The following is a 57671-nucleotide window of genomic DNA, read 5'->3' on the forward strand; positions in this document are numbered from 1 at the left end:
CAACAAAGAAGATCTGGCGCAAGATTTATTAAATATGCTGGTGGATAGTTTTGATACGGAATTGGCGGAAATGCAGCAACTGATTGAGATGGAAGACTTTCCACAATTGGAGCATGTCCTACATCGTCTTTATGGCGCAACCCGTTATGTTGGAACCCCAAATTTACAGCAAGTCTCAGGTGAGTTTGAACAATTTGTCTCGACCTTACGCAAAGAACGCCGTAAAGCAGATGATGTGTTTATTCGTGAAACCACCCATCGTTTCAATGAACTTAGCACAGCGATTGAACAAGTGAGACAAGCTGCTAACTTAATCCTACATGCCCACGACTCCTAACGCAGCAAGTTGGGATATTGGATAATCAATGATTAAAATACGGGCAGTCCTTTTTGTGACTGGCCTGTCATGTTTCAACCTAAAGACTCATGCTATGCTGCCTCATCAAACACAATAAGAGTAAGGCAGATGGCACTTTTACGCGTTGAAAAGAACAATGGAATCGCAACAGTTTCCTTAAACCGCCCAGATAAACGTAATGCAATGAGCTTTGCCTTACTCAAAGAGCTGGTGGCAACTGCAAAAAAAATTGAAAAAGATCGTTCAATCCGCTGTGTCATTCTCACTGGTGAAGCACAAGTCTTTAGTGCAGGCATCGACCTTTCTGATTTAAACAACCCTAAAAACACCGCATTTGCCGCATGGGAACTAATCAAACCAGGTCAAAGCTTATTCCAAAAAGCATTCTTGATCTGGCAAAACCTACCAATCCCAGTCATCGCAGCAATTGAAGGTTATTGCTTTGGTGCAGGCATGCAACTGGCTCTGGCAGCAGATATCCGTATCGCGACGCCAAATACGCAAATGTCAATTATGGAAAGTCGCTGGGGTCTTGTACCCGATATGGGACTGACACGCTCATTAAAAGGTCTCATTGGTGTTGATTTGGCTAAAGAATTGACCTTAACTGCACGTATCTTTGATGCTGAATACGCCAAAGAAATTGGTTTAGTGACACATTTGGATGCTAATCCATTAGCCAAAGCAAACAGCATTGCCGAAGAAATTTTACAACGTTCACCTGATGCAATTATGGCAGCCAAGCGTGTTTTGGATGCGATGGAACACCAACCTGAAAAAGCATTACGCTTAGAAAAACTTTGGCAATTAAAACTAATTTTAGGTAAAAACAGCAGCCTGGCACGTAAAAAAGACAAAAATCCAGAAGTTCAATTTTTACCGCGCCAATATAAATAATCACGACTTGAGTACATTCACATGCATGCGAATCAAAAAACACCAATCGCTTTTTTAGGTATGGGTTTAATGGGCACACGTATGGCCAGCCGACTATTGCAAGCAGGTTATCCTGTGGCGGTCTGGAACCGTAGCCCACTTGCATGTGAACCTTTGCAGCAACAAGGTGCTTCATTATTAGTACTAAATGATATCGCAAGCTATCCTGTTATTTTGACCTGTTTAGCTGACGATCAAGCGGTGCAAAGTGTTTTCTCGCAAATTCAACCCTATTTAAAAACTGAGCAGATCATCGTTGATTTCTCGAGCTTATCGGTGTCTGCGACGCAACAATTGGCTCAATCTGCGCAACAACAACAGGTCACATGGATTGACTCCCCTGTATCAGGCGGAACTATGGGAGCTGAACAAGGTACATTGGTTATTTTTGCTGGTGGAGATGCTGCAACTATTCAACAGCTCACTCCAATTTACAATGTCTTGTCACAGCGCGTTACCCGTATGGGAGAGTCAGGCACGGGGCAGGCCACCAAGATTTGTAATCAATTGATTGTTGCAGCCAACAGCACACTGATCGCCGAAGCCGTTGCCCTTGCAGAGCAAGCAGGTGTAGATACAAGTTTACTTGCTCCTGCACTCGCAGGTGGTTTTGCTGATTCTAAACCCTTTCAAATCCTTGCACCGCGTATGGCAACTCATACTTTTGAGCCAGTACAATGGAAAGTGCAAACCTTATCAAAAGATTTAAACAATGCGTTACATCTAGCGCAAAGTTTTAACTTAAAGATACCTGTGGCACAAAAAGCCTTATTACAGTTACAAGCTCACCAAGAAAATGGCTTTGCCGATAAGGATTTAGCGACTATTATTCAATATATAGAACAATAATTATTGATTCGGGGAGTCTGAAAATGAGCCATCTTGCAGTCAATTTATCCATGATCTTTACTGAAGTCCCTTTAATTGAGCGTTTTGCCTTAGCGCAAGCTCACGGTTTTCAGCATGTGGAAATTCAATTTCCTTATGAACTCGACATTATTGATATTCGAACCCAACTTGAACAATATAATTTATCTCTCTGCCTGATTAATGTTCCTGCGGGCGATTTAATGCAAGGCGGCAATGGGCTTGCAGGTATACCTGGTCGTGAAGTCGAATTTCACCAAGCACTTGAACTCGCCATTACCTATGCCAATGCATTAAATGTTCCACGTGTGAATATTCTGGCAGGTAAACAGCCTCTTGATGCAGATCTACTCCCCTGTCTTAACACCCTATCCAACAATCTAAAACTGGCTTGTCATATGTTAACTGAACAAGGTATTGAACCTGTTTTTGAAATGATTAATGGCAACGATATGCCACGTTTCTTAGTTCAAAATATTGCTCAAGCACAAGAAATGCTGGAAGCCATCAACCACCCTGCCCTGAAAATGCAATATGACTGTTACCACATGGCAATGATGGGTGAAGATGTTTTGGCAGGTTTACAGGAAAACTTGCATCAAATTGGACATATCCAATTTGCCGACTGTCCAGGCCGCCACGAACCAGATACGGGAAATATCCCCTATAAACAAATCTTTGACTGGTTACTACAAAGTGACTATCGAGGTCTCATTGCAGCGGAATACAGACCAAAAACTCAGTCAGATCAATCTTTTGCATGGAAAAAGAAGTACTTTTCCAATGATGTGAATACATAAACTGTTACTGCTAAAATTTGAACTTTTTAGAGAAAAACGGTATATTTGAAAATGAGCAATTGTCAGGAAAATATACCCTCTATGAATTTAGAACCATCGCCCAGCGCTTCTAATTCTCACGACCTAAAAATCAAAACAGCGAACAAAGATGTACAAGCGTGCCTAAACGTTGTACATGAAGCTCTCACTGATGTAAAAGCCAAAGATATTCTTGAACTTGACGTAAGTACGATCAGTAATGTTGCCGATGCAATTGTGATTGCAAGCGGTACATCGACTCGTCATGTTAAAGCCCTTGCAGATAATGTTGCTGATGAAGCACGTAAAGCAGGTTTCCGCCCAATCGGTGTCGAAGGTGAACGCGATGCTGAATGGATCTTAATCGACCTCGGTTTCGTTGTGGTACATGTAATGCTACCAACCGCGCGTAAGTTCTACGACTTAGAAAGCCTATGGCGTGCGCCCGAATCTGTAGCGTAAATCTCTTCAAAAAAAGCGACCGAATAGGTCGCTTTTTTATATGGGATATGTAAGCAAAGAGATGGCGCTAAATACGGGCATAGCACAAGCTGATTTAACCCTAAATTTCCGACCATTCGTTGTAAAATATAATCGTAATGCTAGTATTAAATCTTCTCTTCAAGTACAGCTAGAATAAGATGAAAGATTCAGCCGCATGGATTGAAACACTCAATAAAATTACAGGATTAGCTTAATCAGGTTTGCACTACAGCAAAGATGTGTACGATAAAGAGCGTTATGAGCAATTACTTGATCATGTCCGCACCTTGATTGAATTAAAAGAAATTGATACCACTCTTTTTATCCCCAATGTACTACAAGATATTGGCTATGCAACACCTAAAATCGATGTGCGCGCTGTTGTCTTTAAGGACGATAAACTTCTATTAGCCAAAGAGACACAGGATGGCTTATGGTCTATTCCTGGTGGTTGGGCAGATGTTGGATATTCCGCTGCAGAAAATGCTGAAAAAGAAGTCCTTGAAGAAACTGGGTTAGAGGTGAAGGCCGTTAGACTCCTCGCACTCACAGATCGTAGAAAGCACCCTCACCCCGCCATGTTCTTGCACGTGTATAAAGCCTTTTTTTGGTGTGAACTGATTGGTGGTGAACTCAAGCCAAGCATCGAAACCTCAGAGGTGGCTTTCTTTGGCAAGGATGAATTACCTCCAATTTCAACAGCACGTGTTACCGAAGCACAAATCCATCAATTTTTTGAGTTATTACAAGGATTACCTGAGAATACTTATTTCGACTAATGCTCAATTCTAAAATCCATCAACAAGCATAATCCCCAAGGAAAACATCTTTGCCATCTAAGGACGAGCAAATGCCAGTCATCTCCCATCTTTAAATTTGACATGACAAATTGTCAAAATTGCAGCACTATACAGATTCTTGCAATCCCACCAATAAATAGCATAACTGGAGTACAGGAAGTGAAAATACTGATTACAGGTGCCAATACAGGCATTGGTTTTGCCACAGCAGAGCAGTTGGTCAAACAAGGGCAACACGTGATTCTAGCTTGCCGAAACCCACAGAAAGCACAACAAGCACAAAACAAATTACAGGCGCTCGATCAAGGGCAAATCGATCTCATCTCCCTCGACCTAAACAGCCTTGAATTGACTCGAAAAGCAGCTGATGAAATTGCAGATCGCTATGGCAATCTGGATGTGTTGATCAACAATGCAGGCTTATTTGCCAAAACCAAACAACTGACTGCCGATGGATTTGAGCAACAGTTTGGCGTCAACTATCTCGGTCATTTTTTATTGACTCAAAAACTGCTGCCTGCTTTAAAACAATCGCCTCAAGCACGTATTGTCCATTTGGCATCGATTGCACATTGGGTAGGCTCAATAAAATCCAATAAATTCCGTGCAGAAGGTTTTTATAATCCGCTGTTTTATTATGGGCAATCGAAACTTGCAAATTTACTGTTCAGTAATGCATTAGCAGAACAATTAGCGGGTAGCTCAATCACCAACAACGCTCTGCATCCAGGTGGTGTCGCTTCTGATATTTATCGTGACCTACCAAAACCTGTCTATGCAGCGATGAAATTAGGTCTAGTTCCAACTTCCGTTCCTGCAAATCTGATCAGCAAAATGGCGATTGGTGATGAATGGGCAAACCGTAATGGAGAATATGTCAGCGCGCACATGCCTGACTGGAAATCTTCACATGCCAAAAATCAGCAACTGGCACGCAACCTTTATCAGCAATCCCTAGGTCTGGTCGAAAAATTTCTTTAAAAAATAAGCCAAATAAAAAAGCCACCCGAAGGTGGCTTTTACAATCCTGTTTGGGGTCAGATTAGTGACCACCACCATTGATTGCTTTCGTCATATCTTCCACAACTTTCTTGGCATCACCAAAGATCATCATGGTTTTCTCATTGTAGAACAAATCATTATCTAAGCCAGCATAACCTGTCGCCATAGAGCGCTTGATCACCATAATGGTACGTGCTTTATGCGCTTCAAGAATCGGCATACCATAAATCGGTGAAGTCGGATCGTCTTTAGCCGCAGGGTTCACAACGTCGTTTGCACCAATCACTAATACCACGTCTGTTGCAGGGAAATCTGAGTTGATCTCATCCATTTCCAAGATGTCTTCATAAGCAACATCTGCTTCAGCTAACAATACGTTCATATGACCAGGCATACGACCAGCAACTGGGTGAATCGCGAAGCGAACTTTTACGCCCTGCTCTTTCAAGATTTCACACAATTCTTTAACTGCATTCTGTGCACGACCTTGCGCCATACCATAACCCGGTACAATCACAACGCTGTCTGCATTTGACATCAGGAAGCCTGCGTCATCTGCCGAACCAGAACGGTGGTTACGTTGAACTTGCTCACCCTTATCTGCCGATGCAACTGCTGCACCACCCATTGCACCACCAAACAAAACGTTGATGATTGAACGGTTCATCGCCTTACACATGATGTAAGAAAGAATCGCACCAGAAGAACCTACAAGTGAACCAGCAACGATCAACATATTGTTTTCAAGGGTGAAACCAATACCTGCCGCAGCCCAACCAGAGAATGAGTTCAAAAGTGATACCACAACTGGCATATCACCACCACCGACTGGTGCAATCCATACCCAGCCAAATGCAAGTGCAAGTGCTGTCATTGCCCAGAATGCAGTCATGTTACCTGTGGTGAAGAAGTAGAAACCACATGCAAGCATCGCAATAAAGATCGTTGCTTGAACTGGTTTAACCCATGCACCAGAAATTGTTTTTGCCCATTTCTTCGCAGCCAATTTACCGTAAGCAAATACAGATGCAGTAAATGTGATCGCACCAACGAAGCAACCAACAAACAATTCAAATAAATGAACTGAACTCATATGTGCATGTTGAACACCAGCAGCTGTTAACGCGGCTTCATTTTGTTCAAATAATGCAGTGAGTTGGTTATTGTGCAGAATCGCCGCAATTGCAATCAATACTGCAGCCAAACCAACGAGAGAGTGCATCAATGCTACAGTCTCTGGCATTTGTGTCATTGGCACTGTTTTCGCACGCGCGATACCAACAACAGCACCCAGTACCATTGCACCACCGATCATCCAAACCACTGGATGTTCAGCAACAAAGAAGGTGGTTACTACAGCAATCGCCATTGCGATCATACCGTAGCGGTTACCTGCAATTGCAGTCTTAGGACCAGACAAACCGCGTAAAGTTAAGATAAAAAGGACAGCACCAATCAGGTAGAACCAATCCGCATAGTCTCGAATGAATTCCATTGCTTAGCCCTCTTTTTTCTTTTGCTTCGGCTTGAACATTTCAAGCATACGAGCAGTTACAGCAAAGCCACCGAAGATGTTAATACTTGCCAAGAACACAGCAATCGCACCAAGGATACTCACCACGTTTACACTTTGGAATGCAACGTTAGCATCTACACCAATCGCTGGCATACCAACAGTTTGGATCATCGCGCCAACAACAATAATTGAAGACAATGCATTGGTTACCGCCATTAATGGTGTATGTAATGCAGGTGTTACACCCCACACCACGTAATAACCAACGAAGATGGCAAGGACGAAAATTGTAATCGTTTCAACCATGAGAACTCTCCTTAACCGCGCTTGAGCAGTACTTGACCGCCATGAGTCACGAGTAACGCTTTTTGGATTTCTTCTTCTTGATTGATCGCAAAGGCCTTGTCTTTGTCGAATAATGTCTCAAGGAAGTTAAAAACGTTACGTGCATACAATGCAGATGCTTCAGTTGCAACTGTGCCTGGAATGTTTGGAATACCCAAAATTTTCACGCCATTTTCAGTTGTGACTGTTTCGCCTTCTTTAGAACCTTCAACATTACCACCCGTTTCAACTGCCATATCTAAAATGACAGAACCCGGTTTCATCTTGGCAACAGTTTCCGCTTTGATTAGACGTGGCGCATCACGACCTGGCAATAATGCAGTGGTAATCACGATGTCAGCATTTGACACAGCTTTATCTACAATCGCGGCTTGGTCCTTGATGTATTGCTCACCCGGCATCCAGCCATAACCATTTTTAGCAGCATCCGCAGCTTTTTGTTTTTCTTCATCGGACATTGGCACATCAAGCCATTTACCGCCTAAAGATTCAACCTGTTCTTTTGCTGTTGGACGTAAGTCAGTTGCTTCTACGACCGCACCTAAACGTTTCGCAGTCGCAATCGCTTGAAGACCCGCAACACCAACACCCATAATCACAACACGCGCAGGTTTTACAGTACCTGCAGCCGTCATTAACATTGGGAACATACGTTGATATTCAGCCGCAGCTAACAATACAGACTTATAACCTGCCAAGTTTGCTTGAGAAGAAAGTACGTCCATGTTTTGTGCGCGAGAAAGCGTACGTGGAAGTAATTCTAGAGCAAAAGCAGACACTTGCTGATTAGCAAACTGATCTAGTTCTGGATTGCGGTAAGGGTCAAACATTGCTATGACAGTAGTATTCGCCGCAAGCTTTTGAATTTCATCGCCTTTAGGGGCACGTACCTTCAAAATAATTTGGCTGCCTGTATAAGCATCGTCCGTAATGGTTGCGCCAACTTGTTCATAAGCACTGTCAATGTATGCAGCTTTAACACCAGCACCACGTTGAATGACAATACTATGACCTGCGTTAATCAACTTCTTAACTGTCTCTGGTGTAGCCGCTACACGACTTTCACCTGCAACAGTTTCGGTTGGGATTCCGATCTGCATGAGCGTTCCTCAAGCTAGTTTTTCTTAAGTAAACATCGCAAATAGCAATGTTTCCCCCAGGAGTATTCTTTGTAGAAATTTGGATTCTAATGGAAGTATTTTAAATTTCCACCCAATATTTATTTAATAAATACCTATATTTTGAACTGATGATTCACATTCACATTTTTAACTTGTATGATCCGCAGGTTTGCCTTTTGATCAGTCAGACCTTGTTTTTCATATTCCATAAATGTGAGAACTCAAGCATTCTCGTAATCAATCCATCTATTTTCTTGCATTTCCCTTTCTCATAAGAAAGATAAAAGCGGTATTCACTCAATAAACCTACTGATCGCCCTTATCCTCATTACCAATAGACTAAATTCGTTTTACCAAATTGGATCACTCCTTTTATCTAGTAATGATAGATGGGTTGAATCGGCATCATAATCATGCAGTTGTTAGGAGGGATTGGCTTCTCTGAACTTTTATTGGTCTTTTCGGCTACTTTTTATTAGTTAATTTATAGAACTCAAGTGAGTTATAAGCATGAGCACTTATTTCTCCTTATCAATTAATCTGAATTGCATGCAGCAAATACTTCAGAAAAATCAAAAAAGAGTTAAAAAAACTTAGATAGGCATTTTTTCAAGTGATATTTGTATAGTTTTGTCTAGAAAAAGCTTCTTTATTGCACAATATTGGTGCAATAAATACCCACCCCTCTAAGTTCAAACAACCTTTGATCTGCATAAAACTTAAAATTCTAAAAAATAGGCTTTTTATTGTCATTGATTGTTGCTTTAGCTTCAAAATCCGCTTGACCTCAAGCTAACTTGAGCTTTGATACTCAATTATCTCAATATTCAGCATGATGTTTTTCGCTATGAATAAGATCAACACTCCTATCTTTAAAATCATCAATCCGAATGAACTGTATAATCCACGTGGTAATGGTTATAGTCATATTGCGGTTGTCCCCCCCAATATGCGTACCATTCATATCGCAGGCCAAGGTGGGGAAAATAAAAATGGTGAGCTTTCAGAATATTTTGAGCAACAGGTACAACAAGTCTTCTATAATATTCAACATGCTCTAGCTTCAGTCCATGCTCAAATTGTGGATATCGCTGTTTTACGCATTCTAATTGTGGAGCATGATGCTGAAAAGCATCAGGCTTTGATCCAAATTATACAAGATTTATGGAAAAACCATGCTTTCCCAGCATGTACGCTCATTCCTGTCCCGCGTTTGGCATTGGAAGGCATGCTAATCGAAGTTGAAGCAACGGCCTATACCGCTTAAACCAGCAATAGAGAAAATTATGTCTGCCCCTCAAGATATTAGTCAAAATAAAACCTTACTCTGGTTTATGGCTGCAGCATGTGGTTTGTGTGCGGGTGCCAACTATTATAGTCAACCGCTCATTCACTCCATTCAACAGTACTTTGCCGTGACTGAAGGTCAAGCTGCACTAACTGTAACTTTTGCCCAAGTCTCTTATGCATTGGGTTTGCTGTTTATTGTGCCAATGGGCGATGTAGTCAATAAGACTAAATTCATTCCTTTATTGATGGTGTTATGTGCTGTTGGCTTATTTATTAGTGCCTTCTCTATCAACTTACCTATGCTTTGGCTCGGTACGGTCATGGCTGGACTATTCTCAGTTGCTGCACAAGTGTTGATTCCCCTCGCAACCATGACCGTAAAACCAGAAAAAACAGGTGAAGTAATTGGCTTTTTAATGAGTGGATTGCTGGTAGGTATTTTACTTTCAACCAGTCTGGCAGGCTTATTTTCGAATTTATTTCACTGGAAAGTGATTTATGTGGTCAGCGGCATATTAATGTTGATTTTGGCTTATGCCTTAAAAAGCCGTTTACCTTATGCCATGCGCATGAAAATGAATTATGGCCAAGTCTTTGTCTCCATGGCGCAGTTACTCAAGCAAGAAAAACGCTTAGTCTTACGTGCGCTTGCAGGCGGCTTCGCCTTTGCTGCGGTCAGTATTCTATATTCTACGATTGCCCTACTGCTAACTTCAGCACATCATCTTCAAGATCTTTTAATTGGTATGGTGCCTTTGGTCGGGATCTTTGGCGCCCTCTCTACGCAATATATCGGTAAATATGCAGATCAGGGCTATACCAGCCAACTGACTTGGATGGGTTGTGCTTTATTTATCTTGAGTTGGATTTGTTTCTATTTCGGACAAAGCCTCTTGTTCAGTTATATTCTCGGCTTTGCACTCATCCAATTGGCTCTCGCCTTAGTCCATACCAGTAACCAAAGTGTGATTTTCCGTTTACGTCCTGATGCGAAGTCTCGTATCAATGCGATTTATATGACTGCCTATTTTACTGGTGGAGCATGTGGTTCAGCACTTGGTATTTTTGCTTGGAATCACGGCGGCTGGAGCATGACTTGTTTGGCTGGAATCAGTCTGGTCTTTGCCTGTATGTTGTTTAGCTTGTTTGATTACCTTTTAACGAAGAAAAACAACAGGGTCACCTCCTAGATCTTCATCCGCATAGTGAAAATTGAAGTGACGGGGATCAGCATTGGTGAATTGATCACAAAACTCGTATAATGCTGCCCTTTCTTTGCTTGTCCACATTCGAGATCTGTTTATGCAACCACTTGAATCATTACAGCCACGTATTTCCGTCGCGCCGATGATGGATTGGACAACAAAAGACTATCGTTTCTTTGCACGTCTTTTTAATCCTAATGTGGTGCTGTATACCGAAATGGTGACCACGGGAGCGATTATTTATGGCGGTGCCAATCGCCATCTCGACTTCAACCAACAAGAACATCCGATTGTTTTACAGCTTGGCGGCTCAAATCCGCAAGATTTAGCCACATGTACCAAAATGGCTGAAGACTGGGGCTATAACGAAGTTAATTTAAACGTAGGTTGCCCAAGTGACCGTGTACAGAATAATAAGATTGGTGCATGTCTCATGGCTGAACCCAATCTCGTTGCCGAATGCATTCATAGCATGCAAAAAGCAGTGTCGATTCCTGTGACGGTGAAACATCGTATTGGGATTGATGATATGCAGTCTTATGAAGAAATGCTGCATTTTGTCGATACGGTGGCGGCAACGGGTTGTACACATTTTATCGTGCATGCACGTATTGCCATCTTGCAAGGTTTATCACCTAAAGAAAACCGTGATGTTCCGCCATTACGTTATGACGATGTCTATCGCTTAAAGCAAGAACGTCCACACCTCACCATTGAGATTAACGGTGGCATCAAAACCTTCGAAGAAACACAACAACATTTACAGCATGTTGATGGGGTGATGATTGGTCGTGAAGCCTATCACAATCCGTACCTATTGGCTGAGATGGGCCAACTTTGGAATTTGGAAGCACCTGATCGTTTTGATCTCATGCAACAGATGATGCCTTATATTCATCAGCGTGTAGCTGAAGGCGCACCACTTTCAATTATCACCCGCCATATTCTAGGCTTATTCCAAAACTTGCCTGGCGCAAGAAAATGGCGTCAAGCACTGAGCGGTGGCAATGCCAAAACGATTGCTGATATCGAAAATGCAATTCAAAATATTCAAACCGCAATGCAACGTACTGAAGATTATTTAAAAGAGCATCAAAACTAACTCAATGTTCTAAACATAACTTATCTGAATGGGAACATAGCGAATTACGCTATGTTCCACCACCACTGAGCTTGCGATAACCTAAAAGTCTCACCAATCACTTGAGCTTAACAACTTGAATCCTTGGTTATGCTCAAGCGTGATTTCACAATTTCGTCTTCCAGAAATAGCCAAAGTTTACACCACCTACCGCGGGATTTGTCGATCTTCAAAAGTGTAAACTATGTGTAGCTAGAAAGTATGCAACATGCCCTTTCAATATGAACATAACCAAAGTTAAACTTTTTTAGCTAACTGAAACTCTTCATAATAATCAAAAGGCATCTGTGTTTTTGTATCAATGATTTCCGTCAGTTCATCACCTAACATAATCATATTCCGAGCAGGGACACCTTGTAGCTGAATCTTTAACTGGTCATTATCCAGAAACTTAAATTTCCCTGCATAAATTTTAGCTGGACTATTATCATTATTATTAGTTTGTTCCAATACAAAGGTTTGATCCGCCTTGATTATGAGATCAACGCCTGTACCTAAACAACCATCACAGCTCGTCACGCATGTCGCACATGGCACCACTCCAGAATAATGCCCTACCCATGCCTTAAACTCAGGATTATTGACGAAATGTTGCTTATTTGAATGTACATCTGACTTTTGTGCTTGTGTATTGCTTTGATTTTTTGCCTCATTAGATTGTGAACATCCAAAGCAGATACTGGTAAAAACAAAGGAAGCCAGCAATGCCTTCTTCATATACGATTTCTCTCAAACTCAATATTTAACATTCATTGCAGATTCAACACGACGCAGCGCATCACTATACGTTCAGCAATGGTGCCAGAGCAAGTGCTGCAATATATGTTAGCCACAGGAATATTTTTAGATTTTATGCAAAAAGACGTACTAAATGGTTTTGTTTTTTATTAAGAATAAGGGGATTCATATATAAGTATTCACGATCAAGCATCGCAATATTTAGCTAAATATTTTAAAGACGCTAGTATTCAAAAAAAATTTTTTGATATATCGCAGAATTCATTGCACTATGCTGATGAAGATTTGAAAATTTCTCAGGACGGAGCACTTCAATCAATTTATCACATATCATTATATTAAACATAAGTTTAGATAAACACTACGTATCAAAGCAGATCTAATTCCCCATATCAATCAGTCCATTTTTTAAGCAAAAATGAAATATAATCTTACAAATCATTTTATCTAAACTAATCAACCAACAACTTACTGATAATGAAAAAGATTCTTAAATAGAAATTCAGCTAAGTGATCTTTACAACAGCTAAAATGTTATATTATTACGTTACATTTCAGTTTTTTTAAGATTTATCGCTTACTATGGGCGCCGTAATAAATTCTGGCACACGTTCAGTTGTTTTGAAAATGCGGTAGAGATTCACAATGATTTATGATGTACCTTCAGTTGATCACAGTATGATTCACCCACCCTCGCAACAGGTGGTTATTCCTTATCGAGAGATGCCAAAGCTGCCATCGTCTTCGGGAATTGATGTGAGTAAGTTCTCTCAGAAGTTGACCAAACGAGCATCTTATCGCAGCTCATCTCAATGTGCTAAATTCGTCAGAATCGCTTTACAATCTGCTGGTGCAAATATCGTTCAACATCCTGTTGCTGCATCAGACTGGGGACGCACCTTACAACAGATTGGGTATCAAAAAATCACACCTGAATTTAATAATCCCCAGCCAGGCGATATTTATATTATCCACCGCACCAAAAAACATCGTTACGGACATATTGCAGGTTTTACAGGATCACAGTGGGTATCTGACTATAAGCAACGTAGCTATGATGTTTATAAAGATCCGAATGTGACTTATAGTTACTACCGTTTAGCGCCACAGTATCCGCAAGCTTAATCTCTGGGTTGTGCCATTCTTAACTCACCCTGCTTCTGCAACAGCGTAGTTAATACCCAAATGCTGCCCCCTCTTCACGATGAAACAAGCTTGCTATTCATCATAAAAAATACTTTTGCATAAATTGGGTCGTAGCAGTCAAATCGCATTAGTCTAGTTACCCAGCATTCTATCAATCTTGCTTTTTATCTTCCAAATTTACTCAGACACCGCCAATATTTGTCTTTGAAAAAACTAACCTCAATTTCGAAGTTATCTTTATGATTTTGAATAATTTGGTCAATTACCTTGGATGGCTTTCTAAAATCCTTACAAGCGAGATATATCGTTCTTAAATGATTACCAGTTTCACGACCGATATTTAAATATCCATCAACATCTTTTAATTCAGCAACTAATGCCTGTTCAACACTTTCAAGCAGTTCATATTGATTCGATGGTGGCATACCATTAAAGTTCTCCCCACCATAACGTATCTCAATAATCATCATCCAAGGATGTGATGCTTTTTTATCCCACTCTAATAATGTGCTATTTAAAATGGCAATAAGAGGTAAACCGTCATTCGTCTCTCCTTCTAAACTAATATATTCATCCTCATCAGTATTTGAACGAATCACTTTATCAAGACGAGAAATTTCACTGTTTTTTAAGGTTAAAATTTTCTTTAAATTTGCAATGGGCATTAATTCTTTTTCAGCATCTTGTTTAGATTGCACTGAAACTTGATCAAGTTTGGTTACCGAATCATATTCCCCCAAATAATTGTCTAAGAAAATATAAACGCCTTGTAAAAATTCACTTTTTTGCGCTTCATTATATTCATCATGAACCACAAATAGATCAATTTCATCTGGATATTCAGGATGGTCTTTTAGGTAAAAAGATAAGGTGTCTTGACTAAATTCATGGTCATGCATACCAATACAGGTCTGATGGATTTCACTAGCGGGTTTAAGGGCTGTAAATTTCCATCCTGAAATTTTAGGTGCTGTGGCAATAAGCTCTTCTACAAAGATAATATTTCGAATCACCCCATCAGGTGTCAATATAAGTTCAGCGGTGTGTTCATCTGCCATTCCTGCTAGGAAAAAAATTCCATCATGAACGTTCACCAATTCAGCCCATAATTTATCAAAGAAATCTTCTTGAATTTTATCTTGATTCCTTGCATTTAATATTTGATAAAACTCATGTTGATGTTCCTGAAACCATTGCCAAAACTCGGCATAACTATTTTTATTGTTTTGCATAAGATACTCGGTATTGCCTAAATTTTTTTTGAAACTCATGTTGATTATTCTCTACTTTTTTATCTATAACGAATCAATTTAGCTCAATTGTCGTGGTTGTTAAATGCCTGTTAAATAAGGGCTGATCACCCTCAACAACTATTTGCTAATCTGCATACGATCCAGTTTCTTTAAGACTTCAGCCACCGCCACCATGGCAAAGCTTGAAGTCACCACCACTGCCGAACCATAACCGCCACAACGTAAGCCAGCACTTGGGCAAACTTCTGCACTTGAAAATGGATTATCAATCGAATACACACAAGTAATGCCGAATTTCTCTTTGGGCTTTTTACAAATCCCTTTGGAACGCAGTTGAGTGCGTAGTTTTGCTAACATTGGGTCTTGCTCTGTCTTGGATAAGTCTGCCACGCGAATCTTAAGCGGATCAAGTTTGCCACCCGCACCGCCTGAAACGATCAACGGGATTTTGTTAAAACGACAATGCAACATCAAGGCAAGTTTGGCTTTGACGTCATCAATACAATCCAAAACAATGCTTGGCACTGGATTTAGAATTTCTTTGACATTTTCAGGGCTGAGATAATCATCAATCACGTTTACTTTCATACGTGGATTAATTTGGCGACAACGTTCTGCCATCACTTCGATTTTTTCTTGTCCTAGTGTCGAACTCATCGCAGGCAATTGACGGTTAATATTCGATGCGGCTACCACATCCATATCGACTAGGGTCAGTTCACCAATCCCGGTACGTGCTAGTGCTTCAACTGCCCAACTGCCGACGCCGCCAATCCCAATCACCATGACATGACTGTTTTCATAATGTGAAAAAGCAGTTTCTCCATAAATTTTGGCAACACCAGCAAAACGGCGCTCATATTCATCATTTACAGGAACATCGGTCATCACAGTCGTGGTCTATCTTTTGAATCAAAGTAGTATTTTACCGTGTTTAACTGGTTTTAGGTTAGCCTACTGAAACTTTACTTGATGGTTGATCTCGACGAATTAAAATAACCAACAGGGTAAAAACAATCAGGCTCATGCATAAAGCCAACAGGTTTGCATTGATCCATCCAAGGCTACTCAAAATCGGTGCAGGTAAAAATGCCCCTAATGTTGCAAACAAAGCAATTCCTGTTTCATTAATGCCTTGGACACGATGTTTTTGCTGCTCGTTGAGACCTGCTAACAAGGTTGATGCACCTGAGTAAGCAAAATTCCAGCCCACGCCCAGAACGATCAAGGCAGCATTAATATAGATGCCGACCTGTCCAAACATTGGAATTAAAGACGATAACATCAACAAAGCAAAACCGACATAAATTGTGGTTTGCGTTCCCCATTGTTGAATCAGTTTAGACACAAAGAAGGATGGGATAAACATCGCCAACACATGTAGCTGAATCGAGATCGAAGCATAATGAAATGAGTGATGTTCCTTGAGATGTAAGGAGGACATAATCATCATGACATTCATAATATAGTAAGCAAATGCACCGCTGATCACCGCAGCGATAAGCAAAGTGCTTGGCAGTTTGCGACGTTGAGTTGGTTCAATCAGCACCTGTTGTATCTGCTGGCATTGGAATTTTTTGTTCCATAAATACAAGATCGGAGAGAGCAACAAGGCCAAGACACTAAAAATGAAATAGATTGCGGTAAAATCAGGTAAGCCTTGTACCTGTTGAAATTGAATTGCCAGCATCGGTGCAATCACAGCAGCGATCACTCCACCCGAGATCACCATGGCTGTTGCTTTTGGAATTAAATCAGCGGCCAAGCGATCAGAAGCAGCAAAGCGATAAAAATTCGCAGTTGAGATAAATAAACCCAGAGAAAAATGGCTCAGGCACAATAAATAAAACTGTTGCTGCTGTAGGGCCAAATAACCGAGAACCCCAGCGAAGAAAAGACAGACACAACCAAACTGGAAAACCAGATGCCGTCCAAGCTTTTTCATCAAAAATGAAAAAATAAAGGTGGTCAGTAACATCGCTAAAAACTGCAAGCCATATGGAACCGTAGCCAAAGCTTGAGTAGGTGCCAATTTCAAGCCAACAATTGCAGCCACCGTCACCGACAACACTGCGGCAATGAGGTTAAAGGCCTGTGCAACCAGGAGATAATAAACATAGCGAGGTAACTGATTCAAAGCCTTTATCCAATTTAATCGGGCCTGACTACCTTAACGCTGAATGTTTGAAATTCAAACAAAAAAAGATGAAAGACCAGCTTTCATCTTTGATTTAAGTGTGTGTTTCGTTATGCAGCGATCAAATTGCGTAATACATAATGCAGAATCCCACCTGCTTTAAAGTATTCCACCTCATTTAGCGTATCGATGCGGCACAACACTTTGAACTGGTCTTGACTGCCATCTTCTCGCTGTACCTGAATATCTAGCGTTTGATGTGGTTGGATATCATCAGATAATCCATAAATCGAAAGCACTTCACGGCCAGTCAGGTTCAAGGATTGACGGGTTTGACCATCTACAAACTGTAAAGGCAATACGCCCATACCGACCAGATTCGAACGATGAATCCGTTCAAAACTTTCCGCAATGACTGCTTTAACGCCTAAGAGGTTGGTCCCTTTTGCTGCCCAATCCCGCGATGAACCTGTACCATATTCCTTACCTGCAATAATCAGCAACGGTGTTTTCTGCTGCTGATACAGCATGGATGCATCATAGATAGCCAGCTTTTCACCCGTTGGAATAAAGATGGTATTGCCACCTTCTTCACCACCCAGCATTTCATTTTTAATGCGGATATTGGCAAACGTCCCGCGCATCATCACTTCATGGTTACCGCGTCGAGAACCATAAGAGTTGAAATCTTTCGGCTCAACCCCCTGCTGCTGTAAATAGCGTCCTGCTGGACTGTCTTTCTTGATATTCCCTGCTGGAGAGATATGATCGGTGGTGACTGAGTCGCCCAATACCGCCAAGATACGTGCCTGTTCAATATTGCTAATGGCTTTCGGAGGCTGATTAATTTCCTCAAAAAATGGCGGATGGCGAATATAAGTCGAATTATCTTGCCACGCATAGGTTTGGCTTTGTGGAATCTGGATCGCCTGCCAAGTTGCATCCCCATCAAACACTGCTGCATATTCTTTATGAAACATGTCGGTATTCACTTTTTGCAGTACTTGATCAATTTCTATCTGGCTTGGCCAAATGTCTTTCAAATAAACATCTTGTCCATTTTGGTCTTGCCCAATCGGTTGTGTGGTTAGATCAGTTCTGATATTCCCCGCTAAACCATAAGCCACCACCAATGGTGGTGAAGCCAACCAGTTGGTTTTCACTAGGGGGTGAACACGTCCCTCAAAGTTACGGTTACCTGAAAGCACCGAAGCCACATTTAGATCATGACATTGAATTGCTTCTTCAATCGGTTCAGGTAAAGGCCCAGAGTTACCAATACAGGTGGTACAACCATAACCAACCAAGTTATAGCCTAACTCATCTAAGTACGGCGTTAAACCTGCCGCAGCCAGATAATCGGTCACCACTTTAGAACCTGGTGCCAATGAACTTTTCACCCACGGTTTACGCTGCAAACCTTTTTCAATGGCTTTTTTCGCCAGTAAACCTGCTGCCAGCATGACACTTGGATTCGAGGTGTTCGTACATGAAGTAATTGCTGAAATCACCACATCACCATGATTCAATGGATAAGATTTACCTTCAATGGTGCAAGAGGGTTCTTCATGCGCTAAATTTGCTTTCTTGGCTTCAACAGCCGTACCACCACCGCCTTCATTCTCCAAACGTTCTTTGGCATCTTTGGCTGGTTTTAAATTCAGCTCCATCAACGCATTAAACGTTTTCGGAACATCGCCCAACAAAACCCGATCTTGTGGACGCTTTGGTCCTGCCAGACTGGCCTGCACGGTACTCATATCCAGACTCAAGGTATCGGTAAATACAGGTTCATCCCCTGTATGACGCCATAGCCCTTGCTCCTTACTATAAGCTTCTACTAAATCTATACGTTCTTGTTTGCGGCCAGTTAGGGCTAAATACCCCAATGTCACATCATCAATCGGGAAGAAACCACAAGTTGCCCCATATTCAGGTGCCATATTGGCAATCGTGGCACGATCCGCCAGAGGTAAATCCGCCAAGCCATCGCCATAGAACTCAACAAATTTACCCACCACGCCTTTTTGACGCAGCATTTGAGTAATGGTTAAGACCAAATCGGTTGCAGTAATGCCTTCATTCAATTTGCCTGTGAGTTTGAATCCAATCACTTCGGGAATCAACATGGATACAGGTTGCCCGAGCATGGCTGCTTCTGCTTCAATCCCGCCCACACCCCACCCGAGCACGCCAAGCCCATTGATCATGGTGGTATGTGAATCTGTCCCCACCAAGGTATCTGGAAAAGCAAAGGTCTGACCTTCATCTTCTCCCAACCAGACCGCTTGCGCCAAATATTCTAAATTGACTTGGTGACAAATCCCTGTACCGGGCGGCACCACACTAAAATTATTAAATGCAGATTGCCCCCAACGTAAGAATTGATAACGCTCGCCATTGCGTTGCATTTCAATTTCAACGTTCTCAGCAAAGGCATTGTCATCGGCAAAATGATCGACCATCACCGAGTGGTCAATCACCAGATCTACAGGAGATAAAGGATTAATCAGATTGGGGTCACCGCCAGCCTGTGCCATTGCGGCACGCATCGCGGCAAGGTCAACCACAGCAGGGACACCCGTGAAATCCTGCATTAACACCCGTGCTGGCCGATATTGAATTTCCTGATCCGAGCGTTTGCTTTTCTGCCAGTCAACCAAGGCTTGAATATGTTCTACTTTTACACTTTTTTGATCTTCAAAACGGAGTAAATTTTCTAGCAAAACCTTAAGTGACTTCGGTAATTGATCAATATTACCCAGTGTTTCAGCTGCTCGCGCCAAGCTAAAGATTTGATAGGATGTCGAACCGACGCTGAGTATTTGTAATGCATTGAAACTATTGATTTTGCTATATCTGGCCATAAGGTTGCCCTCCCAGTATTGGCTGATTGTTTATTATCAAATTGTTCTTTTAATGTACCCCTGTTTAGAAAAGTATGTGTTCCCTTTTAGTATCTTATTTTTAACGAGATTATTTGCTTATTCTCTTAAAATTTAAGTCGCAACGCAGCCAATGAGTTTTGCCATATTTGTGCTGCCAGCTGCAACTCAGGCTGATCAAGGGTCTGAGCCAAACTGTTCAGAACATAAGGTAGGTTGACTGGGGTATTCCGCGTGCGGTGCTCGGTCGAAGTCTGACAACACAACGGCGTCATATCTGGACAATCGGTTTCGATCACCAAGTTTTCGCTGCCAATCGCCTGCACCACTTGATGCAGCTTTTTGGCATTTGGATTGGTGATTTGTCCCGTCACCCCGATTTTAAAACCTAGTTTAACCAAGGCTTTGGCTTCTTCTACGCCACCACTAAACGCATGGGCAATGCCGCCTAATTTGAATTTTTGTGTTTTTAAAATAGCAATGGTTTCAGCATGCGCCTTACGGATATGCAATAACACAGGCTTTTGATACTGTGTTGCCAATGCAAGTTGCTCAATAAAATAATGCTGTTGCTTGGCAAATAGTTCGGGCTGTTTATGCTGTTTTAAAAAAGTATCTAAACCGATTTCACCTACAGCCACACAGTCATGCTGCTGTAGGACTTGCTCAAGCCGCTGTAAATGTTCTGGCTGATGTTGTTCGATATAAAATGGATGCAAGCCTGGCGCAAGATAACAGCGTGGCACATTTTCCCAATATTGTAATTGTTGATGGGTATGGAGTAGTTCATCAAATCTAGACGCAACAAAACCAATCAACACCAAAGCATCGACCCCAACCCGCTTTGCTTGTTCAGCCAAATGTTGCCGATCATGATCAAAATCGGCAACATCAAAATGGGTATGGGTATCGAACAGTTGCATTAACTTTGACTTGGTGTACTTGCAGCAGGCGTAGACGCTGCGGGCTGATCAATTTTTGGTAAATATTCAGGTTTTAACACACCCTGCAATTCACTAAATGGAATCACTAAGCGCGGTAAACCTACGACATAAGGACCAATGTCGTATTCGCCATATTGCAGAATTAAACCCTGCTCACCCAATAAGAAATTATCGGTGATTTGGAAAGGCCAAGCCTGTTCATATTCCTTCGGATCGGTTGCAAGTTTGGAATCGACAATCCATGTTTTAAACGCTTCATGCGCCAGCTTGTCTAAAGTTGCTTTTTGCTTAGGCAACAATAAGTCGTGTAACTGCACCTGTTTTTGAGTGGTTAAATCAAAATTGTAATAGCGTTGTGAAGTCGAGCCATGCGCTCCACCCAAATAACTGCTGCTATTCAACACTACGGTTGCCAGCTTGCCTTTCGGTTGCAAAATCTTAGGCTTAATCATCAAGCTGATCTGATGACTACTACTTAAAGCTTTTAACTCTTCATCAATTTTCACAAAGGCATTGGCATAGGCTTGTGCCTGAGTATCTAGACCTGTTTTTTGCTCAGTCGTTTTTACTGTGGATGCTGCTGAAGCATCGGCATCAACCACATCAAGCATTTTACTGAGTTGATCGAGGATCTGCTGATCCAGTAACTGGTCAATAAATGGGAAATTACTTTGTAATCGTTCAACGGTAAAATCTGGGCAGGTATTACCTTTACATTCAGGTAATGTCACTTGTAGCTTCACCGTTTCACCACGCAAAATCGGCTCAGCAGTTTGCTGTGCCGCTGGTGGATCTGTCGGTTTATCCTGTGATTCTTTAGGTTCTGATTTCGGCTGGCAAGCAGCAAGTAAAATTGCACAAGCAAGCACGCTAAATTTAGCAATTGTTTTCATTTAAAACCTATCTGCATTGTTATTACACAAGATTTTTAAATGCTATCGAACTTCATACAAAACCGCTAGCAGTGCATGCAATTTCTATACGAAACTTAAAACTCTAATTTATTTTGATAGGAAATCTAATTCATCTTCATCATTAACTAAAAAATCAATTTCAAAATCACTATCTTGAGTAAATAAAGAATGTAAATCCGCTGACTGACCAATTGAGCTCTTTAGCATTTCAACTGCAATCCTTAAATAACCTTGGTGATTCGCATATAAGGCAACCTCACCAAAGCTTCTAAATTTAGCAATTGCATCACCTTTAAGCATTGATGTCTCAATACGTTCAATTATTTCTAAAATTTCTTCATCTGTCATTTTTCCCTCAACATTTAGAACATTTGCTGGTAAATTTCAGCTTGTAGCATCTGTTTACTTTGTTCAGTGGTTAAATAAATATCCAACTGTGGTGCATCCTTACTAATTTCGTTGGCACGATAATGTAATCCAATGCCCTCGCCATCAAAGAACCAATCTGCCTGCCCCCAATACAATTTTTTCGGCACTTGCTTTTTCACTTCTGCTGATTGTTTTGCAATCCACTGTTGATAATGTGCCTGAACAATATCGTTTAATGCATTCTGCTGGTTTTTCTGGATCACATCCAAGATACTGACATTTTTTTGTAGCTTACGATCTGCCACAAAGAAATAAAAACGATCTTTCACAGCGAGATCTTCTTGTTGAGTATCAACACCCACTTGCAACAACACATATTGATTGCGCTGTGACGCTATACGCGTACTTAAATGCAGTTCATAAGCCTTGTTCTTAGAATATTTATCCTGCCACTCATCCGACTTTTTCACATAGGCATTTACGGCTTGCTGTAAAGTTAAATTCTTATTTTGTTCAATCTGTTGCTGAATCACATTTGCCTGATTTTTAGCAATCCATGTATTGAGCCATGCATCTTGGGTTTTAATGGTTTGAATATCAACATCAATACAGTTTTTCTTTTCACAAAATGGCAGTGCGTAATCCGCCTTGGCTTCTTTCATATTCAAGAAAGGTAGAACTTCTGCTTTTTCGACAGTTGCCGCGGCTTGCTCCGTACTTTTCTCCGAAGCTGTATCATTTTTTTTAGGATGATCACATGCCGTTAAAGCCATCATTCCAATCAATACACTGACAGCAAAAAGTGGTTTTAAAGTGTTCATCACATCATCCTTTATTTTAATCCCTCCCAACCTCCCTTTATAAAAGGGAGGAGCATCACGAATCTAAATAGTTATAGAACTCGTGAAAAAGTCCCTCTTTTATAAAGATGGGTGAGGAGCGTAAAGCTCCGCAAGGGAGATTCTAGTGTTCTCGTGTGTTACGGAACTGAATATCTGGCCAGCGTTCTTGCATCAACTGCAAGTTTACACGGCTTGGTGCAAGATAAGTTAAGTGACCTCCACCATCAACAGAGAGTTGATCGTGTGCTTTTTTCTTAAACTCATTTAAGATCTTTTCGTCATCACAATGCACCCAACGAACCGTATGCACACTAACAGGCTCATAAATACAGTCCACTTTATATTCTTCTTTTAAGCGATAAGCGACCACATCAAACTGTAACACACCAACAGCACCTACAATCAGGTCATTACTGATTTGTGGCATAAACACCTGTGTTGCACCCTCTTCAGATAACTCTTTCAAACCCTTTTGCAATTGCTTCGATTTCAAAGGATCTTTCAAACGTACACGGCGGAACATTTCAGGTGCGAAGTGTGGAATACCTGTGAAATGCAGATCTTCACCGCTGGTAAAAGTATCACCAATTTGAATTGTACCGTGGTTATGTAAACCAATAATGTCACCCGGCCAAGCTTCTTCGAGGTGCTCACGCTCGCCCGCAAGGAAAGTCAATGCATCACTGATACGCACATCTTTACCGATACGTACATGATTCATTTTCAAGCCTTTCTCATATTTACCTGAGCAAATACGCATAAAGGCAATACGGTCACGGTGTTTCGGATCCATATTGGCTTGGATTTTGAACACAAAGCCTGTGAAACCTTCTTCATTGGCATCGACAATACGTTCTTGAGTTGGATGTGCCTTTGGTTCTGGCGCCCAATTGATAAAGGTATCCAATACATGGTCAACTGCAAAGTTACCTAACGCTGTACCAAATAGAACAGGGGTTTGTTTACCTTGTAAGAATAATTCACGGTCTAATGGCTCATTCGCCATTTGTACCAATTCAAGAGATTCTTCAAATGATGACCAAGCCAACTCACCGACTTTTTCACGAATGTCCGCATGGTCATAACCATCGCGTACTTCAATATCCGTAATGGTTGAACCAAAACCTGCTTTATAAACATACAGTTTGTTTTCCAGCAAGTTATAAACACCAGCAAAGTCACGTCCCATACCTAAAGGCCATGTAATTGGCACGCAGCGAATATTCAGGACACTTTCAATTTCGTCGAGCAGTTCTAAAGGCTCGCGAATTTCACGGTCCATTTTGTTCACGAATGAAATGATTGGTGTATCGCGCATACGACACACTTCCATTAATTTAATGGTACGTTCTTCGACACCCTTTGCACCATCAATCACCATCAATGCAGAGTCAACTGCGGTTAATGTACGGTAGGTATCTTCCGAGAAGTCTTCATGTCCCGGAGTATCAAGTAAGTTAATGGTGTGCTTTTTATAAGGGAACTGCATCACTGACGTGGTAATCGAGATACCACGTTCTTTTTCCATTTCCATCCAGTCAGACGTTGCAGATCGGTCAGACTTACGGCTTTTTACCATACCAGCAACTTGAATCGCTTTACCCCATAACAACAGTTTTTCTGTCATGGTGGTCTTACCCGCATCGGGGTGGGAAATGATCGCAAACGTGCGTCGTTGGGCAACCTGTGCCGCTAATTCATCTTTAAACATGCTAAAAATCTACAATTTGTGCACCCATGTGTATCTGCAAACGATGGCAAGAACAGATGGCGAGCGAAAGAATTTAAAATTGGCGCAATTGTAGCAGATTTATAGGTGATGTTTATCGATTGTTGATATGTCTTAAGTTATCCACAAAATAGGGCTTTCTTCGCCACTCCAGTACCAAAGGTACAATCAAAATTCTATCAAAAATAAGCAAACGTTTATCTGATATGCCTGAGCAGTGATCTTAGTTTCATGTTCCGATTGATCACTACATAACGGTCTTTACACGGCCTTTGAGATTTATTTTTAAGATATAAAAATGATCGACCGCACAAACATGAATTTCATTCACTTTGAGGTTAGATTAAATCATTTTTATTCATCTCATGATTACGGTATAAATCACTCTATACAGAAATTCAGATTTATCTCGGAAATTAGGGTGGCAGATTAAAATGAGTAAAGAGTTTGCATTTACGATTAAGCGTATTGATTTTGATGAGAACTACACGCCATCAGAAAATACACGTATCACAACCAACTTTGCGAATTTGGCAAGAGGCGAAAGCCGCCAACAGAATCTGCACAACACCTTAAAGATGATCGACAATCGCTTTAATGCTTTGGCACATTGGGATAATCCTTTTGCTGATCGTTATAAAGTCGAGCTGGAAATCATTTCAGTTGAAATGAAGGTTGATGCGGCAAGCAATGCCAATGCGCTTCCTTTAATTGAAATTTTGAAAACCAATATTGTTGATCAAAAAACCAATGAGCGTATTGAAGGTATTGTAGGCAACAATTTCTCTTCTTATGTGCGCGATTATGATTTCAGTGTGCTATTGCTTGACCATAATAAAAATCAGTCTGGATTTAGCACACCAGAGAACTTCGGTGATTTACATGGTAACTTGTTTAAGAGCTTTATTGAGTCAGAGACTTACAAAGCAAACTTTAAAAAGCCACCTGTGATTTGCCTCAGTGTTTCCAGCAGCAAGGTGTACCAACGTACTGAAAATCAGCATCCTGTATTAGGTGTTGAGTACCTGCAAGATGAGTATTCATTAACAGATGAATATTTTCAAAAAATGGGTTTAAAAGTTCGTTATTTCATGCCGCCAAATAGCGTTGCGCCATTGGCATTCTATTTCTCTGGAGATTTGCTGGCGGACTATACCAATCTTGAACTGATCAGCACCATCAGCACCATGGAAACATTCCAAAAGATTTACCGCCCTGAAATTTACAATGCTAACTCTTCAGCAGGAAAGTCTTATCAACCAAGTTTGAAGAACCAAGATTATTCACTGACTCGTATTGTATATGACCGAGAAGAGCGCAGTCGTTTGGCGATTGAACAAGGGAAATTTGTTGAAGAACAATTTATCAAACCTTATCAAACCATTCTGGAACAGTGGTCTGCCAGTTATGCAGCACAAAGCAGCTCACAAAAAAGTTACGCGCACTAATTTATTGAAAATATAAGGTTATTGATGATGAAAAGATTATTACCAACGTCGACTGCGGGTAGCTTACCGAAACCGTCTTGGCTGGCAGAGCCTGAAAAGCTTTGGTCACCATGGAAATTGCAAGAGCAGGGTCTGATTGAAGGTAAACAGGATGCTTTACGTTTGTCTTTGCATGAACAGCAAGTAGCAGGCATTGATATTGTCAGTGATGGCGAGCAAACCCGTCAGCACTTTGTGACGACATTTATTGAGCATCTTACGGGTGTTGATTTTGAGAAACGCGAGACGGTTCGTATCCGTAATCGTTATGATGCCAGTGTTCCGACTGTGGTGGGTGCGGTATCTCGACAAAAGCCTGTTTTTGTTGAAGACGCTAAGTTCTTGCGTCAACAAACCAATCAACCAATCAAATGGGCGTTGCCAGGTCCAATGACCATGATTGATACGCTATATGATGCACATTATAAAAGTCGTGAAAAATTGGCGTGGGAATTTGCCAAGATTCTGAATGAAGAAGCCAAAGAGTTAGAAGCTGCTGGCGTGGATATTATTCAGTTTGATGAACCTGCATTTAATGTGTTCTTTGATGAAGTGAATGACTGGGGTGTTGCGACTTTAGAGCGTGCGCTTGAAGGTTTGAAGTGTGAAACCGCGGTACACATTTGCTATGGTTATGGCATTAAAGCCAATACTGACTGGAAAAAGACCCTCGGTTCAGAATGGCGCCAATATGAAGAAGCTTTTCCAAAGCTACAACAGTCAAAACTCGACATCATCTCACTCGAATGTCACAACTCGCGTGTGCCAATGGATCTGATTGAATTGATTCGTGGTAAGAAGGTGATGGTTGGTGCGATTGATGTGGCAAGTAACACGGTTGAAACGCCAGAGGAAGTTGCGAATACACTACGTAAAGCACTTCAGTTTGTCGACGCTGATAAGCTGTATCCATCAACTAACTGTGGTATGGCACCTTTAGCGCGTGATGTTGCACGTGGCAAACTGAATGCATTAAGTGCGGGTGCAGAAATTGTTCGTAAAGAACTCGCTTAATTTACCGATCTTTTGATGGCTTAAGGGCTGCACACTGTAGCCCTGAGCACATTTAAACAGATTGAGTTTAATTTAGGAATAAAGTGATGGTTGAAGCAACAGATTTTAGAGATGCAATGTCTTTACTCACCAGTGCAGTCAGTGTGATTACCACGACTGGCATGTCTGGTCGTTATGGCTTTACTGCATCTGCTGTATGTAGCGTCACGGATACACCTCCGACTTTATTGGTGTGTATGAATAGGGCATCGAGTTCGCATGTGCATTTCGTCGACAATAAAATCTTAAGCGTGAATGTATTAAGTGCAGATCATCAACATATTTCTAAAGCCTTTTCATCTAAATTAAGCCCAGAAGAACGTTTTAAACACGGTGCTTGGTCTGAGTTGGAAACAGGTGCGCCTGTTTTGGATGATGCCTTAGTGAATTTCGATTGCGAGATTGATCAGATTCAGGAAGTTGGAACGCATACTATTTTTATTTGTCGTATTGTGGCAGTTCAACAAAGTGGACATGATCAAAGCTTGGTTTATTTTAATCGTGCTTATCATCATGTAGGGCAAACGGAAATCGCTTAGACCAATTCCCCTGCTTTCTGGTTCTATCCGATTAGAAGGCGAAAGCTGAGATATTCATTATTGGATTTTTGATTTGGGTACTCATTTTAGCTAAGCATAAAAAATTTATGTCTAATCAGTATGACTGGATCAAAATAAAACTTGATCGTCATATTGCTCCTATTGATTAAACCAATTTTTCCAAGAGCTCGTTGCACGCGTCTCAATCGCCACCGCTGGGATTAACTCAGTTTTTAAAAGCTCTGTTTGACCGACTGCTTTTGCTAATCTAGCTTTGACTGAATGAATACACTCTCGATCACCAAACTCACAACGATCTAACATCGTTCCGCCACAAGGACCATTTGCCAAACCTTTAGGGCAAGTTTCTGGGCAAATATACAAAGTTTCACTTAAACGACATTGCCCACAACTGTCGCAACCGACAGCCTGATGTTTGCTAAAGTGTTCAACCTTCATTAACAGACGGTTCGCTCTGGGCTTATCCCAAAAAGCAGCTTTAAAAACAAATTGTCCAATCCGAACAGCAACTTTTGAATTAAAAAAAACACCATGCATGAACTGCATATTCTTATATTTAAGTACTTGAGAAGAGCTTATTTTCTTACGAAACATCTTAACCTGAGGTTGAAACACAACATTGGTCGTTGTTTGCCACAATTGATACCAAAGCTGCTCACATTCAGTTAGCGATAAATTCTGATATTGCTGTAAGGCTTGTTCAAGTTGAGCTTGTTCTTTCACTTTATGACATGAGGATAAATGAACCCCGTTATAGCCAAGATGCTTGCAGATCAATATCTGTAAAGCACAACGCGCATATACTTTTTTTTCAGCCTGAACAGGATCAACCTGATACTCTTGCTCCAGTACTTTTACAACATGCTCGGAAATTACAATACCTGCAACCTGATTACTTAGCATGAACTGAGCTCGACGCAACGTCAGTGGCATTACACAAGCAATTAAAGAAAAGGATGGATAATGCTCTGCTAAAGATTCTTGGGTTTTCTTGATTTTATCTAAGTCAAAACCTAATTGGGTGATTAAGAAGTCGGCCCCTGCTTTAATCTTTTTATACAATTTCAAATACTGGGCGTCACTTTCTGCTTCAGTATATTTAAAAGGATTGAAAGCAACACCAATCTTAAAAATTTGTCGTTTTTTAGCTGCCATGACTGCACTCACAGATTCTAAATAACGTGTCCGATCAGCGGTATGATCTAGACCAAAATCATGCTTTTTTAGCTTATCACCTGTGAGCAATAGCAGATTTTTATAACCTGCTTGCTCTGCTTGATCTAAAAATACTTCAAACTCTGCAATGTCTCTGCCTTTACCTGAGAAATGTAACAATTTATCAATCGCTTGAGGATAATTTTGCGCAACCGTTATCGGCTCTGGATCTTCATCACTTTGCACTCGGTCGGCCAAAGTCAACATTGTAGGTAAACCTGCAATATATTGTTGTGGTACAGGGTGAATGCTTTTTTTAGAACATAAATGTTCAACCAAGATACAGAAATGATCCAGACCTAAACCTTGAGAAAATAAAGACGACGGCATAAAAAGAGGCAGTTAAAAAGAGGGGGTAACAATCCTAAGGCGCTAGTATAATTTATCTATTTAGAAAATAAAGTGCTCAATAAAAGCTCAGCGTTATCTTCCAGAACATATCTTTAGAAACCTTGACTTCTAGATGATCAACCCACAAAAGCAACACCAAACATATGATCGAATTTGTTATAGCCTGATTTACTCCCCCAGCAGATCTTTCATATAGAACTTATATTCTCTGAGCGAACAATAGAGTCAGTATATGTACCTTTAGCTGCTACAAGGATTGAGTTAGGATAAGCACAAATATCAATCTTTTCACACTGCTATAAGAGTAAAAAATGTCACAACAAGATTATGAAAATGGCTTAAAAGTCCGCACCGAAGTGATGGGTGAATCCTTTGTAAAACGAGCTCAAGACAATACCGTACCCTTTACTCAACCTTTACAAGACTGGATCAATGAACATGCTTGGGGCTCGACATGGCAACGTGAAGGCGTATTACCTCGTAAATATCGCTCTCTGATAACCATTGCATTCTTAACTGCACAAAAAAGTCCAACAGAACTTAAAGGTCATGTTCGAGGGGCATTAAACAATGGTGCAACAGTTGAGGAAATTCAAGAAGTATTACTACACAGTCTCCCATATTGTGGTGCACCAGCAACACAAGAAGCTTTCCGAGCTGCACTTGAAGTTATTAATGAATATCAAAAAGAAGCTTAGATCTCTAAATTTTAGTTGTTATAGCGACATTTTTAGTGTGACAAGATCTTGCAGCATAAGCCCTATATAAGGGCTTATGCTGTCAATTACGATATAGAGTGAGCATTGCTATAATGTTTTTTTAAAATTTGAATAAATGAATTCATTATATGACGATCTAAATTTTGAGTATTTGCAATACCTACATTTAATGAAAGAGGGAAATTCTCCAGTTTAACCACATCTAACTCTTTTCCTTCTAATAAAACATTATCAAAATACTTTTTAGGAAAAACTCCCAACCCATCACCATTCTGAATACATTCTAATTGAAGCTCAACCCCGAAGGTTTCTCTATTAAGATGCAGTTCCAATTTATTATCATACAAGGTCTTGATCAAACCCTCTCGAATGCAACAGCCTTCCGGATGCAATACCCAACCTCTTTTGCTACACATCTCAAGACTATTATATTTATGAGCTTCACCTTTTTTCGAAACGACCACAAGCGGCAAATTTACAGCTTCATGAAACAAAATATTTTCTTCCAACAAATTAATATTTGATGGTGCCATTATTATTGCTAAGTCTACCTCACCATCATTGATTTGCTGAATAAGACTTCTCCCCCATCCACTCACAATATCTATTCCACCGTGAGGATTAATTTTACCATACTCATGTATGATACTACCCAATAAGTCATCAACAAGCATTTTAGAAACTGCGACTTTAATATCTTTATTCACATTACCATCACGCTTATTGGTTTTTGTGAGCAAGTCCAATTGCTTTAAAATTAAAAAACACTGAAAATAAACTTCTTCCCCAAAATCCGTCAGTAATAAAGGTCTACTCTTTCGATTAAATAACACACCATTAACCAAACTTTCCAAGTTTGAAACTCTTTTAGTCACAGTCGACTGATTGACTCTTAGTTTTTGTGAAGCAATTGTTATTGACTTATTATCTGCCACACAAATAAAGGTCTGCAAATCTTTTATATCCAAAATCAAACTCCTTTCATTTTTCATTAAGATATTTTCTAAGTTTAGAAGGAGAACATCCTGCCCATCCCCTAAAGGCACGTGTAAATGCACTGTACTCGGTATAACCTAATTTATATGCAATATCTGACAAACAAACATCTTGATCTTTCAATAGAGTTAATGCTTTCTCATATCTTTTTTGTTTTACTAAAGCTTTAAAATCACCACCCTCATTTTTTATTTTTATCGATAAAATCCTTGGTTTTATTTTCATTTCTTTTGCAACTTTAAATAGGTACGGCTCTCCCTCAGCCAAAACATTAGCTATTTGAAAATTAACTTTATCAATAAAACTCTCTTCATCTTTACTCCCACATAAAAACAATGAAAAGAAAGTATTAAAGCAAAAACCTTTCGAATTATTACAAACAGTTACAGTATCAAACAAAAACAATGAATACAAACACTCTCTAAAAAAATCACTGAGATCTCTTTTGAATACAATATGTATATTAGTAACATCAAGCTTATAAAAAAAACTACTAATCTCACTCAAAAAATCATCAATAGAACAGTTTTTCTTAAACACTTCACATTTATATATAAAGAAACATCTAATATTATTAAAGGGAACACGATTAAACACAGAAAAAAAACTATCAACATCAAAAAGAAAAAAAACGGCCACACTCTTTATATCTTTATTCCCCGCCTCAATAACATGGAGTTTTATATTATCCCCATAATGTAAAAAATTATGAAACATATTATCCATCTCATATTTCATTTCTTTTAGCTTATCAGATATAGATACCAACCCGCTTAACATTTTAGACCACTTTAATAGTCATTTAATGCAAATTAAACAAACATAAGAAAGGAGCACTTCAATGGGAAAAGAATCAGCATAAAAAATTCACTCATTCTTTCCCCCCATCTCAACTTACCACTGAATATTTACCCTACGATTAGGGGCCAAGCATTGTATAACTTGTACATTTCGATACTGACCAGTACATTCTTGATAAATACTCGTTCCTCCACTCACCTGCAATTGAATTCTGGCAGGATCAACCCCTTGCTGTACCAATAGCTGAGCAACCGTATTCGCCCGACGTGAAGATAGATCTTGATTATAGGAAAACTTACCTAGTCGATCCGCATAACCTGAAACAACAACGGGATTACGCGACTGTTGAATTGCCCCAACTACATCAGCAATATTTGTGGAACTTTGTTCTATCGCATTTGTATCTGAGCGATCAAAAGCAAAAAAGATTGTTGCTGTTTGCGCGGCTGCTACAGGTACGGTTGCGGGAACAACATTATTCACACCCCATGCCATTAAGCCTTGGCACTCCTCACCTTTCCAAGATAAACGTTCAGCAATATAGTTTTTGTCAAAATCGATACGTAATTGGCAACGTTTATAATCTTGAGTTTTTGGTATCCGGACATCCAAGACATAATTCCAAGTTCTGACTGCAAAGATACCCTCATGAAAATGAGGATTTCCCAGAATACGACGAAACTGATCCTTATTCATTCCTTTATCTAAACGGACAATGTCATTAATTTCATAACGTTTTGCCAATTTAAGATAACTTTTGCTTGCTTCAGGAAAAATTATTTCTTCTTGTACCGCAGCTTGATCGGTCACGTCACTCACATTTCCTTCTGCCGCTACGTCACCAACTTCTTCTGTCACCTGACGATGAAGGTCTTCTGCCTGACTATTAAATGCAAGACCTGCCAGTGCGACCATCATTAGAGTTTGAATCTTATTCATGTCTGCTCTCACGTAATTATTGTTAGAGAAAAAGGGGGCCTTTCGGCTCCCCTAATAAATGATTTAGTCAATAACAGTACTGACACCAACACGAACCAGTGGACTATTGCCTTGACTCCCCATTGCAGCACCCGTTGTAAGTGACCAACGACCATTATCAGCAGTACGTCTAAATGTCACACCAATTGCACTCTGATCATTGTAATAGGCAGCTCCAGCAGCCATCGTTAACTTACCTGGAACAAATGGTGCATTTTCAAGTGCCGCTGTCGCAGCAATACCCGCAGACATCTTGTCTTCCAATTTGTCCATACGTTTATTGGTGTCATAGAATGCTTGTTGTAACTGGTCGCCTAAATTGGTGACACGATTATCAATAGCACCTAATGCATCACCAACGTTGTTGTAATTACTACCAGCAACATTATAGCTAGGTGCTTGCCAGCCTTTTTCTGGATCATAACCAGCTCCTCCTCCTAAGGCTGCTCCTACATTCTGATATGATTGATGTAACTGGCTACCATTGATCGCATCTTTTGAACTGCTGTGAATTGCGCCATCAGCAACACCAGTCACTTTCTTATCACCAGCATTGATACCACCAGTGGTCATACTTGGTCCTGCTTCTCCTTTTGGTCCAGTGACACTAATACCACCGCCTGTAATGTTGGTTGTACCTTTGTCACCAGCAACATTCACTTGATTTGCATTAACATCTTTCGCTGTAACACTGTCCACAGAGATGTCTTTGGCAAGACCAACTTCATAATCTCTGCTACCATCCTCTTTGGAAGTTTCTTTCACTGTGATGTTGCGATCTTTATTGCTCACTGTAGATTTAGCAGCCTGTGCAGCCTTACCAACTGCACCAATTGCATCATTGATGTTGTCTTTGCCTGTACCTCCAATATCAGCGTTGGTGTATTTTCCTGTGTTCGGATCATATTGCGTGTTACCACCAATAATGTTTTGTACACCTTGGCCTTGGGCATGTAACTGCCCCCCATTCACGGCATCTTTTGATCCAGCGGCAATCGCACCATCAGCAACACCAGTCACTTTCTTATCACCGGCATTGATTCCATCTTTGGTGACGCTTGGGCCGCCTTCAATGGTTAAGCCATTACCATCAATTTTGGTGCCTCCAGCAGTAAGGCTATTTACATCAAGATCATCAGCAGTTGAGACTTCGTAATTGGTACTACCATCTGCATTCTTGCCTTCTTTTACAACAATGTTTTTGCCTTCAGTTACAGTCGTTTTCGCTTCTTGTGCTGCTTTACCAACTGCACCAATTGCATCATTGATGTTGTCTTTGCCTGTACCCCCAATATCAGCGTTGGTGTATTTGCCAGTGTTCGGATCATATTGCGTGTTACCACCAATAATGTTCTGCACACCTTGACCTTGAGCATGTAACTGACTGCCATTGATCGCTTCTTGTGAGTCTACTGCAACTCGGCCTGCTGCTACACCACGAATCACAGTATTACCAGCATTGATACCACCTGCTGTAATACTTGGTCCGATGTTATTGCCAGCCGCATCAATAAAGCTCATGCCTTCTTGATTAATCAGCGTTCCTTTGCCTTCTTGATCTTTCAAGCTGATTCCTTTGGCTCCATATTCAGCTTCGTTGCCTTTTCCATCTTTGACTTGAGTCCCTGTCGCATTGAGTACCGTTTCATTGCCCTCATCATCAGTTGCGGTTACGCTGTCAAACTTCACATCTTTTGCTGTGGCGACTTCATAGTTGGTACTACCATCTGCATTTTTAGATTCAGTCACAACAATGTTTTCGCCTTCTTTGACTGTGGTTTTTGCTGCAATGGCCTGACCACGAACTGAATCAATGGCATCATGGATGTTGTTTTGGCCTGTGTTTCCGACATTGCTAGTGGTCACTGATCCGTCTGGATTCAATACTGTTTTTCCACCAATCGCATTTTTCACACTATCCGCAACACCATATAGCTGACTACCGTTGATGGCATCGGTTGAGTTTGGATTGACATCACCCGCAGTAACACCGCTGATCTTGCCCGTTGTACCGTCAATACTAACGTTGCCAACTTTAACCGAATCAAATTCAACATCATCTGCTGTTGCAACATTGTAGATGTCTTGACCATCATCACCTGTCGTCTTAGTCACGTTAATGTTCTTACCTTCGGTGACTTCAGTCTTCGCTGCTGCTGACTCACCAGCAATGGCATCGGCAATGTTGTCATAACCTTTGTCATTGACTGTAAATGGACCATTTAGCTTGCCACCTTCGTTGGTTACGCCACCACCGATAATGTCCCCGACTGAGCCCACGCTGTCATTTAACTGACCGCCATTGACTGCGTCTTTCGAACCTGCTGCAACTTCGCCATCAGCAACATTACTAATTTTCTCTTTGCCCGCATCAATACCTGTACGGCTGACGCTAGGTCCTACTGGTACATCGGATGCATTGGTAAATACCAAACCAGTACCATTCAAAATCGTACGATCACCTTGGGCATTTTTAATCGTTGTGCCAGTTGCTGTTGTTGCGGTACTGTTGCCTTGTGCATCTTTGACGACTGTGCCACCTGCAACTATCGTTGTACTATTCCCAACAGCATCTTTAACCTCTACACCAGTATTATCGAGACGTGTATTTCCCGCAGTCACGCTATTCACTTTCAAATCACGATTCAGGCTGTACTTGATGTCATTGCCTTCTTTCGTAACTTGTAAGTTTTCTTCGCCATCTGCTGTACCAATATCAACCGTGTCGCCTGCTCTCACTGCTGCTGCATTTGCACCATTGCTTTGCAGTGTCCAGCCTTTGTCTAACTCCGCCAAGGCATCGCCAACGTTGTTGGTATCTGTTCCATTGATGTTATACGTTGGTTTCGATACCGTGCCGTCTGGATTAACCGTTGAACCTCCGCCTAGGGCATCTGCAACGCTTTGCGCATTGTTCGCCAATTGACTGCCATTGATCGCATCGGTTGAGTTTGGATTGACATCACCCGCAGTAACACCGCTGATCTTGCCCGTTGTTCCATCTATGCTAACGTTGCCAACTTTAACCGAATCAAACTCAACATCATCCGCAGTTGCAACATTGTAAATGTCCTGACCATCATCACCAGTCGTCTTAGTCACAGTAATATTCTTACCTTCGGTGACTTCAGTCTTCGCTGCTGCTGCCGCTTTACCAATTGCACCAATCGCATCATTGATGTTGTTTTCGCCTGTTCCGCCAATGTCAGGATTGGTATAGGTGCCTGTGGCTGGATCATAAACGGTATTTCCACCAATAATGTTTTGTACACCTTGGCCTTGGGCATGTAACTGACTGCCATTAATCGCTTCTGCTGAATCTGCACTCACCGTACCCGCTGCTAAATTAGTGATTTTCTTAGCACCAGCATCGATACCGTCTTTGGTAACACTTGGGCCATTGGCAATGCTTAGACCGTCATTATTAATCACAGTATCGCCAGCGGTTACACTGTTCACTTTCAAATCACGATTCAGGCTGTACTTGATGTCATTGCCTTCTTTCGTAACTTGTAAGTTTTCTTCTCCATCTGCTGTACCAATATCAACCGTGTCGCCCGCTCTCACTGCTGCGGCATTTGCACCATTGCTTTGCAGTGTCCAGCCTTTGTCTAACTCCGCCAAGGCATCGCCAACGTTGTTGGTATCTGTTCCATTGATGTTATACGTTGGTTTCGATACCGTGCCGTCTGGATTAACCGTTGAACCTCCGCCTAGGGCATCTGCAACGCTTTGCGCATTGTTCGCCAATTGACTGCCATTGATCGCATCGGTTGAGTTTGGATTGACATCACCCGCAGTAACACCGCTGATCTTGCCCGTTGTTCCATCTATGCTAACGTTGCCAACTTTAACCGAATCAAATTCAACATCATCTGCGGTTGCAACATTGTAAATGTTCTGACCATTATCACCTGTTGTCTTAGTCACAGTAATGTTCTTACCTTCGGTGACTTCGGTCTTCGATGCTGCAGAGGCTTTATCTAACTGATCTTTATTAACGGCATCAGTACCTTCTGTGCCTGCAGCAACATTGCTGATCTTATTACCCGCGACATCAATCCCTGATTTGGTAACACTTGGGCCATTGGCAATGCTTAGACCGTCATTATTAATCACAGTATCGCCAGCGGTTACACTGTTCACTTTCAAATCACGATTCAAGCTGTACTTGATGTCGTTGCCTTCTTTCGTAACTTGTAAGTTTTCTTCTCCATCTGCTGTACCAATATCAACTGTGTCGCCTGCTCTCACTGCTGCTGCATTGGCACCATTGCTTTGCAGTGTCCAGCCTTTGTCTAACTCTGCCAAAGCATCACCAACGTTGTTGGTATCTGTTCCATTGATGTTATACGTTGGTTTCGATAGCGTGCCGTCTGGATTAACCGTTGAACCTCCGCCTAGGGCATCTGCAACGCTTTGCGCATTGTTCGCCAATTGACTGCCATTGATCGCATCGGTTGAGTTTGGATTGACATCACCCGCAGTAACACCGCTGATCTTGCCCGTTGTACCGTCAATGCTAACGTTGCCAACTTTAACCGAATCAAATTCAACATCATCTGCGGTTGCAACATTGTAGATGTCTTGACCATTATCACCTGTTGTCTTAGTCACAGTAATGTTCTTACCTTCGGTGACTTCGGTCTTCGATGCGGCAGAGGCTTTATCTAACTGATCTTTATTAACGGCATCAGTACCTTCTGTACCTGCTGCAACATTGCTGATCTTATTACCCGCGACATCAATCCCTGACTTGGTAACACTTGGGCCATTGGCAATGCTTAAACCGTCATTGTTGATAACCGTATCGCCAGCGGTCACGCTATTTACATCTAGGTCTTTCGCGAGTTCAATCGCGACTTTGCCATTGTCAACCTTCGTGGTGATGTTGCTGTCTGCACCAACGACTTCAATCGCTTCACCAAGTTTTTTCTGTATGGTTGTGCCATCTTGTGCGGTTAATCCAAAGCCTTTATCAGTTAGATCTTGGCTGGCTTTATCTAACTGATCTTTATTAACGGCATCAGTACCTTCTGTACCTGCAGCAACATTGCTGATCTTATTACCTGCGACATCAATCCCTGACTTGGTAACACTTGGACCATTAGCAATGCTCATACCGTCATTATTAATCACAGTATCGCCAGCAGTTACACTATTCACTTTCAAATCACGATTCAGGCTGTACTTGATGTCATTGCCTTCTTTCGTGACTTGTAAGTTTTCTTCTCCATCTGCAGTACCAATATCAACCGTATCACCTGCTTTGATTGCACCAGTATTTGCGCCATTGCTTTGTAGATTCCAACCTTTGTCTAATTCAGTAATCGCATCACCAACGTTATTAACATCTTTGCCATTTACGTTATAAGTTGGATTAGACACAGCACCTGTACTAGGGTCATAGGTAGAACCACCACCTAACCCTTCTGCTGTACTTTTTCCAAGTTCATCAACACCATCTTGTACACTTCTTAACTGACTTACATTCACTGCATCGGTATCAGCCGCACCAGCGGATACGTTTTGGATACGACGCTCATATCCAGCAGAACCGACCGAAACTACTGAAGATGATGCTGCAGTGCCAGTACGGTAAGCTGCTCCTGTCGCAGTCGTTGTTTTACTACCAGCACCTAAAGCGACATCATCTGCATTGGTTGCAACTGCACTTGAGCCAAGTGCAACACCACGTACTGCTTTGGCATCCGCTGTATCACCCAAAGCAATTGAACCCGCTTCTGTGGTCTTTGACTTGTTACCGATTGCAACCGAACCCTGCCCAATCGCCTGATTTTCATTACCTATTGCAACCGCACCATCTGCTGCCTTGTTAGCGGCTGTATCCCCTGCTGCGGTATTGTTACGACCCAGTGCAACAGCACCATCACCATTAGCACTATTTGGATCACCAATCGCGACAGCACCATCCCCTGCTGCTTTTTGACCTCGACCAATAGACACTGCACCGCCATCGGCAGTTCGCGAATTGGCTGTGGTACCATCAGACCCCATAGCAACATTCCAGCCTGTATCCCCAGTGGTTACCCCGTTCCCCACGGCAATATTGTTGCTATTACCGCTGGCTGTTGCTGCATTTCGGCCCATTGCGATATCGTTATCACCCTGTGCTTGTGCACCATCTCCTACCGCTACAGAAGAGTTACCCGTTGCGTTTGAATTTGAACCATTTGCTACAGCATTGTTTCCATTAGCTTTTGCTCTAAAACCATTGGCCGTGCTCAAATCTCCTGAAGCTTCAGATTGTGTTCCCATTGCTGTAGAAGCAAATCCTGAACTTTTTGCTTGATAACCAAATGCATTGCTTGCTTGACCTTCAGCATTGGCATAAATACCAAATGCACTTGCTTGGCTCTTACTTGCTGAAGCACTATGACCAAATGCTGAAGTCTGTCGTGCTGTTGCTTTAGCAGAAGAACCAACAGCTGTAGCCTCATAAGCTTCATTATCATCTCCAGCTACAGCATCAGAACCACTCGCAACGGATAATCTACCAGCAAAAGAACCTCGTCCTACTGAAACTGCACCAGTATTCATCGCCTTTGAACTGTCTCCAATTGCAATAGCACCAGTGCCTTTATTATTTGAGGTATCATTATTATTAAAAGTTGCAACTGCATTATTACCTAAAGCAACCGATTTAAAAGCTAGGGCCTGAGCGTCAGCACCTGCCGCAAATGCTCTCGTATCCGATGCCACAGCACTTGCACCCAAGGCAAGCGATTTCTCTGCTGTTGCACTAGACTTATCCCCCACTGCCGCAGACGAAAGACCCGATGCTTGTGCTTCATTACCATAAGCTGCAGCATTGGCATTTGTAGCTTGAGCCTGACGACCAACAGCGGTGGTTTGATCGGCAGTACCTTTTGCGCCAGTTCCAATCGCTAGTGAATCTGTACCTTCAGCGTTGGTCGCTGTATCAGGAGTATAATTTTGCGTAGTAGTCGTACTGCTTCCAATTGCTATACCTCGAACACCCTTAGTTGTTGCCGAGTGCCCCACAGCAATACCGTTAGTCGCCGCCGAATCAACCGTGGCTGTATTACCTAATGCAATTGATTGATCAGCATCGGCCCAACTCATACGTCCCATTGCGATAGAGGTATTCCCACTAGCTCTGTTATTGACCCCGATAGCTGTACTTGAGGTGCCATTTGCGATGTCATTCCCTACACCTATTGCTTGATTATACCCTGTACCTCCGACACGGTTCCCCTGACCAACAGCCATATTATGAAAAACACTATTTCCAACTGAAACATTCGAGTTACCAATTAAAGTTGAACCGCCTGCATTACTAGATGTGTTATTTCTACCAAGTGCAACTGCACTACCTGAGTAAGATCTTGGACCATTAGGATAGTTATTAACCTGAGTCCCACGACGGTTAAACAATGCCTGCTGAAAATTTACATCAACTCCTGAAATCGCACTACCACAGCCAATCGCGACACCACCAGGTCCATCAACTTTCGCTTCGTTTGATGCATTACCACATTGCGATGCAGTAGGTGAGATCGCCATACTGCTGCCATTATTTGCCGAACCACCACCTGTATTTGTTTCAGCAAATGTATGACTACTTATAAATACGATGCTAATTGCAGCTGTAAGAAGTTTTATCGCAAAAAATACTGAGTGGTTTTGTGACTGCTGGTCTGTAGTTTTACTAGAACCTAGTGAGGAAACATTCCGCTTTTTCGTTGCCCCTCTTGCGGTTTCTGATGCAACCGTCCATATATTTAATTTTTTATTCCAGACAAGTCTGTATATCCTATTCATGAAGAAAAGCCTTTAAATGAATGAAAATTGACCAGCACAAAATAAATAATAAAACCGTGACAGAATTAACAATTAATGCAAAAAATTAACAATTACATCACTTTAATAAAGAAAATTAATTAATATTCAAAAAACACATTGGAGATAAACAAATTAGTTGTGTATTTTTGACAGATTGGGACTTTAATTTTAAAAGTCATAAAAAAAAACTTCAGCTAATGTATAAAAGCTTTTAATTCCAACCTTAGTTTTACTCTAGAATGTATGAAGAAAAAGTTGCTTATTCTTAATATTGATAATGATTATCTTAAAGTACTCATAGATACTGCTTCTACTTTTGGCGTATCTAAAACAGAAATCATTAGATATTGCCAAATCCCTTTATCTCTAATCACTGAGAATAACAATGAGCGCATAAGTTTTAACCAGTGGACTAATATTGTAATTCAACTTTTAGAACTATTGCCAAACAAAGGTATCGGCTATCAATTCGGTTTAAACTGCAAGCCAACTGTTCATGGTGCACTTGGATTCATGCTCATTACCAATAGCAATATTGGAAAAGTACTGGTTGATTTACAGAAGTACTACCATATGCGAATACATAAAATGGATATCTCCATTTTAAATAAAAACAACAAAATAATAATTCGAGTAAACCCGCTTTATCAACTTCCAGCACACTTAAATGAAAGCAAGAAAGAACAAATAAACAAATTCTTTTTAGAAAGTGCTCTAATTGACATTATTAACAACTTACAAATGATCACCAACTACAATTTAACAGGCGTTAGTATTCATGTGACATGGAATAAAGAAGACTATCATTCACTTTATGAAAAGCGCTTACCTGTCATCGAATTCAACCAAGACTATAATCAAATTAGTATTGACCTTAAATGTTTAGATTTACCCCTTATCTTTAACTCTCAGAATGCCTATGAACTTGCAATGGAGTTAGTAAACAAGGAATATTTGTTATACCAAGACCCCACCGATAAAATAATTTTAAACGTAAAACAACAACTTATATTTAAACCTGGTGAAGGGTTTCCAAGCTTAACCCATGTTGCCAATAAACTTAAAATATCGGAAAGAACATTAAAACGAGAGTTATCTCTTGCCAATACGACTTTTTCTGCGCTACTCCAATCTAAAAAGTTTGAACTCGCAAAAAAACTTATTAATTCCAATCGGAATATTCAGGAAATATCTGATTTACTCGGTTACAGTCATATCAGTGCATTTTCTAGAGCCTTTTTTGGCTGGACAGGGAAAAAACCAAGTGAGTACATAAGAGAGAGTAAAACTCCGATTAAAAGCTACAACCTAAAATAAATATTCATTTAGTAAAAACACATATTCATTAACAACTTAACCGTTCTAATTAGACATTATATTCATTTTCAACCAACCCTATTCTATTGTTTAAAAATATAAATATACTATACACAGTTACTTTCCCCTCAGTTGCCAACACCCTGTTTCAGGCAACTGAGGCTTTTTATTTTAAGAACTTAATCAATAACAACTTTAACCTCAAAAATAAACAGTATATGCAATTCAAACAAAAACCATTCCTTTATTAAATAAAACAAGCTACATTATAAAAACAGTTTCCCCCTCAGTTGCCAGTATCCTATTTCCGGTAACTGAGGCTTTTTATTTTAGATCTTATTCATTTAACTTTCCCTCAATATCTATTATATATTAATAGAGGGAAAATACTTTCTTCTAAGCGCTAAAGACACGCTCACCAAAGCAATCAACACGGGTACTTCAACCAATGGTCCAATCACCGTGGTAAATGCCACTGGCGATGCCAAACCAAAAGTAGCAATCGCGACGGCCATGGCTAACTCAAAATTATTCCCTGCCGCAGTAAACGAAATTGCTGTGGTTTTAGCATAATCGTTGCCTATCCATTTGCTCATAAAAAAGCTGATAAAGAACATCACCACAAAATAAATTGTGAGTGGGATAGCAATACGAATCACATCTAAAGGTAGACTCAGCACATCACCACCTTTAAGGCTAAACATCGCAATGATGGTAAACAGTAAAGCCAGCAAACTTAAAGGGCTGATCTTTGGTAAAAAGACACTTTGATACCAATCCAAACCTCTAGTTTTTACCAAGATGAAACGAGTCAGAAAACCAAGTAAAAATGGAATGCCTAGATAAACCAATACTGCATGGGTAATTGTCCAGAAATCGACATCAATCACCTGCCCTGCAATACCAAAATACGGTGGCAAATAAGTAAGGAACAGCCATGCATAACTACTAAAGAATAAAATCTGGAAGATACTATTAAAGGCCACTAATGCTGCGACATATTGGTTATCGCCACACGCCAAATCATTCCACACCAATACCATCGCGATGCAACGGGCTAAGCCGATGAGAATTAAACCCGTCATATATTCAGGATAACTCTGCAGAAAAATAATGGCCAATCCAAACATCAGAACAGGAGCAATAACCCAGTTCTGTAGCAAAGACAAAGTTAAGGTTTTTTTGTCTTTAAACACTTGTGGCAGCGTTGCATAGTCCACTTTTGCCAAAGGTGGATACATCATCAAGATCAGACCGATTGCAATTGGGATGTTGACTGAATCAACAGTCATTTGATCTAAAGCAATAGAGGCGTGCGGAAAAAAGGAACTAATCGCAATGCCCACTGCCATGGCAATAAAAATCCATAGTGTTAGATTACGATCTAAAAAGGAAAGTGTTTTCATGGCGTTTTAATCACAGCAGCTTTTTGACACTAAGCTTTGTAAGCTTGGAAAGATCGGTGCAGTTTGCGTATTTAAAACAGTTAGGATTTCATAACACCATGAGGGTAATTTTTTCGCGATGCTGTAATACACCCATTGCCCCTGACGACGATCTTGCAACAATCCTGAAGCACGTAATAGTGCCAAATGACGAGAAATTTTAGGTTGGCTCAGTTGTAATTTTTCAGTCAAATCACAGACACACAACTCTTGGTGTGCGTTGACTAATAGCACGATATTTAGTCTTGTTTCATCAGATAGACTCTTAAAAAAAGTGACTGCTTCCATTATTCATTCCCCTTTAAATCGTTAATGTCACAACCTGTATTTATTGAATACGTTGACCGTTTTGATCTATCACTTGCTCCCCATCTTCTTTGCTAAAGGCTCCTTTCTGAGCAAAAGGCAGAATATCGAGTACAAGTTCTGATGGTCGACAAAGACGTGTTCCTAAGGTCGTCACAACAAAAGGACGGTTAATCAGGATTGGATGTTTAAGCATGAAATGAATAAGTTGTTCATCTGACCAATCTTCGCGCTCTAATTGCAAATCATGGTAAGGATCAACATTACTGCGAATAGCCTCTCTCACCGTTAAATTGGCATCCTGAATCAGTTGGATTAACACATCATACGTTGGTGGACTAACAAGATATTCGATGACGGTTGGCTCAATACCTGTATTGCGAATTAGAGCCAGTGTATTGCGTGAAGTGCCACAAGCAGGATTATGGTAAATCGTGATGTCAGCCATGAACTTATGATCTGGTAAATTGGATAAACTCAATATATATATTTATCCATATATATGCAAACTCATATATTAAACCTAAATAACAACCCTTTAAAATATATTATTAAAATTAGATAGATATGATTTTATGAATTCTTAATTATTGTGAGTCTGAGACTACTTTTGTATTCCAAACTGATCGAAGTACTGACTAAAATGAGCTAAATCGTTCTAACTCATCCATCAATTGCTTCTTTAATTCATCATCATAAAGTTTGAATTTTAGCGTCTGGGTATAATTGTCAACAAAGATGAGACGACTAAATTCACTATTGACCAGACCTTTAGCGGCTAAGAATGCCTGATAGGCTGAAAGTAACACATTCAAACGATGATTCAATGGTTTTTGCTCTCGTATGGTGAGCACTTTATTCTGCATATAAACAACTCCTCGATTTTCTAAGTCCCGCCCCCTTTGTTGAACATCAGATAAAGCTCTATGGATAAGTATGTATCGATTTTTGTTGTTGCTATTTTTATTATATAAATCACGATAATGTTTTTAGATGACACTTTTATGACAGCTCGAACTTTCAGCAAAAACCAATGAACATCAGCTAGATAAGTTTCCCCTTATAGACTATGCTGCTTAAGCCACTTAAAAGCGATATCTAACAATGAACGATACATGTCTTTTAACAGAATTAGATCTCATCATTAATTATTATGTGACGAGAAATGGCTACCGACCGACTCGAATTATTTTAGGTTATAAGACCTATGGCGCACTCATACAAGATCAACGTTTTGCAGATGAAGTGCTCAACTCGGCCCTTGATCCCAATAAGCGTAAATATAAAAAACTAAAAATTAAAGTGACCAAGGATGATCATCAATTAGAGCTCGAATAATATAAACAGCTCATGTCCAGTATCTGCCTCCTATCTAAGCATAGAAATTCCGAATCAAATAGTAGAGAATTGATGGCTCTAAATGTCTTAAATGAAGTCACGACATGATTATAAAAGCGTCTCAGGATGACCATCTTACTTTACTCAATATATGGGAAAAATCAGTCAGAGCGACTCATGATTTTTTACCTGAAACGATGATTGCTGAATTAAAACCGTTAATTTTGAATGAATACTTTCATCATGTTCAGCTGAATAAATATGTGATTGATCAACAGATTGTAGGATTTCTGGGTACCAGTGACGACAATATTGAAATGTTGTTTATTCTGCCTGAGTGCAGAAGATCAGGGATTGGTCAGGCATTGCTCGATTTTGCAGTAAAACAGCTTCAGATTTATAAAGTCGATGTGAATGAGCAAAATCTGCAAGCGGTTAACTTCTATCAGAAAATGGGATTCCATACCGTGAGTCGTTCCGAACTCGATGGTCAAGGCAATCCCTATCCTATTTTGCATCTACAAATTTCAGTTTGAGCGAGAATCCATTAAGCTGAATCTTGCTCAAAAATAAATACTTGCTCAATGCTGAGACCAAATGCATGTGCGATTTTAAATGCTAATGACAAACTGGGATCATAACGACCCTTTTCTATCGCATTAATAGTTTGCCTCGACACGCTCACATAATCGCCCAAGTCGCTCTGTGACCAGCCTTTGTCTTTTCTTAAATCGGGTAACTTATTCTTCATCTATACTTCCAAGTACCAACCGCTGTGGCAATAGACCAAAGCATTGCCATAATAGGCCACACCAGAAACATTGTCAGTTTTGGAAATCCAACGTTTTCTAGAAAACCATAACTAAAAGTAATCAAAGAAGTTCCCACAAAGCTAATCGCCAAAGCCTGCAATTGTATCTTTTGCTGCAACTCATCAAAACGTTTGAATTGTTTAATAATGATCAATGCAATCATCAGTGCAGGCAATATTGGCAGTAATGAAACAACAATTTTAAGCCATTGTATCTCAATAAAATTCAATGTCTTTAATGATCCCACTAAAACCCCGATATACAGTGCAATTGCTGCAATCAGCTCAAATAAATTCCGATAGTTTTTCATAACCCACCATGTAAAGTAAACTTTACATAAATATATAAGTTCAACCCCAAAATGTAAAGCTTACTTTACATTTTTTTCATTCTTAAATAGAAAGCTGGTTATCTTGTGCTAGCCGAATTGATCATTTTGAAAGACAAGTTAAGCAAATGAGTCACTGAGCTAATTTATTTTTTCTTCTAATATGCGGCTACTGAATAGTAACCTTCGAGCTTTAGGTTCACATGACTCAATCGCCAAAAGTTAAACGCAGTTTTCTCAAAACACAAACCGCGCAAAAAATGCTGAATAGCCCTGCAAGCCATCAAGCACGCAAAATCTTCTCAAATGCACGAGATCGTATTTTACGTGGGCAGCAACTCGCTCTCTCAGGCAAAACACCTTTTGATATTGTGTATCAACGTGAAATCATTAGCCTGCGTCACTACACATCTGCGACCGATAACACCACAAAACATCGTATTCCGTTGGTTATCGTGCCACCGTTGGCAGCGAACATGCTCATTTACGATTTATTCCCAAATCGCAGCTTAGTCCGTTATTTTCTAGCTCAAGGTTTTGATGTTTATCTGATTGACTGGGGTACACCGAGTCTACGCCAAGCCAAATATAATCTTGGGACATATGTTAAAACCTTTATGCCTGACTTTATCGAAAAGATTCGTGAGCATAGTGGTCAACAACAACTGTCACTGTTTGGCTGGAGCTTAGGTGGAGCGTTATCACTTTGCTATACTGCTTTATCACAAGATAAGAATATTCAGAACCTGATGATCTTAGCCTCACCGATTAACACGCATAAATCAGGCTACATGGGCAAGTTTTATCAACGTCTCACGGTTCCTGCCCAATGGATTCGTAGTAATACCAAATTCCGTATTCACCAAGTACCAAGCCGTGTGTTTCATATTCATGGCTGGCAAAATACCTTGGGGTTTAAACTCACCGATCCGATTGGGAACTTTAAAAACTATTGGGAGTTATTAAAGAACCTCGATGACCGTCAATTTGTGATTAACCATGCCACCTCAAGCTCTTTTGTAGACAATATGCTGGCTTACCCTGGTGGTGTGATGCGCGATATTATTTTGCGTTTCTGGATTGATAATGAGTTATCGACTGGCTCTGTCCAATTCGGTGAACAAACTGCCAATTTAAAAGACATTGATTGTTCAGTACTGGCAATTGGCGGCAGCAGCGACATTATCGTCACTGCTGAAGCAGTACGCCCCTTAATGGATTTAATCAGCAGCAGCGATAAGCAGTTTGAAATTGTGCCGGGCGGACATATGGGCCTCGTCTCAGGCAGCCAAGCACCGCAATTGGTCTGGCCTGTGGTCACACAATGGTTAGCACCGCGTTCTGACTAAGTTTTGCTACGCTGAAAGAAACAAAAAAGGCTGCCATGATAAGCAGCCTTTTTAGCATCAGCCGACCTTTGATCAATTATGCAAAATGTTGATAGCGATGTAACACTAGACCTTCTACATTGACAGGTGTTCCTAATAAATAGCCCTGTAGCTGATTGCAGCCTAGGCTGGTCAGGATATCCGCCTGTTGTTGGGTCTCTACCCCTTCAGCAGTAACCACTAGACCTAATTTTGCAGCCAAATGAATAATACTTTCTAGAATGGCTTCTTCTTTAGAATTTGGTTTTAGATCGATCAAGAACCCACGATCAATTTTCAGTTCATCAACAGGTAAATCTTTTAAATATAAGAAACTTGAATAGCCTGTACCAAAGTCATCAATAGCAATGCGAATACCAAGCTTACGCAAACGCTCCAAGGTACGAATACTGGAGTCTATATGATGCATAGCCGTGGATTCAGTAATTTCAAGAATGAGATGATGTGGTTGGATTTGGTATTGTTCTAATAATTGTTCTAATACACTAAAGAGTTTTTTATTTTCAAATTGGAGTGCGGATAGGTTAACAGCAATTGGATAAAACGGACTATTACTTCGTTCCCATTTCTGGATTTGCTGACAGGCTTGTTCCAGTGCCCAATACCCCATTGGAATGATCAAACCGGTTTTTTCAGCCCCTTCAATAAACATTTGCGGGGTCAGCAATCCCAGTGTTGGATGCTTCCATCGAATTAAGGCTTCGACACCACAGACCTCATAATTGCATGTAAACTTAGGCTGATAAAACAGTACAAACTGTTGCTCATCGACGGCTTTGTACAAGTCATTGATCAGTTTAGACTGGCTACGCACATCTTGCTGATCGGACATCGAATGGAACATGGTATAGGTATTACGCCCCTGATCTTTTGAAATCAGCATGGCAACATCGGCATTAATCAGCAAATCTTGAACATTGGTGCCATGTTCAGGATACATGGCAATTCCGACACTGGCGGAAATATTGATATCTTTTGCAGCAATCAAATAGGTTTCTTGAATGTAGTGCAGAATATCTTCTGACAGCTGCATCGCTTCATTAAGATCTGTATCTTCCGAAATTAAAACAAACTCATCACCACCAATACGAAACAGCTTATGATTATCACCTAGCTTGTTGTATAAACGGTTTGCCATCTGGATCAGGAGTTGATCGCCAATATGATGACCAAAAGCATCATTCACCGATTTAAAACGGTCTAAGTCAATATATAAAAATGCCGCTTTCTGGCCATTCAAACGATGATGATTAAACACCACTTCAGCATGTTCAGTCAGGTATAAACGATTCGGTAGTTTTGTGAGTGCATCATGTAACGACTGTGTAGCAAGCTCTTTGTTGATGAGTGTAAGTTGCTCATTACGTTCTTCTAATCGTGCTTCGAGCACGGCAACCGCAAAACCAGCAACTAAAACCAGACTCGTAATAAAGATAATCGTGAATAATAAGACACTTTGCTCTGTCTGCTCGGAGGTCAGAATCTGCGCTATGGTTTCATCAAAATAAGTCGCAGCCATCCCTGTATAGTGCATGCCAACAATACTTAGCGCCATTAACACAGCAACGATGGCTTTAAGCAAGGTCCGGTATCTGAGAGCGGTTTTATATTTAAAAATGAAAAAGAAACTTAGACCAGAACCACTAATTGCAATCAATACAGAACACAACACCAGTAAAGGGTCATAGTGCATCGCATGATTTTCAATGCTCAATGCTGCCATACCAGTATAGTGCATACCTGATATGCCCAGTCCCATAAATACGGCACCGAGGATTAAACGTGGTATCGGTAAAGTCGGTCTTGAGGTCAGCCAAACAGCAAAAATAGAAGCTGCTGCACCAATCAGATAAGAAAGTACGGTTAAATTAACATCAAAGTGATAGCCTTCTGGCAGATGGCTAGCCAGCATTCCCACAAAGTGCATTGACCATATCGCTAACCCCAAGATTAGCCCACTCGCAATCAAAATGCTTTTTTCAAACTTTTTATAAGCACCTTTAAAAACGAGTTCTTCCATCGAAACTGCAGCGTAACATGTCGCGACTGCAACCAAAATGGAAACGATGACCAATGTGCTATCGTAATCAACGTGAACCATAAAGGACTTCCATGATTATTCAGTACTTTTTTTTATATGATGAGCAAATTGCCCGAAATCCGAACGACGTTTCACACCCAAAGAAGCCATGAATTTTGTATTCATAAACTTTCCTTAACAATAACATCATCTAGCATAAGGTCAAGTCTTTTTCACTTTATAAATCAATAGAATAAAAGCACATTTTCATTTCAAACCAATGAAAAGTCTTGTTTTTTTATTACATTTTTTTTACCGAAAGACTGATTTTATTTTGCTAAATCATTTTAATTTTTAAGTTATTTCAATTTGTTTGTTTTTAATCGTGCAGATACCCCAAAGCATGCAACAATTTTTAGTTTAAATTCTAACCGTTACCCCCTCAACAATATGATTAAAACACAACCAATATAAGCTTATTTTTTCATCTACATTGTTATAACTGTGTTATTACAACTCATAAATAAGAGCTTGAGTATGAGACTTCAGCTTCCGAATTATTGTAATACTGAAAAATCAACCTCAATAAACTATGGAGTTAATGTTCTTTCTTTCGAGAGACCACATCTCATCATTTCGATCAGTTCTATAGACTGATATCTTCATAGATCTAACCAATTCAAATAACATTTCAAGCTTATTGATCTTGATTGGATTCAAGTTCTGAGTTTCATTTTCTTGTAAGCGCTTTAACTCTTTGTAAGAATTTAGGCCAAGAGTTACATCTATGAATGCTTCTTTCGGTATTTTAATACTATATATTGGTCTAGTAGGAAGTTGTATCTGATTCCAGATTTGCCCATCTATCTCTAACTCTTTTCTAGAAGAATAATGATATCCGATATTTACAGAAGAGATATTTTTTACAATCCGAACCTCTTCTTCATAAGCCCACTCTTGCATTTTATAAAGTAGAGCATGCTTCAACAGCTCTTCATTGATTTCCCAATTTAATAAGTTAGAGTCACCTACAGATACTAAATTATCAATATTAGCTTTATTAATGTCTTTAGGACTGGTCCTTAAATATCTAATTTCACCTTTCTGTGCAGGAATTATATATTGCCCAGTGTTTTCAAAGCCTGCTTTTTCTGTATCAATTCCAATTACAACACCTTTATAGCTGTCACCATAATGAGACCACATTAATGGATTTAGAGCTGTTCTAGTTAAACACAAAATAATATATTTTCTTGAGAATCTATTTTTAAATGCATTTGTAGCAACACTTAAAGGTACATCCAATCCATACAATCCTAGTCCAGTACACTCAAAGGGATCATTAAAATCTTCAAGATGTGAGAATGCTAAAGTTTGTTCTTCTAATATTCTTATTGCATCATCAAAACGTACATATTTATATAGAATCATTATTCTTAGCCAATAAAAAACCCTGCTTACACAGGGTTTTATAGCATATAAATCAGTTGAAGAAAGAATTAATTCTTTTCTTTATCAACAATCTTGTTCGCTTGAATCCAAGGCATCATCGCACGTAACTTATTACCAGTTACTTCAATGCCATGCGCAGCGTTTTGACGACGACGAGCAGTCATTGATGGATAGTTCAACGCACCTTCTTGGATGAACATCTTCGCATATTCACCAGACTGGATACGTTTCAATGCATTACGCATTGCTTCACGAGACTGTTCGTTGATTACTTCAGTACCAGTCACATATTCACCGTACTCAGCATTGTTAGAAACTGAGTAGTTCATGTCAGCGATACCGCCTTCGAACATCAAGTCAACGATTAACTTAAGTTCATGTAAGCATTCGAAGTAAGCCATTTCTGGTGCATAACCAGCTTCAACCAAAGTCTCGAAGCCCATTTTAACCAATTCAACCGCACCACCACAAAGAACTGCTTGCTCACCGAATAAGTCAGTTTCAGTTTCTTCACGGAAAGAAGTCTCGATGATACCTGTACGACCACCGCCTACGCCTGAAGCATAAGAAAGTGCAACGTTACGTGCATTACCAGAAGCATCTTGATGGATCGCGATTAAGTCAGGAACACCTGAACCACGTTGGTATTCAGAACGTACAGTGTGACCAGGTGCTTTAGGTGCAACCATGATTACGTCTAAGTCTTTACGTGGAACAACTTGGTTATAAAGAATAGAGAAACCATGAGCAAATGCTAAAGTTGCACCTTCTTTGATGTTTGGTTCAATCACGTCACGATAAAGTTGAGATTGGAATTCATCTGGAGTCAAAATCATGACTAAGTCAGCTTGAGCAACAGCAGCTGGAACTTCAGAAACTTTAAGGCCCGAGTTTTCAGCTTTTTTCCAAGAAGTAGAACCAGCACGTAAACCAACAGTTACGTCTACGCCAGAGTCTTTCAAGTTAAGTGCATGTGCATGGCCTTGTGAACCATAACCAATGATTGCAACTTTCTTGCCTTGGATGATTGATAAGTCACAGTCTTTATCGTAAAAAATTTGCATCTGTTTTCTCCATGAAAACTTTAAAATATGTTGGGTATTTACCCCTCACCCTAACCCTCTCCCCAAGGAGAGGGAACTCCTTCTCCCTCTGGGAGAAGGTTGGGATGAGGGTTTTTAAAAACTTAAATTGTTAAAACTTTTTCGCCACGCGCGATGCCTGAAACACCAGAGCGTACAACTTCAAGAATGGTATTTTCAGCGAGTGCATCAATAAAACCATCAATCTTTTCAGTGGTACCCGCGATCTGAATGGTATAAGTCGTCGGTGTTACATCAACGATTTGCGCACGGAAGATATCAGCTGTACGTTTGATTTCCGCACGTGCTGCACCCAATGCTTTGACTTTGATCAACATCAATTCACGTTCGATGTGTGAACCTTCCGACAAATCAACCACTTTTACAACTTCAACCAATTTATTCAGTTGCTTGGTGATCTGCTCAATTTTGTGATCATCGCCATATGTCGTTAAGGTTAAACGAGATAAGGTTTCGTCTTCGGTTGGCGCAACATTGAGTGTCTCAATGTTGTAATTGCGTTGAGAAAACAATCCCACCAAACGAGAAAGCGCACCAGCTTCGTTTTCAACGAGTACAGAAATAATATGTCTCATTATGTACGCTCCCCTTTGCCTAACCACATATCCTTCATAGACTGACCAGCGATCAGCATTGGATATACATGTTCTGTACGATCTACCATGACATTAATGAATACACATTTATCATTAATTGCCATCGCTTCAGCTAATTTAGCGTCTAGCTCGTCAGCATGATCAATCTGAATACCAACGTGACCATATGCTTCCATTAACTTGGCAAAGTCTGGTAATGAATCTACATAAGAACTTGAATGACGCCCTTCGTAGTTCATATCTTGCCATTGCTTTACCATGCCTAAGGCTTGGTTATTTAAGCAAAGAATCTTCACATTCAAGCCGTATTGCTTACATGTTGATAATTCTTGGATACACATCTGAATCGATGCTTCACCTGTAATACAAACCACTTGCTGATCTGGGAATGCAAGTTTCGCAGCCATGGCATACGGTAAACCAACACCCATGGTGCCTAAGCCGCCAGAGTTGATCCACTGACGTGGACGTTTGTATTTGTAATAGTTCGCACCAAACATCTGATGCTGACCAACGTCTGAAGTAATGATGGCTTCACCATTGGTCACACGATCTAATGCCTCAACCACTTGCTGAGGTTTCATTACACCATTTTGACCTGCTTCATAACGTAAGCCGTGTACTTTGCGCCACTCATTAATCTGAGACCACCATGCTGCAATTGCTTCAGGGTTTGGCTTAGATACATTCATTTGTTTAAGTTGCGCTAACATTTCTTGAAGTACTGGCTCTACCGCACCCACGATCGGGATGTGCGCCATAATCGTTTTCGAAATGGTTGCTGGATCAACATCAATATGAATCACTTTGGCATTGAGACAGAATTTTGCCGGGTTATTGGTTACACGGTCATCGAAACGCGCACCAATTGCCAAAATCACATCTGCATTGTGCATTGCCATGTTGGCTTCATAAGTACCATGCATCCCTAACATCCCCACGAATTGTGGATCGTTACCAGGGAAAGCACCTAAGCCCATCAAGGTATTTGTTACTGGATAACCCAATAAATGCGCAAGTTCAGTCAATAAGCCAGATGCATTACCTTGAACAACACCGCCACCCGTATAAATCATTGGACGTTTAGCAGTAATCAACTCATCAATCGCTTTGCGAATTTGACCTGAGTGACCACGTGAAGGTGGTTGATATGAACGCATCTTCACTTTTTCTGGGTATTCGTAGGCAAACTTTTCTGCAGGGTTAGTCGCATCTTTCGGAATATCAACAACCACTGGACCCGGACGGCCAGACGAAGCGATATAAAATGCTTTCTTAATAATTGCAGGAATTTCGCTAGCGTGACGCACTTGGAAACTATGTTTTACGATTGGACGAGAAATACCAACCATATCTGTTTCTTGGAACGCATCTTCTCCAATAAGATGGCTTGCAACCTGACCAGACAAAATCACCATTGGGATTGAGTCCATGTAGGCTGTTGCGATTGGAGTGACGGTATTGGTTGCGCCCGGTCCAGAAGTGACCAGTACCACACCTGTCTTACCTGTTACGCGTGAGTATGCGTCTGCCATATGACCGGCAGCTTGCTCATGACGAACGAGGTAATGGTTGATTTTGTCTTGTTGAAATAGCGCATCATAAATATGTAATACAGCGCCGCCTGGATACCCAAAAACATGCTCTACGCCTTCGTCCGCAAGCGCACGAACGAGCATTTCACCACCAGATAAAAGTTCCAACGTGATTCACCCTAGTATTTTGCACAATTTATGGGAGACATAAATTGTGTTCATTCATTAACTTTTGCACTTCTTATAAGTGTGCGTATTCTACTCGTTTTTGCTGCAATAGGAAAAATTTTCTGAGACTCATCAGCCGTATAAACTTGATGACATCTCGAATCAAAATGTGCTGGGATAAGCATATTTCAAAAAATCATTCTCTCGGCTAGAAAGAATGTCCATTGCAAGCCATGACATTTATTCGAAGGGTGATCAAATAAACACATATAAAACTTGAGAAAGCATTCTTGTTTCTTTCATAAGCAATGTCAAGAACAAAGAAAAGGATTTTAACGAATATTTTTTAGCTGCTGTTTTTTTAAACACATTTCACGAAATTATTTAGTCTTGTTAAACGCCCATTTATCAAAAAACTATTTTCTTTTTAATGAAAACTAGGCATTGTAAACTGCTTATTTAGACACTTTGATCGAATATATTCAGCATTCATTTGGGGATATCAAATATGAAGTTATCTTATTTAAAAACAAGCTTATACACAATTACGACAACAACATTGCTACTCTGCTCTAGCCAGAACTACGCCCAGCAATATTACAAATGGGTCGATGCCAAGGGTTCAACCCATTACACCACCACCCCGCCACCTAAAGGCGCAAAGCGTTTGGACAAAGTTTCGACCTATGGCAATAGCCATCAAACTGCCAATCCAACAACTCAACAAGGCCAACCAGCAACTCCTGTAGCCGCACCCAATGCACCACAACAGGCTCCTCAGGCAATACCTGCGACACCACCAACGAATACGGTTAAACCACAAAGCCCGACAACTCCCACTGTGTCATCTGAGCGCTAAGCAGCCAGTTGCTCCTGCGAGGTCATCTTCAACACGACGACCTTGCAGATAAAATCCCGATCTAAAAACTGACATTTACTACAATTTTGCGCTATGCTGTGCAGCAATCTTAACTTTACTTTTTTGTTGTATCGCATATCCCTATGACGACTTCTCACATTGACTCCGAATATCAAGCAAGTGCCATTGAGCCTCAAGTTCAACAAGACTGGGACAATCGCAAAGTTTTTAAAGTTGCAGACACTGTAGAGGGCAAACATCGCTATATCCTGTCGATGTTCCCGTACCCAAGTGGCAAACTGCACATGGGGCATGTGCGCAACTATACCATTGGCGACGTGATCAGCCGTTTCCATCGTTTAAAAGGTGAAACAGTATTACAACCAATGGGTTGGGATGCTTTTGGTTTGCCTGCTGAAAATGCAGCGATTGCACACCAAGTTGCACCAGCGAAATGGACGTTTGAAAACATCGCTTATATGCGTGACCAATTAAAAAAATTGGGCTTGTCTGTCGATTGGGATCGCGAGTTTGCGACTTGTACACCAGAATACTATCACTGGGAACAATGGTTATTCGTACAACTTTATAAAAAAGGCTTGATCTATCGTAAGCTTTCAACAGTGAACTGGGACCCTGTCGACCAGACTGTTTTAGCCAATGAACAAGTTGAAAATGGTCGTGGCTGGCGTTCAGGTGCATTGGTTGAAAAACGCGATATTCCAATGTACTACTTCCGCATCACCGACTATGCACAAGAATTATTAGACGACCTAGATACGTTAAAAGACGGTTGGCCACAACAAGTTTTGACCATGCAACGTAACTGGATTGGTCGTTCGACGGGGATGGAAATTACCTTCCCTTCTGCGAATCCAGCCATCTATGCTGATGGTTTAACTGTTTATACCACGCGCGCTGATACCTTAATGGGTGTGACTTATGTTGCAGTTGCGGCAGAACACCCTATGGCACTGAAAGCCGCGGAAAATAATCCTGAACTTGCTGCATTTATTGAAGAATGCCGTATGGGTTCAGTTGCAGAAGCAGATTTAGCGACTGCTGAAAAGAAAGGCATGGCAACAGGCTTATCTGTTAAGCATCCAGTGACTGGCGAAGACCTCCCTGTCTGGATTGCTAACTATGTATTGATGTCATATGGTTCAGGTGCTGTGATGGCGGTTCCTGCGCATGACGAGCGTGATTTTGAATTTGCCAATAAATTCGACTTGCCAATCAAACAAGTGATCGATGCCAAAGGCGCTGATGATGCTGAATACTCAATTGCTGAATGGCAAGAATGGTATGGTTCTAAAGATGGCAAACTGGTTAATTCTGGCGAGTTTGATGGTTTAGCTTTCCAAGCTGCTTATGATGCCTTCCTTGCAAAATTAGAACCACAAGCTCTAGCAAATTCTAAAGTGCAATTCCGTTTACGTGACTGGGGTGTTTCTCGTCAACGTTACTGGGGCTGCCCAATTCCAATGATCAACTGTAACAGCTGTGGTCAAGTCACAGTTCCAGAAGATCAATTGCCAGTGGTATTACCGACTGATGTAGTTCCAGATGGTTCGGGTAACCCATTGAACAAGATGCCTGAATTCTACGAAACCAAATGCCCAAGTTGTGGTGGCGATGCACGTCGTGAAACAGATACCTTGGACACCTTTGTAGAATCATCTTGGTACTATGCACGTTATGCATCTCCAGACTTTACTGGCGGTATGGTAAAACCTGAAGCAGCACAAAGCTGGCTTCCTGTGAACCAATATATCGGTGGTGTTGAACACGCAATCCTGCATTTACTTTATGCACGTTTCTTCCATAAATTGATGCGTGATGAAGGTGTGGTACAAGGTAATGAACCATTTACTAACTTGCTCACCCAAGGCATGGTGTTGGCAGATACCTTCTATCGTGAAGCAGAGAATGGTAAGAAAACTTGGTTTAACCCTGCTGATATCGAATTAGAGCGTGACGAAAAGGGTCGTATCCTGTCTGCTAAATATTCAGGTGATGGCCAGGAAGTTGTGATCGGCGGGCAAGAAAAAATGTCGAAGTCGAAAAACAACGGCATCGACCCACAAGCGATTATTGACCAATACGGCGCAGATACTGCTCGTGTCTTCATGATGTTTGCTGCACCACCAGATCAATCATTAGAATGGTCAGATGCAG

The 57671-nt window shown here is 40.7% G+C and carries 49 protein-coding genes and 1 pseudogene (2 of these 50 cut by a window edge); 21 read left to right on the top strand and 29 right to left on the bottom strand.

Features of this window, described 5'->3' with window-relative positions; translation table 11 throughout:
- The 7 genes and pseudogenes from F3J02_RS17110 to F3J02_RS17140 all read left to right on the top strand — a co-directional run.
- On the top strand, window positions 1-337 hold the end of the coding sequence (locus F3J02_RS17110) for an ATP-binding protein (protein WP_167251209.1). Its footprint begins 2474 nt before the window's first position; only the last 337 of its 2811 coding nucleotides appear in the window; its start codon lies beyond the left edge, outside the window; it ends in the stop codon at window positions 335-337.
- A gap of 129 nt (window positions 338-466) precedes the next feature.
- Window positions 467-1255: a crotonase/enoyl-CoA hydratase family protein gene (locus F3J02_RS17115; RefSeq protein WP_167251211.1), complete on the top strand. Its 789-nt coding sequence runs from the start codon at window positions 467-469 to the stop codon at window positions 1253-1255.
- Between the two features lie 21 nt (window positions 1256-1276).
- Window positions 1277-2143, top strand: coding sequence for an NAD(P)-dependent oxidoreductase (locus tag F3J02_RS17120; protein ID WP_167251213.1), 867 nt, complete (start codon window positions 1277-1279; stop codon window positions 2141-2143).
- A 23-nt stretch (window positions 2144-2166) separates the two neighbouring features.
- Complete coding sequence (locus tag F3J02_RS17125; RefSeq protein WP_167251215.1) at window positions 2167-2961, top strand: hydroxypyruvate isomerase family protein; 795 nt, start codon at window positions 2167-2169, stop codon at window positions 2959-2961.
- Between the two features lie 81 nt (window positions 2962-3042).
- Entirely contained in the window at window positions 3043-3441 is a 399-nt protein-coding gene (rsfS, locus tag F3J02_RS17130) for a ribosome silencing factor (RefSeq protein WP_004655709.1), read from the top strand.
- A 179-nt stretch (window positions 3442-3620) separates the two neighbouring features.
- Window positions 3621-4241 (top strand): annotated as a pseudogene (locus F3J02_RS17135) (NUDIX hydrolase N-terminal domain-containing protein).
- Between the two features lie 180 nt (window positions 4242-4421).
- Window positions 4422-5243, top strand: coding sequence for an SDR family NAD(P)-dependent oxidoreductase (locus F3J02_RS17140; protein WP_167251217.1), 822 nt, complete (start codon window positions 4422-4424; stop codon window positions 5241-5243).
- 61 nt (window positions 5244-5304) lie between these two features.
- Here the strand turns inward: F3J02_RS17140 and F3J02_RS17145 are convergent, their stop codons facing one another.
- The 3 genes from F3J02_RS17145 to F3J02_RS17155 are packed head-to-tail and all read right to left on the bottom strand — an operon-like array spanning window position 5305 to window position 8225.
- Complete coding sequence (locus F3J02_RS17145; protein WP_004655715.1) at window positions 5305-6759, bottom strand: NAD(P)(+) transhydrogenase (Re/Si-specific) subunit beta; 1455 nt, start codon at window positions 6757-6759, stop codon at window positions 5305-5307.
- A 3-nt stretch (window positions 6760-6762) separates the two neighbouring features.
- Entirely contained in the window at window positions 6763-7086 is a 324-nt protein-coding gene (locus F3J02_RS17150; RefSeq protein WP_004655717.1) for a proton-translocating transhydrogenase family protein, read from the bottom strand.
- 11 nt (window positions 7087-7097) lie between these two features.
- Window positions 7098-8225: a Re/Si-specific NAD(P)(+) transhydrogenase subunit alpha gene (locus F3J02_RS17155; protein WP_167251219.1), complete on the bottom strand. Its 1128-nt coding sequence runs from the start codon at window positions 8223-8225 to the stop codon at window positions 7098-7100.
- Between the two features lie 868 nt (window positions 8226-9093).
- Here F3J02_RS17155 and F3J02_RS17160 point away from each other — a divergent pair.
- From F3J02_RS17160 to dusA, 3 genes are all read left to right on the top strand, one after another.
- Window positions 9094-9513 (top strand): RidA family protein, encoded by a 420-nt coding sequence (locus F3J02_RS17160; protein WP_167251221.1) that lies wholly within the window; start codon window positions 9094-9096, stop codon window positions 9511-9513.
- 19 nt (window positions 9514-9532) lie between these two features.
- A complete protein-coding gene (locus tag F3J02_RS17165) occupies window positions 9533-10726 on the top strand; it encodes an MFS transporter (protein ID WP_167251223.1) in 1194 nt (397 codons plus the stop codon).
- Window positions 10727-10838: 112 nt separating this feature from the next.
- A complete protein-coding gene (gene dusA / locus F3J02_RS17170) occupies window positions 10839-11843 on the top strand; it encodes a tRNA dihydrouridine(20/20a) synthase DusA (protein WP_167251225.1) in 1005 nt (334 codons plus the stop codon).
- Window positions 11844-12119: 276 nt separating this feature from the next.
- Here the strand turns inward: dusA and F3J02_RS17175 are convergent, their stop codons facing one another.
- Window positions 12120-12599, bottom strand: coding sequence for a copper resistance protein NlpE N-terminal domain-containing protein (locus tag F3J02_RS17175; RefSeq protein WP_167251227.1), 480 nt, complete (start codon window positions 12597-12599; stop codon window positions 12120-12122).
- Window positions 12600-13265: 666 nt separating this feature from the next.
- Here F3J02_RS17175 and F3J02_RS17180 point away from each other — a divergent pair.
- On the top strand, window positions 13266-13745 hold the full coding sequence (locus F3J02_RS17180) for a CHAP domain-containing protein (protein ID WP_167251229.1): 480 nt from the start codon (window positions 13266-13268) through the stop codon (window positions 13743-13745).
- A 185-nt stretch (window positions 13746-13930) separates the two neighbouring features.
- Here the strand turns inward: F3J02_RS17180 and F3J02_RS17185 are convergent, their stop codons facing one another.
- The 9 genes from F3J02_RS17185 to F3J02_RS17225 form a co-directional block, all read right to left on the bottom strand.
- Entirely contained in the window at window positions 13931-15037 is a 1107-nt protein-coding gene (locus tag F3J02_RS17185) for a DUF695 domain-containing protein (RefSeq protein WP_167251231.1), read from the bottom strand.
- A 99-nt stretch (window positions 15038-15136) separates the two neighbouring features.
- The gene (locus F3J02_RS17190; protein WP_167251350.1) at window positions 15137-15907 is read right to left on the bottom strand and encodes a ThiF family adenylyltransferase; all 771 of its coding nucleotides are present in this window, start codon (window positions 15905-15907) and stop codon (window positions 15137-15139) included.
- 61 nt (window positions 15908-15968) lie between these two features.
- Entirely contained in the window at window positions 15969-17156 is a 1188-nt protein-coding gene (locus F3J02_RS17195) for an MFS transporter (protein ID WP_167251233.1), read from the bottom strand.
- Window positions 17157-17266: 110 nt separating this feature from the next.
- Window positions 17267-20023: an aconitate hydratase AcnA gene (gene acnA, locus F3J02_RS17200; protein WP_167251235.1), complete on the bottom strand. Its 2757-nt coding sequence runs from the start codon at window positions 20021-20023 to the stop codon at window positions 17267-17269.
- Window positions 20024-20148: 125 nt separating this feature from the next.
- Window positions 20149-20964 carry a TatD family hydrolase gene (locus F3J02_RS17205; protein WP_167251237.1) on the bottom strand — a complete coding sequence of 272 codons (816 nt, stop codon included), beginning with the start codon at window positions 20962-20964 and terminating at the stop codon, window positions 20149-20151.
- Window positions 20964-21878 carry an RsiV family protein gene (locus tag F3J02_RS17210; protein WP_167251239.1) on the bottom strand — a complete coding sequence of 305 codons (915 nt, stop codon included), beginning with the start codon at window positions 21876-21878 and terminating at the stop codon, window positions 20964-20966. The genes F3J02_RS17205 and F3J02_RS17210 overlap by 1 nt, the downstream gene beginning before the upstream one ends.
- 108 nt (window positions 21879-21986) lie before the next feature.
- Window positions 21987-22247 carry a hypothetical protein gene (locus F3J02_RS17215; RefSeq protein WP_167251241.1) on the bottom strand — a complete coding sequence of 87 codons (261 nt, stop codon included), beginning with the start codon at window positions 22245-22247 and terminating at the stop codon, window positions 21987-21989.
- Window positions 22248-22261: 14 nt separating this feature from the next.
- Complete coding sequence (locus F3J02_RS17220; protein ID WP_167251243.1) at window positions 22262-23089, bottom strand: hypothetical protein; 828 nt, start codon at window positions 23087-23089, stop codon at window positions 22262-22264.
- Between the two features lie 142 nt (window positions 23090-23231).
- Window positions 23232-24821 (bottom strand): peptide chain release factor 3, encoded by a 1590-nt coding sequence (locus tag F3J02_RS17225; protein WP_167251245.1) that lies wholly within the window; start codon window positions 24819-24821, stop codon window positions 23232-23234.
- A 452-nt stretch (window positions 24822-25273) separates the two neighbouring features.
- On the opposite strand from F3J02_RS17225, the gene F3J02_RS17230 reads away from it, so the two are divergent.
- The 3 genes from F3J02_RS17230 to F3J02_RS17240 all read left to right on the top strand — a co-directional run bounded on the left by F3J02_RS17230 (window position 25274) and on the right by F3J02_RS17240 (window position 27918).
- Window positions 25274-26287: a DUF1852 domain-containing protein gene (locus tag F3J02_RS17230; RefSeq protein WP_167251247.1), complete on the top strand. Its 1014-nt coding sequence runs from the start codon at window positions 25274-25276 to the stop codon at window positions 26285-26287.
- Window positions 26288-26314: 27 nt separating this feature from the next.
- A complete protein-coding gene (locus F3J02_RS17235; protein WP_167251249.1) occupies window positions 26315-27340 on the top strand; it encodes a methionine synthase in 1026 nt (341 codons plus the stop codon).
- Window positions 27341-27426: 86 nt separating this feature from the next.
- Window positions 27427-27918, top strand: coding sequence for a flavin reductase (locus F3J02_RS17240; RefSeq protein WP_167251251.1), 492 nt, complete (start codon window positions 27427-27429; stop codon window positions 27916-27918).
- Between the two features lie 159 nt (window positions 27919-28077).
- Here F3J02_RS17240 and F3J02_RS17245 read toward each other — a convergent pair whose 3' ends face one another.
- Complete coding sequence (locus F3J02_RS17245) at window positions 28078-29484, bottom strand: methylenetetrahydrofolate reductase C-terminal domain-containing protein (RefSeq protein WP_167251253.1); 1407 nt, start codon at window positions 29482-29484, stop codon at window positions 28078-28080.
- Window positions 29485-29816: 332 nt separating this feature from the next.
- Here F3J02_RS17245 and F3J02_RS17250 point away from each other — a divergent pair, with 332 nt between their 5' ends.
- Complete coding sequence (locus tag F3J02_RS17250; protein WP_167251255.1) at window positions 29817-30203, top strand: carboxymuconolactone decarboxylase family protein; 387 nt, start codon at window positions 29817-29819, stop codon at window positions 30201-30203.
- Window positions 30204-30289: 86 nt separating this feature from the next.
- On the opposite strand, the gene F3J02_RS17255 is transcribed toward F3J02_RS17250, so the two are convergent.
- From F3J02_RS17255 to F3J02_RS17270, 4 genes are all read right to left on the bottom strand, one after another.
- Entirely contained in the window at window positions 30290-31192 is a 903-nt protein-coding gene (locus tag F3J02_RS17255) for a LysR family transcriptional regulator (protein ID WP_167251257.1), read from the bottom strand.
- Window positions 31193-31205: 13 nt separating this feature from the next.
- Window positions 31206-31937, bottom strand: a complete 732-nt coding sequence (locus F3J02_RS17260; protein WP_167251352.1) for a helix-turn-helix domain-containing protein — start codon at window positions 31935-31937, stop codon at window positions 31206-31208.
- A gap of 177 nt (window positions 31938-32114) precedes the next feature.
- Window positions 32115-32960, bottom strand: a complete 846-nt coding sequence (tpgA, locus tag F3J02_RS17265) for a trimeric autotransporter adhesin/peptidogylcan-associated protein TpgA (RefSeq protein WP_167251259.1) — start codon at window positions 32958-32960, stop codon at window positions 32115-32117.
- Window positions 32961-33023: 63 nt separating this feature from the next.
- Entirely contained in the window at window positions 33024-40805 is a 7782-nt protein-coding gene (locus F3J02_RS17270; protein ID WP_167251261.1) for an ESPR-type extended signal peptide-containing protein, read from the bottom strand.
- 264 nt (window positions 40806-41069) lie between these two features.
- On the opposite strand from F3J02_RS17270, the gene F3J02_RS17275 reads away from it, so the two are divergent.
- Window positions 41070-42143 (top strand): AraC family transcriptional regulator, encoded by a 1074-nt coding sequence (locus F3J02_RS17275; RefSeq protein WP_167251263.1) that lies wholly within the window; start codon window positions 41070-41072, stop codon window positions 42141-42143.
- Window positions 42144-42508: 365 nt separating this feature from the next.
- On the opposite strand, the gene arsB is transcribed toward F3J02_RS17275, so the two are convergent.
- From arsB to F3J02_RS17295, 4 genes are all read right to left on the bottom strand, one after another.
- A complete protein-coding gene (arsB, locus tag F3J02_RS17280; RefSeq protein WP_167251265.1) occupies window positions 42509-43549 on the bottom strand; it encodes an ACR3 family arsenite efflux transporter in 1041 nt (346 codons plus the stop codon).
- A gap of 6 nt (window positions 43550-43555) precedes the next feature.
- Window positions 43556-43876: a metalloregulator ArsR/SmtB family transcription factor gene (locus F3J02_RS17285; RefSeq protein WP_167251267.1), complete on the bottom strand. Its 321-nt coding sequence runs from the start codon at window positions 43874-43876 to the stop codon at window positions 43556-43558.
- Window positions 43877-43916: 40 nt separating this feature from the next.
- Window positions 43917-44342: an arsenate reductase (glutaredoxin) gene (gene arsC / locus F3J02_RS17290; protein ID WP_167251354.1), complete on the bottom strand. Its 426-nt coding sequence runs from the start codon at window positions 44340-44342 to the stop codon at window positions 43917-43919.
- 190 nt (window positions 44343-44532) lie between these two features.
- On the bottom strand, window positions 44533-44760 hold the full coding sequence (locus F3J02_RS17295) for a hypothetical protein (RefSeq protein WP_167251269.1): 228 nt from the start codon (window positions 44758-44760) through the stop codon (window positions 44533-44535).
- 238 nt (window positions 44761-44998) lie between these two features.
- Here F3J02_RS17295 and F3J02_RS18470 point away from each other — a divergent pair, with 238 nt between their 5' ends.
- Together F3J02_RS18470 and F3J02_RS17305 are read left to right on the top strand one after the other, a co-directional pair.
- Complete coding sequence (locus F3J02_RS18470) at window positions 44999-45232, top strand: hypothetical protein (protein WP_171526169.1); 234 nt, start codon at window positions 44999-45001, stop codon at window positions 45230-45232.
- A gap of 104 nt (window positions 45233-45336) precedes the next feature.
- Window positions 45337-45768, top strand: a complete 432-nt coding sequence (locus tag F3J02_RS17305; RefSeq protein ID WP_167251271.1) for a GNAT family N-acetyltransferase — start codon at window positions 45337-45339, stop codon at window positions 45766-45768.
- Window positions 45769-45779: 11 nt separating this feature from the next.
- Here the strand turns inward: F3J02_RS17305 and F3J02_RS17310 are convergent, their stop codons facing one another.
- Together F3J02_RS17310 and F3J02_RS17315 are read right to left on the bottom strand one after the other, a co-directional pair.
- Complete coding sequence (locus F3J02_RS17310) at window positions 45780-45983, bottom strand: helix-turn-helix transcriptional regulator (protein ID WP_167251273.1); 204 nt, start codon at window positions 45981-45983, stop codon at window positions 45780-45782.
- On the bottom strand, window positions 45980-46354 hold the full coding sequence (locus F3J02_RS17315) for a hypothetical protein (protein ID WP_167251275.1): 375 nt from the start codon (window positions 46352-46354) through the stop codon (window positions 45980-45982). The genes F3J02_RS17310 and F3J02_RS17315 overlap by 4 nt, the downstream gene beginning before the upstream one ends.
- 221 nt (window positions 46355-46575) lie before the next feature.
- Between F3J02_RS17315 and F3J02_RS17320 the strand changes: the two genes are divergently transcribed.
- Entirely contained in the window at window positions 46576-47721 is a 1146-nt protein-coding gene (locus F3J02_RS17320) for an alpha/beta fold hydrolase (RefSeq protein ID WP_167251277.1), read from the top strand.
- A 76-nt stretch (window positions 47722-47797) separates the two neighbouring features.
- Here the strand turns inward: F3J02_RS17320 and F3J02_RS17325 are convergent, their stop codons facing one another.
- The 5 genes from F3J02_RS17325 to F3J02_RS17345 form a co-directional block, all read right to left on the bottom strand.
- Window positions 47798-49861, bottom strand: a complete 2064-nt coding sequence (locus tag F3J02_RS17325) for a putative bifunctional diguanylate cyclase/phosphodiesterase (RefSeq protein ID WP_167251279.1) — start codon at window positions 49859-49861, stop codon at window positions 47798-47800.
- A 501-nt stretch (window positions 49862-50362) separates the two neighbouring features.
- The gene (locus tag F3J02_RS17330; RefSeq protein WP_167251281.1) at window positions 50363-51211 is read right to left on the bottom strand and encodes a DUF2971 domain-containing protein; all 849 of its coding nucleotides are present in this window, start codon (window positions 51209-51211) and stop codon (window positions 50363-50365) included.
- 68 nt (window positions 51212-51279) lie between these two features.
- Window positions 51280-52296 (bottom strand): ketol-acid reductoisomerase, encoded by a 1017-nt coding sequence (ilvC, locus tag F3J02_RS17335; protein WP_004655853.1) that lies wholly within the window; start codon window positions 52294-52296, stop codon window positions 51280-51282.
- A 122-nt stretch (window positions 52297-52418) separates the two neighbouring features.
- Complete coding sequence (gene ilvN / locus F3J02_RS17340; RefSeq protein ID WP_167251283.1) at window positions 52419-52910, bottom strand: acetolactate synthase small subunit; 492 nt, start codon at window positions 52908-52910, stop codon at window positions 52419-52421.
- On the bottom strand, window positions 52910-54634 hold the full coding sequence (locus tag F3J02_RS17345; protein ID WP_005146854.1) for an acetolactate synthase 3 large subunit: 1725 nt from the start codon (window positions 54632-54634) through the stop codon (window positions 52910-52912). Before F3J02_RS17345 ends, ilvN begins: the two co-directional genes overlap by 1 nt.
- A 508-nt stretch (window positions 54635-55142) precedes the next feature.
- Here F3J02_RS17345 and F3J02_RS17350 point away from each other — a divergent pair.
- Together F3J02_RS17350 and leuS are read left to right on the top strand one after the other, a co-directional pair.
- Window positions 55143-55493, top strand: a complete 351-nt coding sequence (locus F3J02_RS17350) for a DUF4124 domain-containing protein (RefSeq protein ID WP_167251285.1) — start codon at window positions 55143-55145, stop codon at window positions 55491-55493.
- Window positions 55494-55636: 143 nt separating this feature from the next.
- Window positions 55637-57671, top strand: the 5' portion of a protein-coding gene (leuS, locus tag F3J02_RS17355) for a leucine--tRNA ligase (RefSeq protein ID WP_167251287.1). It continues 590 nt past the right edge of the window; only the first 2035 of its 2625 coding nucleotides appear in the window; the start codon lies at window positions 55637-55639; its stop codon lies off the right edge, out of view.

Source organism: Acinetobacter sp. Tr-809 (assembly GCF_011753255.1).
Lineage (GTDB): Bacteria > Pseudomonadota > Gammaproteobacteria > Pseudomonadales > Moraxellaceae > Acinetobacter.

What these genes read in the sequence shown, in the direction of transcription:
- tpgA (WP_167251259.1), bottom strand. Translation starts at nt 32,960, where the DNA reads ATGAATAAGATTCAAACTCTAATGATGGTCGCACTGGCAGGTCTTGCA.
- F3J02_RS17160 (WP_167251221.1), top strand. Translation starts at nt 9,094, where the DNA reads ATGAATAAGATCAACACTCCTATCTTTAAAATCATCAATCCGAATGAA.
- F3J02_RS17285 (WP_167251267.1), bottom strand. Translation starts at nt 43,876, where the DNA reads ATGGAAGCAGTCACTTTTTTTAAGAGTCTATCTGATGAAACAAGACTA.
- F3J02_RS17150 (WP_004655717.1), bottom strand. Translation starts at nt 7,086, where the DNA reads ATGGTTGAAACGATTACAATTTTCGTCCTTGCCATCTTCGTTGGTTAT.
- F3J02_RS17205 (WP_167251237.1), bottom strand. Translation starts at nt 20,964, where the DNA reads ATGCAACTGTTCGATACCCATACCCATTTTGATGTTGCCGATTTTGAT.
- F3J02_RS17210 (WP_167251239.1), bottom strand. Translation starts at nt 21,878, where the DNA reads ATGAAAACAATTGCTAAATTTAGCGTGCTTGCTTGTGCAATTTTACTT.
- F3J02_RS17115 (WP_167251211.1), top strand. Translation starts at nt 467, where the DNA reads ATGGCACTTTTACGCGTTGAAAAGAACAATGGAATCGCAACAGTTTCC.
- F3J02_RS17350 (WP_167251285.1), top strand. Translation starts at nt 55,143, where the DNA reads ATGAAGTTATCTTATTTAAAAACAAGCTTATACACAATTACGACAACA.
- rsfS (WP_004655709.1), top strand. Translation starts at nt 3,043, where the DNA reads ATGAATTTAGAACCATCGCCCAGCGCTTCTAATTCTCACGACCTAAAA.
- dusA (WP_167251225.1), top strand. Translation starts at nt 10,839, where the DNA reads ATGCAACCACTTGAATCATTACAGCCACGTATTTCCGTCGCGCCGATG.
- F3J02_RS17250 (WP_167251255.1), top strand. Translation starts at nt 29,817, where the DNA reads ATGTCACAACAAGATTATGAAAATGGCTTAAAAGTCCGCACCGAAGTG.
- F3J02_RS17120 (WP_167251213.1), top strand. Translation starts at nt 1,277, where the DNA reads ATGCATGCGAATCAAAAAACACCAATCGCTTTTTTAGGTATGGGTTTA.
- F3J02_RS17245 (WP_167251253.1), bottom strand. Translation starts at nt 29,484, where the DNA reads ATGCCGTCGTCTTTATTTTCTCAAGGTTTAGGTCTGGATCATTTCTGT.
- F3J02_RS17295 (WP_167251269.1), bottom strand. Translation starts at nt 44,760, where the DNA reads ATGCAGAATAAAGTGCTCACCATACGAGAGCAAAAACCATTGAATCAT.
- F3J02_RS17260 (WP_167251352.1), bottom strand. Translation starts at nt 31,937, where the DNA reads ATGTTTCATAATTTTTTACATTATGGGGATAATATAAAACTCCATGTT.
- F3J02_RS17315 (WP_167251275.1), bottom strand. Translation starts at nt 46,354, where the DNA reads ATGAAAAACTATCGGAATTTATTTGAGCTGATTGCAGCAATTGCACTG.
- F3J02_RS17305 (WP_167251271.1), top strand. Translation starts at nt 45,337, where the DNA reads ATGATTATAAAAGCGTCTCAGGATGACCATCTTACTTTACTCAATATA.
- F3J02_RS17275 (WP_167251263.1), top strand. Translation starts at nt 41,070, where the DNA reads ATGAAGAAAAAGTTGCTTATTCTTAATATTGATAATGATTATCTTAAA.
- F3J02_RS17330 (WP_167251281.1), bottom strand. Translation starts at nt 51,211, where the DNA reads ATGATTCTATATAAATATGTACGTTTTGATGATGCAATAAGAATATTA.
- F3J02_RS17270 (WP_167251261.1), bottom strand. Translation starts at nt 40,805, where the DNA reads ATGAATAGGATATACAGACTTGTCTGGAATAAAAAATTAAATATATGG.
- F3J02_RS17125 (WP_167251215.1), top strand. Translation starts at nt 2,167, where the DNA reads ATGAGCCATCTTGCAGTCAATTTATCCATGATCTTTACTGAAGTCCCT.
- F3J02_RS17145 (WP_004655715.1), bottom strand. Translation starts at nt 6,759, where the DNA reads ATGGAATTCATTCGAGACTATGCGGATTGGTTCTACCTGATTGGTGCT.
- F3J02_RS17215 (WP_167251241.1), bottom strand. Translation starts at nt 22,247, where the DNA reads ATGACAGATGAAGAAATTTTAGAAATAATTGAACGTATTGAGACATCA.
- F3J02_RS17320 (WP_167251277.1), top strand. Translation starts at nt 46,576, where the DNA reads ATGACTCAATCGCCAAAAGTTAAACGCAGTTTTCTCAAAACACAAACC.
- F3J02_RS18470 (WP_171526169.1), top strand. Translation starts at nt 44,999, where the DNA reads ATGAACGATACATGTCTTTTAACAGAATTAGATCTCATCATTAATTAT.
- ilvC (WP_004655853.1), bottom strand. Translation starts at nt 52,296, where the DNA reads ATGCAAATTTTTTACGATAAAGACTGTGACTTATCAATCATCCAAGGC.
- F3J02_RS17220 (WP_167251243.1), bottom strand. Translation starts at nt 23,089, where the DNA reads ATGAACACTTTAAAACCACTTTTTGCTGTCAGTGTATTGATTGGAATG.
- F3J02_RS17310 (WP_167251273.1), bottom strand. Translation starts at nt 45,983, where the DNA reads ATGAAGAATAAGTTACCCGATTTAAGAAAAGACAAAGGCTGGTCACAG.
- F3J02_RS17190 (WP_167251350.1), bottom strand. Translation starts at nt 15,907, where the DNA reads ATGACCGATGTTCCTGTAAATGATGAATATGAGCGCCGTTTTGCTGGT.
- F3J02_RS17325 (WP_167251279.1), bottom strand. Translation starts at nt 49,861, where the DNA reads ATGGTTCACGTTGATTACGATAGCACATTGGTCATCGTTTCCATTTTG.
- F3J02_RS17155 (WP_167251219.1), bottom strand. Translation starts at nt 8,225, where the DNA reads ATGCAGATCGGAATCCCAACCGAAACTGTTGCAGGTGAAAGTCGTGTA.
- F3J02_RS17235 (WP_167251249.1), top strand. Translation starts at nt 26,315, where the DNA reads ATGAAAAGATTATTACCAACGTCGACTGCGGGTAGCTTACCGAAACCG.
- F3J02_RS17165 (WP_167251223.1), top strand. Translation starts at nt 9,533, where the DNA reads ATGTCTGCCCCTCAAGATATTAGTCAAAATAAAACCTTACTCTGGTTT.
- acnA (WP_167251235.1), bottom strand. Translation starts at nt 20,023, where the DNA reads ATGGCCAGATATAGCAAAATCAATAGTTTCAATGCATTACAAATACTC.
- F3J02_RS17240 (WP_167251251.1), top strand. Translation starts at nt 27,427, where the DNA reads ATGGTTGAAGCAACAGATTTTAGAGATGCAATGTCTTTACTCACCAGT.
- arsC (WP_167251354.1), bottom strand. Translation starts at nt 44,342, where the DNA reads ATGGCTGACATCACGATTTACCATAATCCTGCTTGTGGCACTTCACGC.
- F3J02_RS17180 (WP_167251229.1), top strand. Translation starts at nt 13,266, where the DNA reads ATGATTTATGATGTACCTTCAGTTGATCACAGTATGATTCACCCACCC.
- ilvN (WP_167251283.1), bottom strand. Translation starts at nt 52,910, where the DNA reads ATGAGACATATTATTTCTGTACTCGTTGAAAACGAAGCTGGTGCGCTT.
- F3J02_RS17230 (WP_167251247.1), top strand. Translation starts at nt 25,274, where the DNA reads ATGAGTAAAGAGTTTGCATTTACGATTAAGCGTATTGATTTTGATGAG.
- F3J02_RS17175 (WP_167251227.1), bottom strand. Translation starts at nt 12,599, where the DNA reads ATGAAGAAGGCATTGCTGGCTTCCTTTGTTTTTACCAGTATCTGCTTT.
- arsB (WP_167251265.1), bottom strand. Translation starts at nt 43,549, where the DNA reads ATGAAAACACTTTCCTTTTTAGATCGTAATCTAACACTATGGATTTTT.
- F3J02_RS17225 (WP_167251245.1), bottom strand. Translation starts at nt 24,821, where the DNA reads ATGTTTAAAGATGAATTAGCGGCACAGGTTGCCCAACGACGCACGTTT.
- F3J02_RS17185 (WP_167251231.1), bottom strand. Translation starts at nt 15,037, where the DNA reads ATGAGTTTCAAAAAAAATTTAGGCAATACCGAGTATCTTATGCAAAAC.